This is a genomic window from Candidatus Poribacteria bacterium, assembly GCA_026702755.1.
Classification (GTDB): Bacteria; Poribacteria; WGA-4E; order WGA-4E; family WGA-3G; genus WGA-3G.
Window position 1 is genome coordinate 115,344 of the sequence record JAPPBX010000001.1, and the last position, 48,840, is coordinate 164,183.

At 48.0% G+C, this 48,840-nt stretch carries 38 protein-coding genes and 2 tRNA genes (1 of these 40 cut by a window edge); 25 read left to right on the forward strand and 15 right to left on the reverse strand.

Annotated features, from left to right (window positions below):
• From OXH39_00510 to OXH39_00565, 12 genes are all read left to right on the forward strand, one after another.
• Positions 1-543, forward strand: partial view of a phosphoenolpyruvate hydrolase family protein gene (locus tag OXH39_00510; GenBank protein ID MCY3548912.1) — the 3' portion only. It extends 279 nt beyond the left edge of the window; only the last 543 of its 822 coding nucleotides appear in the window; its start codon lies beyond the left edge, outside the window; its stop codon occupies positions 541-543.
• A gap of 453 nt (positions 544-996) precedes the next feature.
• Positions 997-1,776 (forward strand): restriction endonuclease, encoded by a 780-nt coding sequence (locus OXH39_00515; GenBank protein MCY3548913.1) that lies wholly within the window; start codon positions 997-999, stop codon positions 1,774-1,776.
• An 11-nt stretch (positions 1,777-1,787) separates the two neighbouring features.
• On the forward strand, positions 1,788-2,807 hold the full coding sequence (locus tag OXH39_00520) for a site-specific DNA-methyltransferase (GenBank protein MCY3548914.1): 1,020 nt from the start codon (positions 1,788-1,790) through the stop codon (positions 2,805-2,807).
• A 214-nt stretch (positions 2,808-3,021) separates the two neighbouring features.
• The gene (purL, locus tag OXH39_00525) at positions 3,022-5,418 is read left to right on the forward strand and encodes a phosphoribosylformylglycinamidine synthase subunit PurL (protein MCY3548915.1); all 2,397 of its coding nucleotides are present in this window, start codon (positions 3,022-3,024) and stop codon (positions 5,416-5,418) included.
• 40 nt (positions 5,419-5,458) lie between these two features.
• On the forward strand, positions 5,459-6,244 hold the full coding sequence (purQ, locus tag OXH39_00530) for a phosphoribosylformylglycinamidine synthase I (GenBank protein ID MCY3548916.1): 786 nt from the start codon (positions 5,459-5,461) through the stop codon (positions 6,242-6,244).
• 53 nt (positions 6,245-6,297) lie between these two features.
• Complete coding sequence (locus OXH39_00535; GenBank protein ID MCY3548917.1) at positions 6,298-6,732, forward strand: hypothetical protein; 435 nt, start codon at positions 6,298-6,300, stop codon at positions 6,730-6,732.
• Positions 6,733-6,837: 105 nt separating this feature from the next.
• Complete coding sequence (locus OXH39_00540; protein MCY3548918.1) at positions 6,838-7,356, forward strand: hypothetical protein; 519 nt, start codon at positions 6,838-6,840, stop codon at positions 7,354-7,356.
• Positions 7,357-7,370: 14 nt separating this feature from the next.
• Positions 7,371-7,787, forward strand: coding sequence for an HNH endonuclease (locus OXH39_00545; protein MCY3548919.1), 417 nt, complete (start codon positions 7,371-7,373; stop codon positions 7,785-7,787).
• Entirely contained in the window at positions 7,774-9,495 is a 1,722-nt protein-coding gene (locus OXH39_00550) for a UvrD-helicase domain-containing protein (GenBank protein ID MCY3548920.1), read from the forward strand. The genes OXH39_00545 and OXH39_00550 overlap by 14 nt, the downstream gene beginning before the upstream one ends.
• An 80-nt stretch (positions 9,496-9,575) precedes the next feature.
• Positions 9,576-11,486: a hypothetical protein gene (locus OXH39_00555; GenBank protein MCY3548921.1), complete on the forward strand. Its 1,911-nt coding sequence runs from the start codon at positions 9,576-9,578 to the stop codon at positions 11,484-11,486.
• 74 nt (positions 11,487-11,560) lie between these two features.
• Complete coding sequence (locus OXH39_00560) at positions 11,561-12,577, forward strand: Gfo/Idh/MocA family oxidoreductase (protein ID MCY3548922.1); 1,017 nt, start codon at positions 11,561-11,563, stop codon at positions 12,575-12,577.
• 62 nt (positions 12,578-12,639) lie between these two features.
• Positions 12,640-13,668 (forward strand): SMP-30/gluconolactonase/LRE family protein, encoded by a 1,029-nt coding sequence (locus OXH39_00565; protein MCY3548923.1) that lies wholly within the window; start codon positions 12,640-12,642, stop codon positions 13,666-13,668.
• 1 nt (position 13,669) lies between these two features.
• On the opposite strand, the gene OXH39_00570 is transcribed toward OXH39_00565, so the two are convergent.
• The 4 genes from OXH39_00570 to OXH39_00585 form a co-directional block, all read right to left on the reverse strand.
• A complete protein-coding gene (locus OXH39_00570) occupies positions 13,670-15,070 on the reverse strand; it encodes an amidase (GenBank protein ID MCY3548924.1) in 1,401 nt (466 codons plus the stop codon).
• A 25-nt stretch (positions 15,071-15,095) separates the two neighbouring features.
• Entirely contained in the window at positions 15,096-17,054 is a 1,959-nt protein-coding gene (locus OXH39_00575; GenBank protein ID MCY3548925.1) for a hypothetical protein, read from the reverse strand.
• A gap of 168 nt (positions 17,055-17,222) precedes the next feature.
• Complete coding sequence (locus tag OXH39_00580; protein ID MCY3548926.1) at positions 17,223-18,086, reverse strand: phytanoyl-CoA dioxygenase family protein; 864 nt, start codon at positions 18,084-18,086, stop codon at positions 17,223-17,225.
• 36 nt (positions 18,087-18,122) lie between these two features.
• Complete coding sequence (locus OXH39_00585; protein ID MCY3548927.1) at positions 18,123-19,580, reverse strand: sulfatase-like hydrolase/transferase; 1,458 nt, start codon at positions 19,578-19,580, stop codon at positions 18,123-18,125.
• Positions 19,581-19,820: 240 nt separating this feature from the next.
• Here OXH39_00585 and OXH39_00590 point away from each other — a divergent pair, with 240 nt between their 5' ends.
• From OXH39_00590 to OXH39_00600, 3 genes are read left to right on the forward strand one after another with little or no spacing between them, the layout of a single operon-like run.
• Positions 19,821-20,225 (forward strand): VOC family protein, encoded by a 405-nt coding sequence (locus OXH39_00590; GenBank protein MCY3548928.1) that lies wholly within the window; start codon positions 19,821-19,823, stop codon positions 20,223-20,225.
• Between the two features lie 17 nt (positions 20,226-20,242).
• Positions 20,243-20,743 carry an HIT family protein gene (locus OXH39_00595; GenBank protein MCY3548929.1) on the forward strand — a complete coding sequence of 167 codons (501 nt, stop codon included), beginning with the start codon at positions 20,243-20,245 and terminating at the stop codon, positions 20,741-20,743.
• Between the two features lie 23 nt (positions 20,744-20,766).
• Positions 20,767-21,579: a hypothetical protein gene (locus OXH39_00600; protein MCY3548930.1), complete on the forward strand. Its 813-nt coding sequence runs from the start codon at positions 20,767-20,769 to the stop codon at positions 21,577-21,579.
• A 51-nt stretch (positions 21,580-21,630) separates the two neighbouring features.
• On the opposite strand, the gene OXH39_00605 is transcribed toward OXH39_00600, so the two are convergent.
• The 5 genes from OXH39_00605 to OXH39_00625 form a co-directional block, all read right to left on the reverse strand.
• Positions 21,631-22,833, reverse strand: coding sequence for a hypothetical protein (locus OXH39_00605; GenBank protein MCY3548931.1), 1,203 nt, complete (start codon positions 22,831-22,833; stop codon positions 21,631-21,633).
• Positions 22,834-22,893: 60 nt separating this feature from the next.
• Entirely contained in the window at positions 22,894-24,801 is a 1,908-nt protein-coding gene (locus tag OXH39_00610; protein ID MCY3548932.1) for a hypothetical protein, read from the reverse strand.
• Positions 24,802-24,949: 148 nt separating this feature from the next.
• Positions 24,950-26,410 (reverse strand): sulfatase-like hydrolase/transferase, encoded by a 1,461-nt coding sequence (locus tag OXH39_00615; protein ID MCY3548933.1) that lies wholly within the window; start codon positions 26,408-26,410, stop codon positions 24,950-24,952.
• A 193-nt stretch (positions 26,411-26,603) separates the two neighbouring features.
• Positions 26,604-28,682: a family 10 glycosylhydrolase gene (locus OXH39_00620; protein MCY3548934.1), complete on the reverse strand. Its 2,079-nt coding sequence runs from the start codon at positions 28,680-28,682 to the stop codon at positions 26,604-26,606.
• Positions 28,682-30,286, reverse strand: a complete 1,605-nt coding sequence (locus OXH39_00625; protein ID MCY3548935.1) for an N-acetylmuramoyl-L-alanine amidase — start codon at positions 30,284-30,286, stop codon at positions 28,682-28,684. Before OXH39_00625 ends, OXH39_00620 begins: the two co-directional genes overlap by 1 nt.
• Positions 30,287-30,548: 262 nt before the next feature.
• On the opposite strand from OXH39_00625, the gene OXH39_00630 reads away from it, so the two are divergent.
• The 5 genes from OXH39_00630 to serS all read left to right on the forward strand — a co-directional run bounded on the left by OXH39_00630 (position 30,549) and on the right by serS (position 33,780).
• Positions 30,549-31,247, forward strand: a complete 699-nt coding sequence (locus OXH39_00630; protein MCY3548936.1) for a phytanoyl-CoA dioxygenase family protein — start codon at positions 30,549-30,551, stop codon at positions 31,245-31,247.
• Between the two features lie 136 nt (positions 31,248-31,383).
• Positions 31,384-31,457, forward strand: a tRNA-Val gene (locus tag OXH39_00635).
• A 19-nt stretch (positions 31,458-31,476) separates the two neighbouring features.
• Positions 31,477-31,551, forward strand: a tRNA-Asp gene (locus tag OXH39_00640).
• A gap of 136 nt (positions 31,552-31,687) precedes the next feature.
• Entirely contained in the window at positions 31,688-32,398 is a 711-nt protein-coding gene (locus OXH39_00645; protein MCY3548937.1) for a tetratricopeptide repeat protein, read from the forward strand.
• A 92-nt stretch (positions 32,399-32,490) separates the two neighbouring features.
• Positions 32,491-33,780, forward strand: coding sequence for a serine--tRNA ligase (gene serS / locus OXH39_00650; GenBank protein ID MCY3548938.1), 1,290 nt, complete (start codon positions 32,491-32,493; stop codon positions 33,778-33,780).
• Between the two features lie 304 nt (positions 33,781-34,084).
• Here serS and OXH39_00655 read toward each other — a convergent pair whose 3' ends face one another.
• The 3 genes from OXH39_00655 to OXH39_00665 form a co-directional block, all read right to left on the reverse strand.
• Positions 34,085-34,369, reverse strand: a complete 285-nt coding sequence (locus OXH39_00655) for a hypothetical protein (GenBank protein MCY3548939.1) — start codon at positions 34,367-34,369, stop codon at positions 34,085-34,087.
• Between the two features lie 124 nt (positions 34,370-34,493).
• Positions 34,494-35,591 carry a biotin synthase BioB gene (gene bioB / locus OXH39_00660; GenBank protein ID MCY3548940.1) on the reverse strand — a complete coding sequence of 366 codons (1,098 nt, stop codon included), beginning with the start codon at positions 35,589-35,591 and terminating at the stop codon, positions 34,494-34,496.
• A gap of 60 nt (positions 35,592-35,651) precedes the next feature.
• Entirely contained in the window at positions 35,652-36,470 is an 819-nt protein-coding gene (locus OXH39_00665) for a dihydroorotate dehydrogenase electron transfer subunit (GenBank protein MCY3548941.1), read from the reverse strand.
• 307 nt (positions 36,471-36,777) lie between these two features.
• Here OXH39_00665 and OXH39_00670 point away from each other — a divergent pair, with 307 nt between their 5' ends.
• Positions 36,778-37,722 (forward strand): metallophosphoesterase family protein, encoded by a 945-nt coding sequence (locus tag OXH39_00670; protein ID MCY3548942.1) that lies wholly within the window; start codon positions 36,778-36,780, stop codon positions 37,720-37,722.
• Between the two features lie 64 nt (positions 37,723-37,786).
• Positions 37,787-38,131, forward strand: coding sequence for an STAS domain-containing protein (locus OXH39_00675; GenBank protein ID MCY3548943.1), 345 nt, complete (start codon positions 37,787-37,789; stop codon positions 38,129-38,131).
• 67 nt (positions 38,132-38,198) lie between these two features.
• On the opposite strand, the gene OXH39_00680 is transcribed toward OXH39_00675, so the two are convergent.
• Positions 38,199-40,091 (reverse strand): hypothetical protein, encoded by a 1,893-nt coding sequence (locus OXH39_00680; protein ID MCY3548944.1) that lies wholly within the window; start codon positions 40,089-40,091, stop codon positions 38,199-38,201.
• A gap of 121 nt (positions 40,092-40,212) precedes the next feature.
• On the opposite strand from OXH39_00680, the gene waaF reads away from it, so the two are divergent.
• The 3 genes from waaF (at position 40,213) to OXH39_00695 (ending at position 43,613) form a co-directional block, all read left to right on the forward strand.
• Complete coding sequence (gene waaF / locus OXH39_00685) at positions 40,213-41,277, forward strand: lipopolysaccharide heptosyltransferase II (GenBank protein ID MCY3548945.1); 1,065 nt, start codon at positions 40,213-40,215, stop codon at positions 41,275-41,277.
• Positions 41,274-42,506, forward strand: a complete 1,233-nt coding sequence (locus OXH39_00690) for a glycosyltransferase (protein ID MCY3548946.1) — start codon at positions 41,274-41,276, stop codon at positions 42,504-42,506. Before waaF ends, OXH39_00690 begins: the two co-directional genes overlap by 4 nt.
• A gap of 90 nt (positions 42,507-42,596) precedes the next feature.
• Positions 42,597-43,613: a glycosyltransferase family 9 protein gene (locus OXH39_00695; protein ID MCY3548947.1), complete on the forward strand. Its 1,017-nt coding sequence runs from the start codon at positions 42,597-42,599 to the stop codon at positions 43,611-43,613.
• Here the strand turns inward: OXH39_00695 and OXH39_00700 are convergent.
• Together OXH39_00700 and OXH39_00705 are read right to left on the reverse strand one after the other, a co-directional pair.
• Positions 43,556-46,372: a DUF499 domain-containing protein gene (locus OXH39_00700; protein ID MCY3548948.1), complete on the reverse strand. Its 2,817-nt coding sequence runs from the start codon at positions 46,370-46,372 to the stop codon at positions 43,556-43,558. The genes OXH39_00695 and OXH39_00700 overlap by 58 nt on opposite strands.
• Positions 46,373-46,440: 68 nt before the next feature.
• Complete coding sequence (locus tag OXH39_00705; protein ID MCY3548949.1) at positions 46,441-48,678, reverse strand: DNA methylase; 2,238 nt, start codon at positions 48,676-48,678, stop codon at positions 46,441-46,443.
• Positions 48,679-48,840: the final 162 nt, after the last annotated feature.

Sequence of the window (48,840 nt, forward strand, 5' to 3'; positions counted from 1 at the left end):
GGGGTCAACGGCACAGATCCGACGCGCCGTATGAGCAATTTCCTCAAGCAGGTCCGCGATGTCGGCTTTGATGGTGTGAATAACTTTCCCACCGTTGGTGTGATTGACGGCACTTTTCGGGTGACGCTTGAAGAGACAGGAATGGGTTTCTATAAAGAAGTTGAGACGATCGGTATCGCCCATGAGATGGATCTCTTCACCATCGTCTATGTTTTCAACCCAGAAGAGTCTGAGAATATGGCAAAAGTCGGTGCGGATGTTATTATTGCCCACATGGGGACTACAATAGGTGGCACCATCGGTGCGGAAACAGCCTTCACGCTTGAAGATGCGGCGGTGCGTGTCCAAGAAATCTGTGACGCTGCACAAGCGATAAACCCGGATGTCATCTGCCTCGCACACGGCGGTCCCATCTCAAAGGCACCCGAGGCGGCGTTTATCAATGAAAAAACGGATACCGTCGGCTTCGTGGGTGCATCCAGCATTGAACGGTTTGCCTGTGAGGAAAGTATTCCACGGATTACAGCTTCGTTTAAGGAATAGATCAGAACAGGATTTACGCAAATTGAACAGAGAAAGAATATATTTTACTAAAAAGTTGTTATTTCGTTTTATTTAACGCCCTAAGTCCCACTCATCAGGGGGACTTTAAGGGGAAATGCGTAAGTCCTATTAGCATTAAATCTATTAGACTATCTATGCTATAGTGATGTTTTGTTCCTGCAACCAGCGATAGCGAACCCCGACAAGCACGCCGCTCTAAAAACGAAGAAACGTTGCGTTTCACTCGCAATTTGGGGATTCAAAGGTTTCGATGAACCGTGAGATTGATTTTCTCCCTTCACTTGTTTTGGAGCATTCGTTCAACCCAACCTACAAGTTATATGCGATGCCTTCTACTGCCATCGGAGATTCCTTTCAAGTAGGTGGATATTATACCACAACGTTAGTTTAGAGGGTGGCCCTAATTTTCGATGGCAGTACAGGGAAATAACTATGAATCGTTGGACGCAGCTAAGTATTGAGTTTGCCAATCAGAGAAACTATCTAGATGAATTGTTTCGTGTTTATCCAACAATTCCCGAAGGAATTCGAGATATTGATGAAGATCTATGGGAACAAGTAGAACAGTCATTTCAGGAAAGAGACAATACCGCGCTGTTAAATGCATTACTCAAATTAGACTTGTTCCCAATAAAAGATTCCTATGTTGCGTATCTGAAAAGGGACAAGAGTGCAATAGGGAAAAACCCAAATACAGTTGATAGATTATGTGGTAGACTTTATGAAATGGGATTAGAGAAAATTTACGAACGTTCCTCTAAGCCGAAAGAAACAAATAGGCAAATTGGCCCCTTATTTAGACGCTGGTTAAACAAAGGGGCATTGGGCGTTCAACCCATTTCTCTTGAAGATTTTCTTGCGTCAGACGATAATGCTGTCTTGGATGCGAGCGACGCTCAAATGAAGGACTTTGCCAAAGAACAACTAAACTACACGCGCAACAAAGGATTAGATTTTCTCGCAAGATTTAACGGTAAATATGTAATCGGCGAAGCCAAATTTTTAACCGACTTCGGAGGGCATCAAAACGCGCAATTTGATGATGCAATACGTGTTGTCGAAACGGAGGTCAACGCTGTTTCGGTTGCCATTTTAGATGGAGTTCTCTATATCAGAGGGCGTACTAAAATGTATCGTGCGATTACCCAAGACTTAACCCAGTATAACATCATGAGTGCATTGGTTTTAAGAGAGTTTTTATATCAACTCTGAAGGGTTATCAAATGCAGAATTTGATTATAAAAGGCGACAACATCAAAGGGCTTGAATATCTTCTGAATGAAAGAGGTCTAAAGGGCAGGATTGATTTGGTCTATATAGATCCGCCGTTTGCCACCAATAGCCATTTTACAATTACAGATGAAAGAGCATCTACGATAAGCAGTTCCCGAAAAGGTGATGTTGCTTATTCAGACAGATTGACCGGAAAACAATTTATTGAGTTTTTAAGAGACAGATTACTGTTGCTCAAAGAACTGCTGTCAGATGAAGGCTCTATTTATCTGCATATTGACTATAAAGTTGGGCATTATGTAAAGGTTATGATGGATGAAGTGTTTGGAATGAATAATTTCAGAAATGACATCACCAGGATAAAGTGTAACCCCAAAAATTTCCAGCGAATAGGATACGGAAATATAAAAGACCTGATCTTATTCTATTCTAAATCTTCAAAACCTATATGGAATGAACCGAAAGAGCCCTATACGCCAGAAGATTTAGTGCGATTATTTCCTAAAGTCAAAAAAGGAAGAAGGTATACTACAGTGCCGATTCATGCCCCGGGAGAGACAGAAAATGGTGAATCGAGCAAAGCATTCAAAGGATTACCTCCTCCGAAGGGACGGCATTGGCGAACAGATGTGCAGACCTTGGAAAAATGGGATGAGGCGGGTCTGATAGAGTGGTCATCGAGGGGAAACCCTAGAAAAATAATCTTTGCGGATGAGCAGATAGGTAAAAGGGTTCAAGATATTTGGGAGTATAAAGACCCCCAATCCCCAACCTATCCAACGGAAAAAAATCCAGACCTGTTAGACCGAATTATTAAAACTTCTTCTAATCCTGAAAGTATGGTTTTGGATTGTTTTTGTGGTTCAGGAACAACTCTGAAATCTGCACATCTGCTAAATAGAAGGTGGATAGGCATAGACCAATCAGAGCAGGCTATAAAAGCAACAATTGGCAAATTGAGTGCAGTTGACAGCCTACTCTCTAAATATGAGTTCATATCCTTGCTTTGACGCGGTTGAACGAATAAGGAGGGCAAGAGATAAAACTGTACTGCCCTCGGAAATTCGGACCACTGTCTAAACCAAGATTGGGACATAATAACCCAAGTTGCCACCTTTGAGTGGGAAAACACCTGTCTATGAACGCCTTAACGAAGAATTATGCTTGACGATATTTGCAGCAAAATATCTTCAAAAAAACAACGAGTAAATAGTGGAGAAAGTAATGTCCAGTACGGTTAAAGAAATAGAGATCCTAACTGCTGATGATGCTGAACTGATGCGTATCAGCCGAGAAGGAACGCTGTCCCTGAACTTGAACGAGATGAAGGCGATCCAGACGCATTTCGGAACGTTAGGACGCAACCCAACCGACGTAGAAATAGAGACCATCGCCCAAACGTGGTCCGAGCATTGCGTTCACAAAACGTTTAAGAGCATCATCCTCTATTCCGAAGAGGAGAAAGAGGCGGAGCAGATTGACGGTTTGTTTCCCACCTACATCCAACGTGCAACGGAAGAGATAGCGAAGCCGTGGTGTGTCTCCGTCTTTTCAGACAACGCTGGCATCATCGAATTCGATGATACATTCAACCTCGTCTTCAAAGTAGAGACGCACAACCACCCATCGGCAATTGAACCCTACGGCGGTGCAGGTACTGGTATCGGGGGGGTCATTCGCGACTCACTCGGCACGGGACTTGGTGCAAAACCGATCCTGAATACGGATGTCTTCTGTTTCGGGATGCCGGATACGCCTTATGCACAACTGCCGAAAGGCACCCTTCATCCGAAACGTGTCTTTAAAGGGGTCGTCGCTGGCGTGCGCGACTACGGCAACCGGATGGGCATTCCGACAGCCAACGGTGCTATCCTCTTTGATACCCGTTATACCGCAAACCCACTTGTTTTCTGCGGAAATGTCGGCTTAATACCGAGAAACAGATGCGATAAATCCGTTGAACCTGGTGATTTTGTCGTCGCGATCGGCGGACAAACAGGACGCGATGGAATCCACGGTGCCACCTTCTCCTCCGCAGAACTCGACGATACCTCTGAAAACCTCGGCAGCGTTGTACAGATCGGCAATCCAATTATGGAGAAGAAGATCGTTGATGCTTTGCTACAAGCACGCGATCGCAACCTGTATCGCTCGATCACCGACTGTGGCGCTGGAGGGTTTTCCTCTGCTGTTGGTGAGATGGGGGAACATGTAGGCGCGGAGGTGCATCTGGAACGTGTCTCCCTGAAATATGAAGGACTCGCTCCCTGGGAAATCTGGCTGTCCGAAGCACAGGAACGCATGGTTATCGCTGTGCCACCTGAAAATATAGATGAACTCATAGAGATATGCGAAGCAGAAGTCGTTGAAGCCACCGTCCTCGGAACTTTCACAGACACACATCGGTTACAAGTGTTCTATGAAGGTGCGATAGTCGCCGACTTAGAGATGGAATTCTTGCACAACGGCTTACCGAAGCCTGTCAAGCAGGCAGTGTGGTCACCTCCAAATCACCCAGATATGGCATCGCGAGATGAAGAAATCGAAAACTATACTGAAGATCTCAAACAGCTTCTCGCAAGCCCAAACATTGCAAGCAAAGAATCCGTCATTCGGCAATACGACCACGGTGTCCAAGGCGGTATAGTGATCAATCCGCTTGTCGGCGTAGAAAATGACGGACCCAGCGATGCATGCGTCGTTACGCCTGTTATCGGAAGTCGAAAAGGTGTCATCGTCGCGAACGGTATCAACCCGAAATATAGCGATGTAGATCCCTATCTCAGTGCAGCGGCAGCGATCGATGAGGCACTGCGGAACATAGTTGCTGTCGGTGGAACGTTAGAAAAGACTGCGTTGTTAGATAATTTCTGTTGGGGAAACCCGGATAAACCCGACCGACTCGGCGAATTAGTCCGGGCGGCGAAAGCGTGCTACGACATCGCAAAGGCTTATGGAACTCCCTTTATCTCTGGTAAAGACAGCCTCTACAACGAATACAGCGACACCACTACCGGTGAACAACGCGCAATTCCATCAACACTGCTTATCTCCGCTATCTGCGTTATGCCTAACATTCAGCGCGCTGTCACAATGGATGTAAAAACGCCCGGCAATTTCATCTATGTCGTCGGCAACACTTACGCCGAATTGGGGGGATCGCACTACTTCGGTATCCACGGATTCATCGGAAACAACGCACCTGCCATCCGTCCCGATGAAGGTAAACTAACGATGGAACGCCTCAGCACTGCTATCAACAACGGATTGGTGCGTTCTTGCCATGACTGTTCCGAAGGCGGTATCGGTGTCGCTGCAGCGGAGATGGCATTCGCAGGTGGATACGGAATGTCCCTAAATCTCAGCGATGTCCCCATAGGTGATGAGATTACCGCTGACGACTATCTCTTGTTTTCTGAATCAAACAGTCGTTTCCTTGTAGAGATTGAGCCGCAACACCGCGAGGCTTACGAAAAGTACATGGCGGAAATACCGATAGGCTGTCTCGGCACCGTTACAGACACACCAGAATTTGTCATCACAGGAAAGAACAACCACCGAATAATTGACACCTCAATTGATACTCTCAAATCCGCATGGCAAACACCGTTGCATTCGTAACTTTTAAGCAAGTCGTGTGTTAAATTCACAAAGGATAAAAATGGCAACACCAAAGGTACTCATTTTACGAACTGCAGGGACTAACTGCGATGCAGAGACAGAGACAGCGTTCCAACTCGCCGGGGCGGAGACAGCGTTAGTCCACATCCAACACCTCATATCTGGCAAAGCCAACCTCGCTGACTATCAGATCCTCGCTATCCCTGGTGGTTTCTCCTACGGCGATGATATTGCAGCCGGTATTTTATTAGCGATTGAGATGAGACACAAACTGACAAGTACGCTCAATCGGTTTGTCGCAGACGGTAAACTGATACTCGGTATATGCAATGGATTCCAAGTCCTCGTCCGGACAGGCTTATTGCCCGGGAACGACACCTTAGAAATGACACAACGAGCGACGTTAGCAATGAACGCCTCGGCAAAATTCGAGTGTCGGTGGGTAGATTTGGAAACGCAGGAAAGTCCGTGCGTCTTTACAAAAGATATCAAAGCCCGTGTCTATCTTCCCGTCGCGCATGCTGAGGGTCGGTTTACTGCTCCCGAAGATGTGCTGTCAGAAGTAGAAGCGAACAATCAGGTTGTGTTTCGATATGCCGAAAGCAGATACCCAAACAATCCGAACGGTTCTGATGCCGACATCGCTGGCATCTGCGATGCAACGGGTAGAATCTTCGGTTTGATGCCTCATCCGGAACGTTTCCTAATGAAATGGAATCACCCGCGCTGGACCCGGCTTTCAGAAACACAAGATACTGACTCTGAAGAGGGCGACGGACTGATCATCTTCAAAAACGCTGTTAATTACGTCAAATCGAACCTTTAACATGGTAAATTCCGTATATTTAAAAGCAGTGTGTTCCAAAACGCTCAGAAAAAATGCTGGATAAATTAACGCGTCGCCTCCTTCCATTCTATATGAAATTGCCTGTCTTTTGGGCGTTTATAGTGGTTTCAGTGCTGGGGCAGCTGCTTTGGGTCGCTATCATTTCCCAAGACGTATTCATTGATCTTCGCTGGTCAAGTTTCGGCTACGGCTTAGGAATTGCTTTAGGATTTATGCAAGGGAAGTGGACCTCTCGGTTATGGCAGCAGTCCTATTTAAAGGTTTTAAAACGGCAGATAATCTTCTGGGAAGCGAAAGGTGCGAAACTTCTCACTTTTTATACCTGTGTTGCGCTCGGTTTACCGATTCTCTGTCCATTCCTCACCCGCTCACTTGATACATTAGCAGGTATCCAATCTTATGTCTTCGGTTTTATCGGTGCGATGAACGTAGCACTGCTGTTATGGGTGCGACGGATGCCGAAGTGAATATAGCAAGAGAAATTTCTGTACCATGATTGAAAATTCGTCACAGATGTGGTAAACTTTATAGTACAAATGAAAGACTCGGAATTACCGTTGGAGAACTTCACTATGCGTCCGCTGACAATTTCCTTACCAGATTACCTCTACGAAAAATTGACGCAACAAGCAAAAGTGTTCGACACCTCTCTTGAAGAACTTGTGTTGTTTCAACTCAAGCGCGATGAGGCAAGAGATAGTGCCCTAATGTTCTTACGAAAGCGCGCGGGCAGATGCTTGATGGTAAGAGAACCTTTCCTTAAAGAATCAGCTCCACCTATCTGGGTAGTTTCCATTTTCACTAACGTCGCCCCTCCTGTCGAAGTCGGAGAGATACTCATTGATGCCGAGACCGAGGAAGTCTTAAGCACAGAGATGGACGTGATTGAAATGATTAAAAGAGGGCACGCTAGCTTCGGGTTTGAGTCTTTCGCTGCAGAAAAACAAGAACGTTTGGCGGAACTCTTGGCATTAAACAATGAGAAAACGTTAGAATCGAAAGAAAAGCGAGAGATGGAAGCACTCCTCACTGAAGAGCAGGAACTCCAGATCCGAAATCTCGAAACATTGGAGAAACGGCTTTTGTCATAAGCGACACATGATACATGCGTATAGATGATCCGTTGCGTGTTACGGTGGCAAACCGCGCAAATGAACGGTGCGAGTACTGCCAATACCCGGAGGAATTTTCTCCTTCTCACTTGCAAGTTGATCATATTCTGCCACAATCAGCAAATGGACCGAACGAACTCGAAAATCTGGCACTCGCCTGTTCACATTGTAACGCCCACAAAGCCACGCATCAAACAGGAACCGATCCACTGACAAGAACGGTTGTTAGACTTTTCAATCCCCGAGTTGACGATTGGACAGTTCATTTTTTCTTAAACCGCGAAACCGGTGAAATTGATGGGCGAACACCTATAGGTCGAGCAACAGTCAAAGTCCTCCTGATGAATGCTGATCAACCCATCCGAGCACGCCGAAATTTGATGATACTTGGGTTTTATGAGACTCGATAGAAACCAAGAAAAAGCCGTAAACCACGTCACGGGACCCGCTATCGTTATCGCAGGACCGGGCAGCGGCAAAACCACAGTCGTAACGGCACGAATTCTAAACCTCATCCAGACCCACAACATCTCACCTTCACATATTCTCGCTATTGCGTTCAATAGAAAAGCCGTTGAAGAGATGGAAACACGCATCTTGCGGGAACTCACGGCATCCGAAACCGCCCAAAAACCTGTCATCCGCACACTCCACGCCTTCGGTAAAGACATTATCACCGAAAACTATAAACGCGCAGCGTTTAGCCATATTCCTGAAATCTGGTCGGGACAGATTGATCAGATCATCACAGACGAGCAGAGACAGATTGAACGCAAAGCCGCCACTACCCCGGTCGTCATCTATAAAATAGAGAGCAAAAAGACCGGCAAATGCTATATTGGACAGACGACAAACCCAGATCGGCGGCGTAAGGAACACTTCGACCACTCCTCAAACGATAGACTCCGTCAAGCAATCCGATCTGAAGGTGAAACACAATTCCGTTTTCAGGTACTTGAACGGGTACCAGGACGAGAAGCGAACCATCGCGAAGCACACTGGATCGCTTTCTATAGAGACCAAGCGGGTGTGTTCAACCGTGCCGATCCGTTACGGGTGGAGTACAGCAACCAACTCATTCTTGAAATGTTTTGTCAGCATTTCGGCATCGTTTATGAGGAACATCTTGACAGACACCCAGACTTCAAAAATCTTCGCGAACGTTTCAACGATATAGAAGATACCGTTATGCGTGCGAAACGGCAGGTTGTTACAGGTGTTTTCGACCCAACCACACTCGACGACCCTGTGGCACAAGCATTTGCCGTAAAATACGAGACGCTCAAAACTGAAGCAAACGCTATAGATTTCGAGGATATGATCATCCACGCAGCGAACCTACTTGAGACCTGTCCTGACCTCCGCCAAACCTATCAAGACAAATACCCCTATCTGCTTGTTGACGAATTCCAAGACATTTCGCCAGCCGACTTTCGGCTGATTTCACTCCTATCAGAGAATCTTTTCGCTGTCGGTGATGATGACCAAGCGATCTACAGTTTTCGTGGAGGCAACTCCGAGATTATGCAGGCATTTACCAAGCAGCGGGATGTGAAAAAGTATGAAATCACACGCAATTATCGTTCCACGTCAACGATTGTTGAACACGCAAGAGCCTTGATTGAGCGAAACGAGCCGCGAATCCGTAAAAATCTCCGCGCCCATAACCCGATGCAACAGTACATAAAGATCGTGGAGACAACCCCAGAAACCGTAGAAACCACCTTACTACGCGAGTTGGAACCCCCGAAAGAAATCGCTATTCTCGCACGTACCAACGACGAAACCGAACGGATTCAGGAGATGCTTATCAACTATCCCACTCCACCTGAGGTAACGACAATCCACAAAGCGAAGGGTAGAGAATGGGAAAAAGTTATCCTTATCCACAATACATTGGAGCGTCGCTTTCCCCGTCGAGATAGTATACTTACAGAGGAACGGCGTGTTTTCTACGTTGCGATGACGCGTGCCAAAGAGGAACTCGTTGTGCTTGGTGGACGGTGTCCATTCGTGCCAGAGTTTGAGGAAATCCCTAAAAATGTTGGTTATTATCTCCGGCAGTTTGGCTATTGGCGAGCGCGAAGGCGAATGAAAAAACAAGAAGATATAAAATAGAAATTGTGCTACAATCGTTGATGATAAATTGCTCCACAACAAATCCGTAGCCCAATTTCTATATGGTGGTAATCGCAAATTTGAAAAAGCAAAATTTCCATCCTGGCGTAACAGTTCGTGCCATCATACTCGGTTTGCTACTGATTCCGGTGAATACCTACTTTATCATGGCAAACCACCTCAAGTTTTGGAGCACCCTCCCAACCACGATGTCACTCATCTATAACGTGATTATCACGTTGATGGTGCTTATCCCCTTCAACCTCCTGTTGAACCGATTCCTACCGCGATTCGCTCTCAGGCAGGGTGAACTGCTGACGGTCTTCGTGATGCTGTCGCTCTCCTCCGCGATCGCGGGGCATGACATGATGCAGACGGTCATTCCGACGATATCCGATGGATACTGGTTCGCGACCCCGGAAAACGAATGGAAACAACTTTTCTGGCGTTATCTACCACCATGGCTCACATCTAATAACGAAGCAAGCCTACAAGCATTCTATGACGGGGAGGGCACCGTTTACACAAAAGTGCACCTACTGGGTTGGCTACGTCCGATCCTCTGGTGGACAATTTTTCTGACCGTTCTCATCTGGGTGATGATTTGTATAGATGTTTTCCTCCGAAGACAGTGGATCGAGCGAGAACGGTTGACGTATCCTATTGTGCAATTGCCGTTGGAAATGACGAGGCTTGACGGACGACTTTTTAAGTCAAAGATGATGTGGCTGGGATTCGCAATCGCAGGTGGTATCAACCTCATCAACGGCTTTCATGTGCTTTTCCCAGAGATTCCTGAAATCCCAGTGCGGCACGCCGAAATCGGTCAATACTTCACCCAAAAACCGTGGAGATCGATGGGGTGGACACCGGTTTATGTCCGCTCGTTTGCCGTCGGACTCGCTTTCCTCATGCCGTTGGAGATGTCGTTTTCAATCTGGTTTTTCTATTGGTTCTGGAAAGCACAACGGATACTGGGCAGCGCGCTCGGACTCGATGTGATGCCGGGGTTCCCGTACGACTGGCAACAAGTGATGGGGGGTTATCTCGTGCTCGCCTGTTTTGCGCTGTGGGGTGGACGACGCTACTTTTTTGCAGTCTTCAAGTACGTCTTCCGAATCCGCAAGTCGCCGGGCGACATTGACGACAGCAGGGAGCCGATGCGCTATCGCTGGGCGGCAATTGGACTCGTTTGTGGCTTGTTTTTCTTATTCGCCTTTTCACGACAAGGTGGGATGGAATTCTGGACAATCGGTCTCTATTTTTTAATCTATTACCTGTTAGCAATGAGTTTGACGCGTATCCGTGCTGAGGTTGGACCGCCGACGATACGGACGTATGCAACGCCGCACGATATTCTCACCGATATTTTCGGTACCCGATTGATTTCTCGGGGCAGTTTAACGATGATGCGTCTCTATTTGACCTTCAATCGAGGGTCTCGCGCCCACCCAATGCCCCATACGCTTGAAGGATTCAAACTTGCCGAAGAAACTGGCATGCACTCCGGCAGACTGATTGTCGCGATGATGCTCGCAGCGGTGATTGGTATCCTTGCATCGTTTTGGGCATATTTCGTTGTTGGATACGACATCGGTGTTGTCAGCGACCTTGGCACCGGCGGCTATAAATTGCTACAAAGTTGGCTCCAGCACCCAGCTGACACCGATGTTCCTGCTGTGATCTTTATAGGTGTCGGGGCAGGCTTGACTGGCTTCTTTTGGTGGCTACGAACCCTGTTTCCGTTTTGGCCCCTCCACCCGGCTGGCTACATGGTCGCCGGTGAAAAATCGACGATCGGCAGATTGTGGTTCTCAATATTCATCAGTTGGGGCATCAAAACAATCTTGTTGAAAGTCGGCGGGATTCGCCTCTATCGCAAAGCGTATCCACTCTTTTTAGGACTGATTCTCGGTGAATTCATGATAGGTGGCGTATGGGTACTGATTCGGCTCTTTACTGGGATACAGATGTATTCATTTTATAGATAAAAATCATATTACCAAAACCTTTTGTAGGGGTAGGTCTTGTGCCTACCCTCTACAAAGAACAAATGGAGGTAAACATGAAGCTGGCAGTTCTTTCTTATAGTCACCACGGACGGAGTATGGCGCGCACTGCATACGGTCTCGGACACGAGATTGTCGGTGTGATGGATGCTGAGGCAGACCCCCGACAACAGTTAGCGGACGATTTTCAATGTCCCGGATTTGAGACAGCAGTGGCATGTCTCGACGCAAGCAAACCGGACGCTGCCCTCGTCGCTGGCAAACATACTGAAATGCCTGCACACGTCCAAGCATGCGTAGATCGACGCATTCCTTACCTCTTGGATAAACCGTTTGCGGATTCTGCAGACAGGCTGCGTCCTGCCGCTGAGGCATCCGAAAAGCACGGCGTATTCAGCGCGCTTGTGTTACCGAACCGCGCAAGCCGAATCGTGAGTGTCGTCAAAGAGATGGTCGCCGATGGAAGCTTAGGCGAACTGACCCTATACAACAGCAGGTTAAATAACGGTCCTCCATCCCGTTACGATCCGACACCGTCTTATTGGCACAACACTCCGAGTATATCCGGTGGTGGATGCTGGGCAGTCGAAGCGGCACATGGCATCGACACATTCCTTCAATTCACCGGCGATCAGCAAATTACAGTCGTTGGCGCAGTCATGTCCAACGCAATGCACACCCGCGGCGTAGAGGACAGCGGTATCGGCGTGTTACGAACGGAAGAGGGTATCACGGGTATTATTGAATCCGGTTATACATATCCATCCGGTAAACGTGGTGGCGATCATTTCTTTCGATTTATTGGGACGAAGGCATCGGTATTTGAACAGTACGGTCGCAACGGCGAACCCCTGATCGAAATTCATACAACCGAAGGTGTCCAATTTAGTGAAGACATCTCACACGGTGCGCGGATACAAGGCGTGATGGGTGCTGCGTTTGATGCTATTCGGGACGGTGGCATTTTTGAACCGACGGTTGTTGACGCGGTGCGTATCCTTGAGATCCAGGATGCCGTCTATGCCCATGCCCGACAGGGTGTAATAACCCACGGTCCGCACCCGATGGGTTGACAGCTTGTACGATGTGTGCTAAAATCGTCTCATTCAAGAAACGGAATTGGAAGGAGTGAAGTATGTCGAATTTAAATGTGTCACAAACCATTGTATGCGCCGTTACTGCAGGTTTCGCGTTAGCACCCGCGTTGATCGGGAACACTGCTGGCAGCGACGCTATCTTTGCACCAGATGCCGAACTTAAAGAACTATTCAACGGTGCACATTTCACAGAAGGTGTCTCCGTCGCGCCAGACGGAACCGTCTATTTCAGCGACATCACCTTCACAGATCAGACGGATATGCAAGCAGGCAATATCTGGAAACACAACCGAGAGACTGGAGAAACGACCATTTTCCGTTCTCCCAGTGGGATGTCCAACGGCACGAAGTTTGATGCGCACGGTCGTTTGGTTGTTGCAGAAGGTGCGGATTTCGGGGGACGCAGGATTACGCGAACGGACATGAAAACCGGTAAAAGCGAAATTATTGCCGGTCTGTATAACGGCAAACCCTTTAATTCACCGAACGATCTGTCAATTGATGAACAGGGACGTATCTATTTTACGGATCCACGGTACGCTGGAAATGAACCCGTTGAACAACCCATCTTTGGGGTCTATCGGATCGATCCAGACCGTTCTGTTCACCTCGTTGTTACGGATGCCGGTAAACCGAACGGTGTTGCGGTTTCTCCAGATCAGCAAACCCTTTACGTCATCAGTCACGACAACGGTGCGATGGGGAGTTTTCCTGATGATGTGCCGTTGCTGAATGGACGAATGGCACTCCTCGCTTACGATCTTTCACCGAAAGGCACTGCGACTTTCCGAAAAATGCTTGTTGACTATGCGCCGCAGGACGGTCCAGACGGTATGGTTGTTGATGCTGAGGGAAATCTCTTTGTGGCGGTGCGCGATGAGACACGCCCCGGAGTTCGCGTCTACACGCCTGAAGGGGAAGAACTGGCGTACGTCAAAACACCGGATAAACCCACCAACGTAGCATTCGGACGTGGCAAAACAAGCAAGACGCTCTATATAACAGCAGAAAATTGCCTCTATAGCATCCAAACGATGAAAGAAGGGTATCACCTACCACAGAAGTAGCTTAAACATCGGGATGGAGGTCGTGCCACGGTGTTGCCTTCTCATAGCCGTGCCCGACTTGACACAACAACGGCTCCGTCAAATGTTTCCCGACAAACTGAATGCTCAACGGTAGCCCTTCGCTATTCATGCCGCACGGCACAGATAGCGTCGGCGCGCCGTTGAAGTTAAACGGCACGGTAAACCGTTGGAACTTTGGCTCCCGGGGTTCATACGGTCCATATAACACCTCCGGCGTGATGGCGTGCGGCGGTGCTGACATCGATGGACACACCAACACATCAATCTCCTCAAATACTCGTCTGAGGTGCCCTGTACAGGCGGCTCTCAAATTATTCGCTTTCGCGTATTCCGCGCCTGTCGCTTTCGCCCCCATATCAAGCCACCCTTGAAACCAAGGTCCGTAGGCATCCCGTCGGAAGGGATAGGTCGCTGCGTGTGCCACCACCGCCTCGGTAGAACACAGCAGGGGCCATGCGGAGACATACTCATCCACGTCAGGCAATTCGACTTCAACAATTTCAGCACCTTGATCCGCGAGGATTTTCACACCCGCGCACACCGCCTCGGCAAGTTCGGTGTCGATATCCTTTGTCGCATAGTTCTCGTCAAATCCGATATGGATACCTTGTAGATCCTGCCCTATTCCCTCAAGCATATTCGGCACAGGATCCGGCAGAGAAGTCGGATCGTTCGGGTCAGACCCAGCGATCGCCTCCAGCATAATAGCTGCATCAGCAACACTTCGCGTCATCGGACCGACATGATCCATCGATTCAGCAAGCGCGAGCACACCGTAACGACTCACCCTACCCCATGTCGGTTTTATCCCCACAACGCCACACGCTGCCGAAGGAAAGCGAATGGAACCGCCGGTATCACTACCCAGCGAACCGAAACACAACCCTGCTGCTGTTGCAACACCGGAACCACTCGACGATGAACCCGTCCACCGATCCGGATTCCACGGATTTTGAGGAATATCGAAATTACGGTTGTAACCGCCCATCGCACCTTCGGTCAGATTGAGCTTACCGAGCAAGATCGCACCAGCAGCAGCGAGTTTCGTGATGACCGTGCTATCAAACGCAGGCACATGCCCGGCGAGCACTTCCACGCCACCCATCGTGCGGACACCCTTTGTGAAACAGAGGTCTTTCACTGCGATAGGGACACCGTGAAGCGGGCCCCGATACGTTCCAGCGTTAATCTCCCGTTCCGCCCCCTGTGCGGCAGCCATCGCTTGTTCCGCTATCACAGTCGCGTAACTCTTCAATTGACCGTCAAGTTCTTCAATACGCTGCAGCATCGCAGTCGTAACATCCACAGGCGATAACTGCTTAGACGCAATCTGTTCCGCAATCTCGGTAATAGTTCTAAAGTGAAGTGGTGTTTCATGCATGTTCTTCTTCCTTATTTCGATTTGCCTATTTCTCAATCGGAATTTTAAGCACGCCACCGCTGTCTGTGCCAGCGTAGAGAAAACCGTCAAGTACTGCCAACGAATCAACCCGGCGACGCAGAGAACCAATGGGTTTCCACCACTTTTTATCCTCTATCCACTCGAAAACGCCCTTATAATATGTGCCTACGTAGGACTCCCTGCCAACTGTTTCCATGGTTATAACCGATGATGAATCACCCAGTCCGTAGTGTAGTGAAGTCCAAGAATTACCGTCGTTGGTGGAACGGAAAATTCCTTTACCCCAAGTTGCTGTGTAGAGTGTCGATCCAACCCATTTTAAATCTGATATGAAACTATCCGACATATCTGAACTGATAGACTTCCAAGATTTTCCTGTCTTTTCCAAACGAAAAATCTCGCCCCGCGGAGTTCCAGCATGGATTTTCTTCCCATTTACCGATAACGCCGTGATGAAGTGCCCTTCCAAACCGAGACTTTCCCACGAATCCAACCCCGGTGTCCAACGGAAAACGCCGCTGCCCTGGGTGCCGACATAAAAGGTTAAACCTACGATTTCCATGCATTCGATCGCGTACAACTCCCTATCGGTGCTAACTTCAATCAACGAGTTGCGCACTTCATCCACTTGGAAAATCCCACCCACTACATCGCCAGGGGCAAATCTGGTAGCTGCGACATAAAGTTTTCCACCGACCTCAGATAAAGCCGAAAAATGATATGAAATCGGTGGCGGCGGAATTTGGACAGGCTGCCACGATTCTCCACCGTCAATTGAGTAGACAAGCCTATGCCCTATGCCTGCGTAAATCCTATCTCCAACAACCTCTAATTCACTGACGGATGTACCCATCAATCCTGTATTGGCTTCCACCCAAGAATTACCACCATCCGTTGTGCGAAAGACACCACCACCCAACGTCCCAACGAAGACAGTGTCCTCACTCACTGCCAGCAATGCGGAAACTGTTTGATCTGTTAAGCCATCATTGACTGTTGTCCAAGAATCACCGCTATCTTCCGAGCAGAAAACCCCACCACCAAACGTACTCGCGTAGAGTGTTGTTCCAAATGATGCCAATGCCTCAACAGTATGCGTCATTTCTTCAGTAGTGATGCGCGTCCATGTATCCCCTTCGTCATCTGAACGGAAAAACCCACTGTCTCCGCTGTCCCCACCGATAAGTATGCCGATGTAAAGCATATTTTCCATGGCAGTAAACGAATCGACTCGTAATCCAGACGGCAAAAGTCCCATCGGTACCGGATCTAATCCGGATGCAACCCGCGCACTATTGATCGGCTCCATATTCATCGGTTGCTCGACAAAACCGGCATTGATGGATGTCCACGAGTTCTCATGCGCTTTTTTGCGAAAAGCCCCATTCTCTGTACCAGCGACAAGAGTTGTCCCGATTCTTGAGAATTCACGAATTGACATGTTTTCCAACCCATCGTTCATCGGGATCCACGAATCGCCATCGTCATCCGAATACCAAACACCGTCCTCCAACGTGCTAATGTATATGCGGTTCCCAATAATCACAACACCACTAACCGACATATACGTTTGGAGAGTCGGAACGTGGTTCCACGTGTCCCCACCGTCAGTTGACGCATAGAGTCCGACACTGCCAGCGTAGAGGGTCCCACCCTTCTGTGCAAAGGCTGAGGCAGAGAGATAACCTTCCCCCGGTTCAAAGGGCAATCCAACATTGACAGGAATCCAAGAATCACCAAGATCAACTGAACGGAAGACTCCTGCGCCCCGCACTCCTGCGAAAAGTACGCCTTCAGGCGTGACATAGAGTGTGTCAATATGCCCACCATAGGGACCGTTGGTTGGTACCCAGTCGTTCTCGTTAGACGCAGCGTTCACATCCGCCCCAATCAGCGGTACGAAACCGATAAAAAACCCGGTTGTAACAATCCAAATAACAGGTAAGATCCTTTTTCGTATCATCTGTCCGCTCCTCTTTTTGACGGTTGTTTGAGCAACGAAAACCACTTCACTTGACAACTTAAACAGCCAACGCCACAAAGAAGTTTACAAGCGAACCACGGACGCTCCAAGGACTCTGTTCAAGGGAGCAAACCACACAGCGGTGGGATTTTTCATCTACTTAGGCAACTAATTCAAGGCACTCACACGCGGTCGTCCTAAGAGATTTATTAACCGATCATCCGCATTTTGCAGCACCTCTTCAGGCACAGGTACACCGTTGCAAAGACTGAATCGCCAATATGCCCAGTACGCTGCGTACTGCGATTGTATAATGTAACGGGTCTTATTGGAAAGGTTTGGTGCGCCGCGGTGCCAACACTGTGGGTCCTGTAGGTAGATGTCGCCCGCCTTGCAGAAAATAGAGACAGGTTTATTCCCTTCAAATTCTGGGTTCTCCTGATTGTTCGGATGTCTGCCAGAGTAATGGCTGCCGCGCACGTATTGCGTCGGTCCCTCCTCGATTGTATCGATATCGTTCAACGCCATCTGGACAGTAAACCACATCACAGGCATCCGTAGGCGCGGATCGTGGCGCGGCATATCTTCGGTAACGGGGAAGTGCACTGAGCCATCAACATGCCACGTGTCAATCGAGAGACCGGGGAGATTCCGAAGCACATTTTGCCCACAAAACTTGCAGTTCTCACCGACGATCGCCTCTGCCAAACTTAGAATTGGTTCACGGAGGAGCATATCCCGGAAGATTGGGTCGAGTTCAATCGTGTTCCGTAAAATGAAGGGTAGCGTTTCCTTGGATTCAGCATGCGCCCCCATTTGGATATACCTGACATCCGCCAATTCTGGATTCGTTATTTCCATAAGTTCCGGATCCGCGAAAAATTCGTCAGACTTATCCCGTAGTGCGGCGACCTCTCCATCGGTCAGCACCCCCGGAATATGTACGAATCCATCACGGAAGAATTGTTCAGCAATCTGTTTCGTTTTCTCTTCGCTAAAAGGCTCACCTTTGAGTATTGGACTGTTTGCCATGTTGTCTCTCCTCTTAAAGGTTATCTTATTCTTAACTCAATCCAGATAATCCATTTCTGGTAGCAGACTCCAACGGTATTGATCTGCTGGTTGTGTATTTCGTCCCCAACGACCGAGAATTTGTGTGTCCGCGCGCTTTGCTTTTATTTGCGCTGCGACCCAATCTGGGTCCCAACCATCCAGGACCTTCTCAGTCAATTGCACTAAGATGTCTCGGCACACTGGATTATCTGCGCGGTCATGTAACTCGTTTGGATCTTCTTTAACGTCGAAAAGCTGCGGCGGTTGCCCGTGATAATAATTAAGTTTCCAATCTCCGTCTCGAACCATCCGATGGTAGCAGCCGTCATCGGTACAGTATTCAGAGAAGGCGATGTCCTCCCAATCTGTATCCTCACCACGGAGAAGCGGTAAAGTGCTTCGTCCACGGGAATGCGGTAACGGAGGTGCCCCAAGTGCATCAAGCATCGTCGCATTCAAATCCAATGAACTGACAACGCGATCGCATCGCACGCCTTCCGGTAAAGTGCCGCGCCACGACAAAATTGCAGGGACCTTCACTGAATGCTCATAAAATGTCTGTTTCCACCAAAGCCCATGCTCACCGACCTGCTCGCCGTGATCCGAGCTATAGAGGATCAGGGCGTTCTCATCCAACCCGTTTTCTCGGAGTGCCCCCAAAATCTGCCCAATCATCACGTCCATCCGAGTTACCAACGCCCAATACGCCGTGCGCGCGCGGATAATCTCCGCATCGGAAACCTCAATAATCCCACACTTCTCACGCCACCACTGGAAGTAGGGATGCAACGCTTCTGAAAAGGGTTCAGGATTTTGGGGCATCGTCATCCGCCCGTCATAAAGTTGATAATCCTCCTGCCTCGCAACGAAAGGTTGATGCGGCAACATAAACCCAACGGAGATTGAAAAGGGTGTATCCAAAAGTCCCGCCCGTTTCTGAACACCGAGCCGATTGAGATAATCCACTGTTGCAGCAGTCACGTCTTCATCGTGAACCTGATACGCACTCTGACCCGCCCCAGATTTTTCAAGACTGACACGCGCAGGTCCGGCTGTTCCAGACAGTTCACCGTGGTCAACCCCTCGTCCACCGTGATAATTCGGTCCGTGGTCCCCAACGAGGCGGTCAGTGTACCCGTGTAATTGATCCGGTCCGAGTGCGTGCATCCGTCCGATAAGCATAGGCTGATACCCCGCCGCGCCCATCGCATGTGCAAAAGTGGGAATCCCGGAATCAAGCACATGGCTGTTGGTCCACACAGCGTTCTCGTAAGGGTAACGCCCGCTCAACATTGACATCCGAGACGGTACACAGATAGGAGACGGGCAATAGACGTTTTCAAACACAACGCCTTCGGCAGCAAGATTGTCGAGATGTGGTGTCTGGACCAACCGATCACCGTAACAACCGGTTACGTAAGGGTTGTGCTGGTCGGAATGTATATAGAGCAGATTCGGACCTGGTGTGTGCATCGCAACTCCTTCGTCACATTTGGGCGGATTTGTTTTCATTATAAACACATATCGGTTTTTGTCAAGAGTTTACAGGCACCACAAGAGGTACCCAACAAGAATTTTGATAATTCACCATAAATGCTTTTAAAGATATGCACGTTCCTATTGACATTTGAAAATCTTTTGTTATAAAATAAAGCCTAATTCCAATAAGCCTTTGACAGATTGAACGTATTCCATCAAAAAGGAGCAAACACAATGGCATTTTTGAGACACATCGCCCTACGGACGAAGGATATGGAAGCCTCCCGTCGTTTTTATGAAACCATCGGTTTTGCGTTTGTAGGATATCGAGGACGCGGTGGGTTAGACCTCTCGGACGGCACGCTGAACATGACGATCCTCCAATACAACGGGACAGAACGTCCACCGTTTGAGGAAGGCACAGAGTTTATCCACTTCGGTATCATTGTTGAAGATTTACCGAGCATTTACAACACCCTTCGGGACGGTGGTTTTGAATTGATTATGGATAACGTGAAAAAAGGAGATGAAATCGACGATAATAAACCGCCAGAACGTTCCTTCAAGGTTGCTGATCCTGATGGAAATGTTGTCGATATTACATGTGCGAAGGACGAATGGCGTGGCGTGTCGGTCTAACCGGAGGATCACGAAGCATGAGCCGTACCCTTGCCCGATTTGAGATGCCGATATGGGATCCTTGTCCATTTTGCGAGTTAGCCGCTGGACGTAGCGAAATCAGACATATCATCGACGCAACTGAAAAGACGCTTACGTTCATCAACAAAAGGCAATTTGAAATCGGGCAATTGCTGGTGATTCCGCGCCGACACGCTCCAACAATTCTCGACCTGACAGACGATGAAGCCGTTGAAATTATGAATAAGGTACGAACAGCCGCTAAAGCCTTGATTGAAACTTTCAATCCAGATGGCATCACCGTTTATCAGAATAACGGTGTAACGAGTTTGCAGGAGGTTCCGCACTTTCACGTTCATGTCGTCCCGCGTCGAAAATCCAGTGATTGGGGTAGTGGACCACCACATATCGCGGCACTACAGCCCGAAAACTTAGAGATGAAGCGGAAAGTAACAGTCTCTTGGAAGCGCGCAGAAGAAATCGCATCTCTTGTAAAATTGAATTTTAAAACACAATAAACTACTTTGTATTAGGAAGCACTATGGCATTTCAATTTCAAGATTCCATGGTTAATGAATACCTCTCGCAAGGCTATCTCATCTTTCAAGGAATTGTTCCACCATCGTTGCTCACGGATTTGCGCCGAGAAGCACAGAAAGCACGCGATTTGGCACATAAACTCAACGGACCGCAGACGCAACGCATCCAACCACTCTCCAATTACGGCGATGAACTGGACCTGAAGCCTTTCTACGATTACACAGAGTTGCCGGAACTCCGAGACGCTATCGAAAAATTGCTCGGTCCTGATTATACGCATGGTCACGTTGACATTATGGGCCTCCTCGTTGAGCCGCTTGAGTATCCGTGGCACATCGGTTGGCACCGAGATGGTGTTGTCGAAGTTCCTCTGGAAGCGCGGGATGAGATTGTCAACGCAAAGTTGGCGGAAGTCTGGCACGACTTGCGTCACTTCAACCAAGTCAACTGCGCGATTTATGCGGACTCCTGTACGTGGTTTGTCCCAGGTAGCCATCTACGCCAGTGGGATCTGCCCGGTGAAGAACAATCAACAAAAGACCCGAAGTTGCGGAAACCCGCAGAAGGACAATCTAACGCTGAAGCTGAGCGATACTGTTTAGAGCACTGCAGACAGTTTCCCGGAGCCGTTCAGGTGCATCTGGGACCGGGAGATTTCATGGTCTATCGGAATCTTGCATGGCACACAGGAAATTATATTACCTACCAACCACGCGCAACGATCCACGATGTCGTCCGCTATGAAGGAAAGAAAGATTGGACCGATTGGCAACAAACGAAATTGGATGCCGTTAAACGAATGAAGGAAAAATAACCAGGAGCATATCTGTGATGCGAGTTTCAAACCGGGTCCGCTGCAGCTTATCTACAACCGATCAACTGTGTATGCCTCTAACAACTCTTCGTCCAAATCCACGCCGAAGCCGGGCGCATCGTTGAGATAGAAGAATCCATCGCGAGACTCTGGTCGTAAACGGCGATATAACTCATTTTCAACGCCATCGCGAGAAGGACCGAAGGTTTCTGCCATACACGGCATCGGAAGGCACGCGGTGAGATGTAAACCCCACGGCGTGCCAGCTTGATGGAGCCACGTTGGAATGTCCTGCTCAGCGGCTTCACGTGCAATTCGGAGGCACTCCGTAAAACCGCCCGCCCAACTTATATCGGGCTGAATCATATCAGCCGCTTTCCACCGCAGCAATTCGCGAAACCCGTATCGCGTGAATTCATGTTCACCGGAGACAATCCATATCGGTTGCACATCGCGCACCAATTGTGCCATGCCTGCGTAGTCGTCAAGTGGGATAGGCTCCTCAATCCATTTGAGGTCGATATTAGCAGCTGCCTCGGCGAAACGGAGCGTATAGTCTACATCCCAACGGAGATAGATGTCTGCCATCAGTTCGACATCCGCACCGATGACATCCCGTGCGACATTTATCATTTCCACATTTTCTGCAAAGCCATCTTCACCTTCCGCAAGTCCATTCCTTAAGGGCAACTTACAAGCGGCGAACCCGTTCTCTGCATAATAACCGACATCGCCACCCGTGGCATAAGCAGGAATCTTAAGGCGTGGTGTATCTGTAATAAGACTATAGACAGGCGCGTCCACAATCTTCCCACACAAGTCAACAAGCGCGAGTTCTATACCGCTCAATGCATAAATAACCAAGCCGCGTCGTCCGTAAATTGAGGTGATGTGATACAGATGTTCCCATATCTCCTCAACATCAACCGGATCGCGTCCGATGACGAAGTGTTGGAGGTGTTTCTCAATAATCAGCGCACCTGCAAGTCCGCCACCACCGAGACCGTATCCTTTCAAACCCTTATCGGTCGTTATTTCTACGATTAACGCCCCTGCTTGCGTTGCGAAGGGACCGCGCCAATCAACATGTGCCGTCTGAGTCGTCGGTTTCTGCCACTGCCCTTTGGCAAACCCCAAACTGGGCATTGCACGAGGGTTCAGGTTGACATGCCATGTCCGAATCCCCGCAACGGTATGTCGGGTTTTTGCACGTTCTTTCCACGTAGCCGTGAGATTGTTTTCATTGCAGGGCATAATGTCCTTCCTTATAAAAGTTTCATCTTAATGGTAGGGGCAGTTTACGATTGCCACAGATCACGATGGTAGTGCAAAATAACCGATTCCAGTGAACAATCCAACTATCATCCAGAGACCCACCATCACGTATTCGCCGAAAATCAAGCCGAACGCAACAGGTCGAATTTTTCGATACGTTGAGGCACCGCCAAATTTCAGTGCCATATACTTAATGAACCACCCAATCAGAATTGAGGACCAGAGGTGAAAGGGTGGATACGTCGCTCCGAGGAGATAACCGATCGGATGCAAGGACCACCAGACAAAGTTCTGCCGCATCCAGAGCATAAACCCCGTAAACCCAGCACCAGCAATCATACTGTACACCTCGTCCCACTTTGTTTCAATAGGGAATTGGATGAGGCTGCTCATCCGTTGAAAATAGTTGCGTGGCGCGACCACGAAGGACCAACTCTGTAAAAACAGGGCACCCTTACCGTAAATTAGCGTCAACGAGGCGTAAACAGACACAAGGAGCGCGAAGATAATTGCGACCCATAGGATCGGCATAATACGCCGACGAGCGAGTTTCACCTCATCTGCTGCCTTGAAACTATGAAGGAAGTTTGGCATCATAAACTCGCCCCAATCACGCAAAAAGGTACGTTGGAAACTCAGAATGGCGAGACTCTTATGCCCTAACGCGTTGGAGCCCAAAGTAATATCAATGTATTCTGAAGGGAAAAAAGGTGCCTGTACAAGCAACAATCCACCATTAACGACCATCCATGACAGCACAATAGACGTGATAAAGATAGAGAGCAGCGTTACAACCGCGACCCACGTCGTTATGCCTGCAACAACAAAAAAGATGACCAGAATAGTAAACCCGAAGAGAAATCCAAGGAGTGCGACGCGATACGAAACCGGTTCATTGGAATCGTCTATCGGTTGCCCAGCCAAGGTAGTATGACTTGTCCTCGCATGCCCCAGACCGAAGGTCTTCCTAAAAACCGATGCGATGTGTTCACGTCCTATCCAGAAAACCGCGGGGACAAAAACGAGATAGCCTCCCATCACTTGACGGCTACAACTAATCCACGGACCGATGCTGAGTCCAATCGCATTCATGATGATATACTGGAGTTTGAAAAAGAGATAGAAGAACCAGAGACTAAACGAAACCTCAAGCGTGAGTAAAGAGGCTATCCCGATGACAGAAAAATAGATGACGAACCGCATCGCGGGCCACCATCCAAGCGTATGCCACGGCTTTTCGGTGAAAACGGCGTAGATATTGTAAATAAGCGGGATCTCTGGCACCTGTGGGAAATGCGCATGCAACCCGTTGATAAGGTGCAACACCACTGGTAGTGCCATCCCTGCCCAGAGGAGTCTGCTTTTGAAAAAGGTATTGAGAAGCGTGCCGCGCGCCGGTTCCGCAGCAAGTTGTACCGGAATCTGAATTAATGGGAACGAGAACCTTTCGCGTTCCACCCACTGTTTTCGGAGAATTGTAGACAGACAAAGTGTTGTGAAATAGAAAACCAGAACGAAAAGTCCCCAGACAAGCAATGGCTTGAGCCATATCATCCAGGGGACACTTTCACCCGGGGAAATCCCTTCATAGAAATCTGTTACAGCGCGAGAATCTGTGACAACAAGCCACTCTGGAACGTGTGGGTGGAGCGTTTCTGCCCAATCGTTTTCCGTTGTCGTGAAGTAGCGCAGCGCAACAAGGGATGGAAGCAAAAATTGCAACAAACCCATTGACGGAATGCCGACTGCGACAATTAACATCATCCAGATGACGGTTAATTCCAATGCGGAGAAGACAAAACGCCTACTCCGCATCAACTTACGCAACGGCAGATTGACAAGGAATACCAGAATGAGGAGTCCGAAGATTGAACCAACAGGGAGATGATTGCCTGCGATCTTGGTATTTTGTAGGAAATAGTTGTTGTAGGGAGTGATTGCACACATTACACCTACTAAGAGCAGCCCTACGAGGATAGCAGGAAATCGGATTTTCTGGTGGGACCTGCTAGTTTCCCCAAAATTGTCTTTAAACGTGTTGACAGCCAAGCGTGTACGTGTCTCCCATTCTTGTTATCGGTTCAAAATCTTGCTTTTAACTTTCGTCTCGCACTGAAGGACGATAGAGACAAGTTTCAGCATCGACAACACGACCATCAGGTAATGTATACTGATTCGGCGTGCCTTGACCCCACGGTTCCTTGAAATCTTGGCTTCGCACTTTATCAACTTCCATCTGCTCTGCGACCTTTTCCCATGAGAAACCATTCATGAGCCGCTCATGTAGGGATGCCTCTAATTCGCTATAGTCCGCTTGTCCTGCGAGGTTCTCAAATTCATCCGGGTCTTTTTTCAAATCAAAGAGAATAGATTCGTCTTCAGGAAAGGCGACGTATTTATGGCGAGGCGTTCGGAGCATACGCATCGGTCCTGTAGTCTGGTTCGACCAGTATTCGGTGATTGCAGTGTTGCGCCACCCCTCGGCATTACCGGACATAAGGTTCGTCAGGTCTGCACCGTCTAAACCCTCAGGGATAGGAATACCGGCTCTGGTACATAGCGTTGGGAAGAGGTCATTCAGTTCAACAGGTGCTGTCACTCGTGAGCCGTGTGATTGTTGGAGCTGATTGTCCCAGACGATTAAAGGTACCCGCGCCGCTGCCTCGTAGTAACTGGATTTCCACCACTGTCCGTGTTCACCCGCCATCTCACCGTGATCTGTCGTATAGACAATAATAGTATTATCCAAAAAGCCATCGCGTTCTAAAAGTGCGAGCAGATCTCCAACGGTCTCGTCAAGGAATTCACAACAGGCGTAGTATGCCGCTCGCGCTTTTCGGGCTTCTTCGGGCGGGATTTCCTCTGTGTTGAAGTTGTCCCGTAAACCTTTCGCGAAGGGGTGTGTTTGTTCCAAATGTCCTTCTGGAATGTTAGGCATATCTATATTATCGGGCCAATACTTATCAAGAAGCCGTTTGGGTGCCGTGAGAGGGAAATGTGGACGACTGTAACTTGCAAGCAGGAACCACGGCTGTTCTGACGATTGGGACCTTAAGTATTCAAGCGTTTCTGTATTGATAACCCGTTCTTGCAGCATGCTTGTCGGGATTTCAGTGATTCCTGCCAATCGTGTTCGCGGGCGTTTCCCAGATGGAGTCTTCAATGGATCCGTTTGATGTCCGGCATATCCGCGCAGGTCGCCGTAAGGTCGAGACTGAAACCCGTTGCTCTGTTCTTTTCCACCGAAGTGCATCTTCCCAACGAGCGCAGTCGCATAGCCGTGCTGTGCGAAATGTGCGGGCATCGTGAGGTGTTCAGGAAACAGGATGGAGCCGTTATTCCACGCCGAACATCGATGGGCGTGTTTTCCTGTTAGCATACACATTCGGGAAGGGGTGCAGAGCGGTACCTGGCAATAAGCACTTTCAAAATAGGTTCCAGATTCGGCGAGTTGATCAAGATTCGGTGTTTGGACAATGTCATTGCCTTCACAGCCTATAGCGTGCGGACTATGTTCGTCACTCATCAAGAAGAGAATATTCGGTCTTTGAGCCATTAAGTAAAAACCCTCCTCGTTGTCTAAATTAGGATTTGTAGGATTCTGGGAATTAAAACTGTGCTATTGCCCTGCTGAGTTAATAGTTTACACGACTTCGCGGCGATGTGCAAGTGGATTTTTAGGTGAGGTAGAAATGCGAAACTACGTTAACTGGAAGATCACACAGTCATTCTCTTATCCTGAAAATTCTTTAATCCTGAAAATCCTGATTCAGACGAGAAGAAGCATGCGATGGTTTTGCTTTGGACTTCGCGACACCCATTCCGAGAGCAGGTAACACAGTCCCAGAAATGTCAACGGAATAGTCAAAAATCGTCCATCCTGAAGCCCCCAAGGAGCGTGAGAGGTAAATCTGCTCAACCACCGCATCTGGTGTAAGTAGCGAATTAGAAGCAGTCGCACCGATACCGGGATAAACCGCAACCTCTTTAGGCATCAGCGTAAGTTGATTGGTAAGCAATTCTGTGAAATAGTTTGTATCTTCAGTATAATTCATCGGACACACGAAATCGACATAACCGGCTTTTGCCCATGCGATCCAATCCTGTCCAATAGAGGTTACACATGCTGGATAACCTCCAAAGACTGCCGTAGAAATTTTGAGATTAGGGTTCGCCTCGCGTCCCCGCTTGTGGAGTAAGCGAACCAAGCGCGTAATTTGCTGCGTCCGCCACTCAACATACTTGTCACTGTAAATCCCAGTCTTCGGTAAAACAGCGGCGGGCCATTCATCAATTCGCAATCGCGTTGCAAGCACAAATCTTTTACGGCACTCTTGACAGTAGCATGCGTGGCTTCCGGGATAACGAATATAATCCAAATGGATACCATCAACATCGTAATTCGCTACAATCTCCAACATGCTCTCCAATTCCAAAAGAACGTTTTCTGGATGTGAAGGGCAAAGCCAGTTGATCGGTTTTCCAGTCGCTGAGACTTGGGTCCGTCCCGATTCTCGCATCTTTTTTATAAATTCTTCCGGCGCGCCTTCCAAATTCCACGTAATCTTCCACACGTGGACCTCTAAATTGTGCTTACGTGCCGCCGCGATGCATTGTGCCAACTGATCCCCGTATTGCGCAAAAGTTTTGCTCTGCGGTAAGACTTTACTCGGATAATGTGCTACGCCTGCCAATGCCATGTTTGGAAGAATCATGTTCACGCCTGCTGCGGTTAATTCCTTAGCAGACCGGTCCCAATCACCCGGATACGCGCCCAGTCCAGAATGATTCCATACGGCGCGTCCCTCTGTTTCAACACTTACATGCGACAAGAAATAGGCTTTTGAGAACGCCTCACGGCTTGCGCGGGCTGTGGTTATTGCTGCATTGTAAACCTTGTGCTCATATTCAGTGCGCGCTCTCGCCATCATAAGTTCACCTGTTTTCAAAGCCTGTTCCGCTTCCGAGATGCCATTTTGCTGGGCAAATGCCCTTAACGCTTCAAGCCCTTCTGTATGTCCAATGTTCGTTATTGCCTCTATTGCCCGCTTGGCGAGTGTGTCCCGAAATTCTGGAATGAGATGCCCCAGAAGCGCAGCAAGCAACTGCGTCTTGGTCTGAATGTCGTCTGGGAGAAAAATGTGGCTGAAGAACACCCCTGCCTCACCTACAAAGAGAGCTGGCAAACTGGTCGACTCCGCCATGGCATTATGCCAATACCCAATAATCTTCGTCCGTGGTGTTGTTGGCTCTGCCACCGTAATGTTCCACGATGCCTGTCTGATAGATGCAGGCATATCAGGTATTTCAGAGGTATTGAGACGAACTGTGGAAAACTGCCCCGGTGCCTCTTCTTTCAGCCAACCCGTTTGACGCAAACCGAGGAGCGGTGCTACCGCATCCGCTAAACTATAAGTTACGAAAAGTTTGCCGCCACCCGCGACGAAACCTTTTAATAACTTCGCGGTCTGTGCTGTAACAACAGTGTTTAAGGGAAGAATAACCAATCGGCGAGGTTTGAGCTGCGCTTGGGAAAGCGAGGCTTCCTCAAGCACAGCGGCAGTAAACCCGATGCTGTTAAGCATCTGATTGAACCGCTTGCTGACAGTACGAGCGTATTGAACATCACCTGATGCTGGTAAAACAATCGCAATCTTTGCCGGTTGCGCAGCAGCGAAGTTGAACCAATTGGTACTCCAGAGAAACGCACACGCGAAAAAGACTATTGGAACACAACACCTTCTATTGGTAGTTTCACGGAGCTGCGATCGGAAGATCCCTATGATGGCACACGATAGGTTTTGGCTTACAACACGAGTTAAAAACATTACCTGTACCTCTCAAAATTTTTCGATGCAAGCTTTCGGGTTCGCTTTTCAACGCGAGATGTCTCATGTCTCTTCCCCAAGAACCTATCAATGCCTTCGGCGATAGCAGTGGCGATCTTATGCTGATATGCCGGTGTTGTGAGCTTCCGTCCTTCTGTCGGATTCGACACAAATCCGGTCTCAATGAGAACAGCAGGCACGTTTGTTCCGATCAAAACAACAAATCGCGCGTGTTTGACCCCGCGGTCAATCGCCCCGGTAGCCTGCACCAATGCCTGCTGGACGTATCCCGCCAAACGCCTGCTATCCTCACTTTTGCTCTCTTGTATTATCCCTTTCAGTAACTTTTCCAATTCTTGGATACTGTAGCCAGAGTCTGCATTCTCGCGCGCGGCTATAATTTCCGATGCTTTGTCCGTACTGGCGACATCCAGATAATAGGTTTCGATACCCCTTGCTTTAGAACTCTCACTACCATTGGCATGAATGCTCAGAAAGAGATCCGCCTTGTGTTGAATCGCAAACGCAGTGCGGTCCCTAAGCGGAATGAAACGATTGGTATCACGTGTCATCAGCACAGTGTAGCCTCTTTGCGTTAAAATCTCGCGAAGCTTTTTCGAGATGCTGAGAACAATAGTCCTCTCTTTCCGGGTATTACCACCGAATGCTCCGGGATCCTTTCCTCCATGACCGGGATCAATAACTATCGTTTTCGCGGTTAACCCAAACTCACGCGTCAATGATTCGGGAACTAACGGTTTTGTACCGATAATCGGTGCCGCGGGTTCCTGTCCCAGTCTTGGTCTCGGTTTTGGTTGTGATCGAACTTGTACTTGAACCTCACTTTTTGGTTCCGGTTGTACTTGGACTCGAACTTCGTTTTTTGGTCCCGGTTCTGGTTGTGGTTTTTGTTGCGGTTGTACTTGAACCTCACCCTTTGGTTTCGGTTTTGACTGCGGTTGCGCTTGTACGTGAACCTCATTTTCAGACGGTGGTAACACTATCGGCTCTTGTTGGGTTTTGAGTGGCTGTAGCTCCTCAGCGGCAGCGACAACGATTTCCTGATTGGTTGAAGACCTTATGAGATTATGATAAAGCACTTTAGCACGTGTGAGGTAACCTTGTCTCGTATAAACACGAGCTAATTCCAACCGAGCAGGGTCAGATACTTCAGAGTTTGGATAGCGATTTTCCACAAGCTGATATTGCGTGATAGCTTGATAATCGTCGCCGACATAGTCGTAGCAACGCCCTAACCAATAGTGTGCTTGCGGCACATATTGCGAGGTAGGATAGATGTGAATTAGTTCTTGGAATGCTTGGATTGCCAGCCACGGTGCTTGGGTGTCGCCAGCTTTGATGCTCCAGGCCCAACTGGAAGCGATGGCGTATTGTGCATCATCTGCCATTTGACCTTGGGGATCCGCGTCAATAATTTTCTGAAATTCTGAAATGAGCGCACGCCATTCGGCAGCGGTGGCATACGTCTGTTCGCTCGTGTACGCAGAATGACGCTGTGCCGCCTCCTTATAATTGGGCATGCTCATACACCCAAACAACACCATCAAAGATAGGACCAGCAGGTAAGAACAATACGTTTTCATAATCTTCCCCTCTTGCGGGCTGTTTTTTTTCTCAATTTTTAGTTTACATACTACGAAATAAAACGAAATATCTTCATCTTTCGTTACTAAATTGTTAGGACCTACGGCACGCACGCCGCTGGCGAGGTTTTAAACCTCGCCAGCAAGGGATGCTGCGCCTTCCAACAAAACTCGACACATCTATTTCCCTGTTGATTTCCCCTTCAATCCATGTTAAACTAACATCTCACAATTGACTTTGAACATAATATAAGGAGAACCGATGGAACTCACTCAGCAGGAAATTCAACTGTTTCGGCACAACGGCTTCATTAAATTTCCGACGCAACTCTCTAAAGATCATGTAGAGGCACTTAAAGCAACGGCGTTGAAAGACATGGCAGATGCCGTGGAGCCTGTGGCACGACAAGGCGACAGGATTATCCGAATTTCTGCTGTTTGGCAGCGCGGCGGTATCTTCCAGGAGACCATCACTTGCGATGAAATTCTCAACCCGTTGGAATCATTATTGGGCTCAAATATAGAATTTGTTCTGAATCGTCACAATCACGTCTATCTTCGAGACGCAGGTTCGACGCATTCGCTTGAGCTCCATCGCGATGTCCGCCACTGGTCCCGGACGATTGCAACTGTCCTCATCTATTTGGAAGAAACAAATTTAGAAAACGGCTGCACGCGAGTTGTCCCAGGGTCGCACCACCTACCTGCTTTTGCACACCTTAAAGATGAAGCGATTGAGCAAATTGCAGCGAGCCAATCCATTCCGTTACCGATGCCAGCAGGCGGTTTGCTCGCTATTGACAGCATGATAATCCACTCGGCTGGAATCAATCGCACAGATAGGACGCGGATGAGTATGACGCTCGGATACCACAGTGCAGACGAACTCGCGTCGGGAGATAATCCAAAGAAGGTGCTTGTCCGCGGTACGCGACCTTACCGCGGAAATGATTTGTATTGATGTAAATTTATTTACAATTCGCAAGCGATGTCCGAAAAACTTTTTTCATAAAAATTAATTTTTTCTTGACAAACACGAAACTATGTGTTATACTTAATAACGTCCTTGAGGTGAGATGATAGCCAAATCTCATTTTGGGCGGGTAGCTCAGGTGGCTAGAGCGACAGCCTTACAAGCTGTAGGTCACAGGTTCAAGTCCTGTCCCGCCTACTTGTTAGGGATTCCTTATGGGCTCGTGGCGCAGTTGGTTTAGCGCGCCTGCCTGTCACGCAGGAGGTCGCGGGTTCAAGTCCCGTCGGGCCCGTTTCTATTATGCTATGCCGAATTAGCCACAGGTTGTATCTTACAATGCTGTGGTTTTTTCGTTACAGGACAGTCCATCACACTATTTATTCTTGGACACCATCTGTGTTAACAATACCGAACATAGAGATGTAGACATGCAAACTGAAAGACAATCTGACACGTCCGCACTCGCTGAATACGATGAAGCTATTCGGATTAATCCAAATTCCGCTGAAGCCTACTTCAATCGGGGGCTTGCGAGGGCTTCGTTAGATCAAGATCCATCTGCCATTGCTGACTACGATGCAGCAATCCGACTCAACCCAGATGTTGCCGAAGCGTATTTCCATCGGGCATGTCTGAGGGACTACTTAGCACCACGCGAGTCTGTGATGGTTGCTCGTCATGCAACACTTCGTTCTGCAATTACTGACTTTGACGAAGCAATACGAATAGGTCTTGATCCGTCCTTACTCCCTCACGCCTATTACAGGCGAGGAAAAGCGAAATATAATTTGAACCGATATGAAGCGGCTATCGTTGATTTTGATGAAGCTCTCAGGCTCAATCCAAATGATCCTGAAAGTCTTGATGGACGAAAGGACGCAGAAGGAATCCTGAATTTTTACGAAGAAGGGATCACTCATTTTGATGAGATAATCCATCAGAACCCCAATGACATCAGAACCTACAAAACTCGGGGTGAAACAAACGGATTCTTAGGACGAATGCAGGAAGCGAAAGTCGATTTTCAAAAAATATTGGAACTCGCCATTGACACAGACATCATAGCAGAAACAGAAAAGCACCTTCAGGAACTTGGCAACCCCGACTATTGGCAGCAATATAGTTGGCATGTACAGTAACAGCCATAGATTGTTTTCAATAATACTGTGGCTGTTTCCGTTGCAGACTCGACAGCGCAGTACAAACCTAAATATAGAGGAGCGGCACCGCCGTGATTGACCTTAAATTTATTCGCGAAAATACCGAAGATGTCCGCCGGATGTTAGCAGATCGTCAGACTGAAGCGGAACTGAACCGGTTGGTAGAATTGGACACACGCTGGCGTGAGAACTTAACCCATACACAATCTCTCAAAGCACACCAGAATCAGGTATCACAACAAATCGCTGAGCGTAAAAAGGCAAAATTGGATGCGACAGAGACTATCGCGGAGATGCGGGAACTCTCACAAAAAATCAAGGAACTCACCGCCGAAAATAACGACACAAAAACCGAGATAGACGCTATTCTGTTGACAATCCCGAATATGCCGGAGGCAAGCACACCTGTCGGGACCAGTGAAGACGATAACCTCGAAATCAAGACCTGGGGTGAATCACCGAGTTTCGATTTTGAACTGAAACCGCATTGGGAAATCGCGGAAGCGTTGGACATCGTCGATTTTCAACGCGGTGCGAAGGTCGCGGGAAGCAACTTTGTGCTATTCAAAGGCTTGGGAGCACGGTTGGAGCGTGCGTTGATTCAGTTTATGCTCGATTTGCACACGACCCAGCACGGCTACACCGAAATCTCACCGCCATTTCTCGCTAACCGTCCGACGATGACAGGAACAGGACAACTCCCTAAATTCGAGGCGGATATGTACCGCTGCGACAGAGATGACGAGAATCCTGACACCGATCTGTTTCTGATTCCAACGGCTGAAGTTCCAGTAACGAACCTTTTCGCCGGCGAGATTCTCTCCGCTGAAGATTTACCTATCTACTATACTGCCTATACACCGTGTTTTCGGCGTGAGGCAGGTGCTTACGGTAAAGACACACGAGGTCTACAACGCATTCATCAATTTGATAAAGTGGAGATGGTAAAGTTCACCACGCCTGAAACTTCCTACGCGGAACATGAATCGCTATTGGCAAATGCTGAGAGCGTTTTGCAGGCACTCGGTTTGTCTTATCGCGTTGTGCAACATTGCACGGTGGAACTCGGTTTCGCCGCTGCGAAATGCTACGATATTGAGGTTTGGGCACCTGCTCGGCAGCGGTTCTTAGAGGTCTCTTCTTGTAGTAACTTCGAGGCGTTCCAAGCGCGTCGTGCAAATATCCGTTATCGTCCAGAAGCGGGTGCGAAACCGGAGTTCATTCACACGCTGAACGCGTCCGGTACAGCATTGCCGCGTGTGGTCATTGCACTCTTGGAGACATATCAGAATCCAGATGGCACAGTCCGCGTACCTGCAGTGCTGCAACCGTACATGGGAGGCCTAACGCAAATTGGGTGACGCTGTTGTAAATGATCAAGTACAAATTTACAGAGTATTTTGAGAGGCAAGCCTTGTGCAAACGGTCTCATTCAAAGAAAGAGATGATAAAATGAGAAGTGTAAGTTTTCCGATAAAGGTGAGTACTGGGACAATGGCAATTTGCTGTTAACTGATGAAGATGGTAGCACCACTTATCTCCACATCACTGATGGAGTGGGACGGTTTAGCCTCTTTTAGTAACTACCTCATCAGAATATTCAAGCATAGGTTCTTCAACTCTATAATCAACGGAAATTCAAGGTCTCCCAGCGGAAGTCTTGAGTCATTTTATCCAATAAAAATTACCACTGGAAGCCGGCCAGTCAAGAACGTATAAAATTTGGGCTTTGGTCTGGTATGCTTCAACGTATTCTCGAACATTTGCCCAACGCTCTTGTATTTCATCAGAACCAAGTTTTTTAAAAACGCTTGGGTCACTGTACTCTGGAACAACCTCCTGCCAGCAGGTTAAGGCGAGGTTCTGTAGACTTTCAATCTTTTGTTCCCGAGGCGTGTCCGTATTTCGGATAATCTCGTCTATTTTGCAAATGATATGTTTAACTGACATTTATTCACAACTTTTATACTACCCTGTTGGACAATTGAAGTGTTTAGCTGCATCAAAGGGACCATAGAAGATAAGCATTTTTGTCTCATCTTAGGAATCACGACCAGGGGTTGTGCCCACAAGACTAAACATTGGATCCCAACTGAGGACGAAGGACTCTCAACTCTTTCAGAATTACATCATCTTTCCTCTCTTCTAGCCCCGCCAAGTCTTCTCGATTTGTCCGTATAGTGAACCCCGCGTCCGTAATCATCCGGAGCGTGTGAGATGCCGCCGCACCTTTGGCATTCAAATAGCCATCTATAAACATCGAATTTGCCGGATAGAGTGCCATCACCTCCATGCTTCGTAAATGATGTTCCCTGCCCGCGGCTATCCGTATCTCTGCCTTCGGATTTAGGAACCGATACAAACACAACACGCGAAGACAATAATCCGGGGTTAAAGGAACAGGCACATCCTGTGGGTTCTCCGTAACAGATTCCGATAACTGCGTGCCAGATATCGGTAAGAAAAAGTTGACCGGCAATGAAGCGACCTCAAGTTCTCGGAGTGCTTTCGCCACTTTAATTAAGTCATCCGTCCCCTCGCCCATTCCGACGATCACGCCTGAACAGCAAGCGAGTCCAACTGCCTGCGCAGCCCGCAATGTCTCCATCCTATCCTGATAAGTGTGTGTGCTACATATCTTCGGATAGTGAGTTTCGGAGGTATTCAGGTTGTGATTTAACCTGTCCAATCCAGCGGCTTTCAAGACACCAGCAGATTCCACATCGATCAATCCAGCAGAGAGACACACTTCGATCGGATAGCGTGCCTTGACAGTGCGGATGAGTTCTGCGAGGTGTGCAACCCGTTTCGGCGAGGGACCGCGTCCACTCATGACAATGCAGTAGCGATACGCCCCAGATTCATAAGCGCGCGCAGCCTCCGCCAGAATCTCGGCATCAGGTTTTAAGGGATAAGTCTCAATATCTGCCGTTGCAGAACTTGCCTGCGCGCAATAGTGGCAATCCTCTGGACAGTAGCCGTTTTGAGCGTTGTTAAGGATATGCAGTTGGACCTCATTCTGAAAATGGGTTTTACGAACCTGATATGCCGCATCCAAAAGCGGGAGTAATTCTATCTCCGATGCTGTTAGCAGTTTCTCGCAAGTAGCCTCGGACAGTAGTTCACCGCTGAGGCTGATGGCTGTTAAGTCTTGATAAAATTCTGTTTTCATACTTCTAATGATTGGATTTTCGCTCCGATTTTTTCGTTGTCAAAATAGGATTGCACTCGACTAAGAAACGTCCCACGCAATATCGGCTGCATTAAAGACGGGGCCCTCAGTACAAACACGTTGATATTCGATACGATCCGCATCTATCCGGACGGGGCAAACACAACCGAGACACACTCCCATAGCACATCCCATCCGATTCTCCATAGCAATTTGCGCGGGCACTCCAAACTCAATGGCAATCTTTGTGACAGCAGAAAGCATCCCGTGTGGTCCGCACGCATAAATTATCGGGCAGGACCCATCGGTTTTCTCAAGCAAATCCGCGAGGATATCAGTAACATATCCGTGATGCCCGATACTCCCATCATCCGTAGCAATATGGACCGAGATACCGATAGATTCCAAATCCGCCACACTCAAAAGTCGGGAGCGACGCTGCGCTCCTACTAATCCGAGTGCTTGTATACCCTTCTTACGCAATGCCACAGCAAGCAACATAAGCGAGGCAATACCGGCACCTCCACCGACAAGTATTGCAGGTTCAGGCTTTGTCGTAAAATCAAACGTATTGCCGAGTGGTCCGAGTACCTGTAACGGCTCACCCTTGAGCATCTCTGACAACCGTTTCGTTCCGTCCCCAATAATCTGATAGAGCATCGTTATTTCGTTCCCTTCTACCGTATAGATAGTGAAGGGACGGCGGAGCAGCATACCGGTATCTTGCGAAACCATAACGTGGACGAACTGCCCTGGACGTGCATGCTGTGCGATTTCCGCACACTCACAACGCAATAGGTAATGTGCTTCCGCAACTTCCTCGTTAGAAAGAATAACGGTCTGGACATCATAGGTATTCAACGAACGGTCATTTCGCATAGCATATATGTTACCACGAAAAATTCGATAGGGCAAGATTATTCTAATATAGAAGCATTCAGTTTTCGGTTATCAGTTGTGAGCAGGCTCCTTCAGTCATTCAGAAAGGCAAGGTAGAAACCTCGTTAGCGGGAGGTGAGACGATCTTTCTACTATCTTTTTAAGGCACAGGTGTTTCTATACATATAAGCAGGAGTGCAAGATTCCGTTTCATAATTCCAAATCAAACCGTACTTAAAAATAAAGAATTCGTTTGTAATTTTTGAAAATTATGTTATGATGTAGCGTAAAAGGAGAGTTATAGATAGTGAAAAATGTATTGAAATTCCGCAGTGATCAACGTTTTAAAATCGTGCAATTCACTGATATTCATTGGCATAACGGTGAATCACCCGACCAGCAATCAGCAGCGTTGATGGAACGAATTGCCAAAGATGAATCCCCGGATTTAATTGTGCTGACCGGTGATATTTTATCCGGGGGCGGGTGCCACGATGCCGCCGACTCCCTCCGAGAAGTTGTTAAAGTTGTAGAGGGATGTGGAACACCGTGGGCGGCGGTTTTCGGTAACCACGATGACGAAGGTACCGCTGATCGCCATGAATTGATGGCTGTCATGCAAGAAGGCACGCTATCTCTGGCACAGCCAGGACCGGCAGAGGTACCCGGGGTCGGAAATTACATTTTACCCATCCAAAGTTCTGAGGAAGATGCGTCCGCAGCACTTCTCTATTTCATTGATTCCGGCAGCTACTCACAAACAAATATTGAGGGCTACGATTGGATTAAACGGGAACAAATTGTATGGTACTTGCAAGAATCCGCAAAGTTCACGGCTGACGCGGGACATCCACTTCCTGCACTCGCCTTTTTCCACATCCCAATTCCCGAATATGACGAGGTATGGGATTTTCATACCTGCTATGGGGTAAAATACGAAAATGTTTGTCCGCCCCAAATTAACACCGGTTTTTTTGCAGCGATGCACGAAGCGGGCGATGTTATGGGTACCTTTGTCGGGCATGAACACATTAACGATTTCTGGGGAGATTTGCATGGGATTCGTCTCTGTTATGGACGCGCGACAGGCTACAACACTTATGGGAGAGACGGATTTCCCCGTGGGGCACGCGTAATTGAGTTGCAGGAGGGTGTGCGACAATTCGAGACATGGCTCCATCTGGACGATGACACAACAGTCCTCACACAACCTGAGCATACGCCGATGCAACGAACTTTTACTGAAGATTAATCGATTGGACTACAACTAACAAGTAGGTTGAACGCATTCAGCATTTATCCTATAGGAGGAAATTGTGAGAGCAAATTCTCAAATCTCTATTCGACACGAAGGAAAAATCGCGATATTTGACATTACGGGGTATCTCACCGACGCTTCTGAACCTATTCTAAGTGATGCCTACGCTGACATAGAGGTACAGAACGCAGAAAAAGTCCTGCTTAACTTTGAGCGACGTAGCTTCATCACAAGTAGTGGGTTCGGTGAGATTATTAGATTGCTCTGGAAGATGCGAGAAAAAGGGCAAGTTATGCGTGTTGCACATCCATCCACACAGGTCCGAAATATCTTCAACACCATCGGCCTGACACAAAGCATAGGCGTTTTTGAATCCGAAGAGGAAGCACTCGAAGACTTTTAATTCTGCTTCTTGTCGTTTGAAGATATTGAATGTAGAGTAAGATGAATTGTACCTTAAGGGTACAATCTCACGGAAACAGGGTATACATATTCATGTTTAACACAACACCTATCAAACTCCAGAGGCTTCCCGCAAGGAACTGACCGAACACGAACCCCAAGAACAGCGGTAACGCTTTGCGATAGGCTCGCACCCCACCCCCTGCGAAAAGTACCTGCTTGAAAAGCCACCCTAAAAAGATTGAGAACCACATCCAACCGATAGCCCAGCCATTACCGACAGCATAACCAACAGGATAAAGGGGCCACCACAAAAACTGACGCTTCAGAAATGTCAGTACGCCGGTGAATAGAAAACCGAATACTATATGTTGGATAGCAGGCAGGTTCGGTGCACGCGGTGCGATGATCCAACTTTGCAGGCGGTTAAATTCCCCGACACCCCACCTTGCAAACCGGTATTCATAATAGAGTGCCACGTGCCCAACAATCGAAACGATTGTCCCTACAATTGATGCCACAATTAGAGCAGTGACCAACCGACTTTCAGACAAGCGGAAATGTCTGCCAATTTTGAAAGCCTCCAATTGGTGGGGCATCGGATGACACCGATAGCCATACGCGAGCCACGAGAGTAGCGTCGTGTTGGTTAGATTTTGTGCGCCCAAGGGTCGACTCCCTCCAAACAGCAACATAATCCTGTCCGGGTGCATATTGTGTAATTCATGTGTTGGGGGTCCGAGTTCTGCTCGCATGCGTGTCATTCCAAGGCATAATACCAAATAGATGCTGAAATAACCGAGCACTACCCACGGCGATAATCCAGCAAAATACCAAAATACCAACACGAACACCATACCAATTATCAACCCGAAAACCGCAAGCTTGTATAAACCATCTTTAGATTTAAAGGAAAACACACCACTGAGTATCTCCCAAATCTGTCGCCGACTTGTGACGAGCGCGAGCGTTCCAATACCGAGCCATGCGCCGCCGCGTTGCTCCGTTTGTAAACCGATTGCGGTTGTCCATCCCGTTGCACTGAAAAAGACGCGCTGCGCGCCCCAAAATAGATAGAAAAACCAAAACGATAGGGATAACTCCAGTGGCATGAGATATCCAAATCCTATCGCAAACGGATAAACGTAAATGGGTAAACGTCCGACAGCATTCCACGGACGGTCAGAAAAGTAGAGTTGATACTTGATTTTGAGCGAAGGAATTACTGGAAAGAGGTAGTTCAGTCCTGCCAGAATTTCTAACCCAAATGCGATTCCGAAACCGAGCCAAATCAATTTATTGCGGAAGAGGGTAGATGTGTTTCCGAGCAGTTCAATTGGGAGTGTTGTGAGGGGATAACTCAACTTTTCGTGATCAATCCACTGTCTCCTGATGATAATGTTGACACAAAGCATCATAAACAGAATAACAATCACCAATCCGCTCCACGCGACAATGGGCCATAACCACGCCTCCATGTACTGTTCCTGCCAAAACGTATCATCTCCCTCAAAGTAGCCTTGCAGAATCTTGCGATCAGTAATCGTTAGCCACGTCGGCATGAATCGAAAAAAGATATCTGCCCACTCATTTTCTGGTGTTGCGAACCACCCTGCATTAGCAATCATCGGCACCAACTGTCGGACAATGTCGTGTCCAGCAAGCGCAGTCGCCACTGAAACCATTATGTATGTTAGCGCAAGTTCCCGCGAGGTTGGGGCGAAATTTTTGAAAGCCTTTCTGAGAAATGGAGTAATGACAGCGAGGAGGAAAAATGCAAAAAGAACAGTCGGGAAAATAGAAAAATCGGTCAATTCCCACACAACGCGATTTTCTGCGGAGATAATCCAATAGCAGGTGAGGATAATAAGGATTGAACCGAAGACGAGAGTCCCGAAAATAAAACGGAGTGTTGAGGATTTCTGGTTGCTCGCAATCGTAGGTGATGTTCTGTGATGCATACTCATAGTATACCATGTTAGCCAGCATTGACGCAAACAATACCTAAACGCAGGATTTGCCATCTTCCTCGCTTTGTGTTATAATAAATGACACTTTAACTTCGCATGCAAGGGAAAGGCTATGCGACCCCGTGCCCCGAAAAGCAATGATCCGCTTCCTAATATCAATAAGATACTCGTCATCCGCGTTGATGGCATCGGCGATTTGCTGAATTCAACACCGGCAATTTCGTTGTTACGGAAGAACTATCCATCAGCAGAAATCACCGTATTGGCGCGCCCTCTCAATGCACCTGTGCTCATCGGTAACCCTGATGTAGATAGAATCCTCGTCTTTGAGAGAGACGGAAAGCATCGCGGGTTCAAAGCACAACTCCAATTCTATCGTGAACTACGTCGTGAACGGTTCCAACTCGTCGTCGCAATGCAGACAGCGATGTGGTCTCATCTCGTCGCCTTTCTCTCCGGGGCGTCCTACCGCTTAGGTCGCTATCAGAAACGGTTCAGATCTACCCTCACGCATGCATGGCATGGTAAGTACCCAAAAGGTGAAACCCACGAAGTTGACAGGAACTTGGAACTCGTCCGATTAATCTGTGAAGGCGAAGGCAATAGGAAACTGATACTTCATCTGTTCCCTGATGAAATCGCCGATGCCAAAGCAAAACTCACATCGTGGGGTATTGGTGACAATGCATTTCTCATCGGCATCCACCCCGGTGGAAGCTCGTTTGATAAACGCTGGCCCGAAAAGCAGTACGCTGAACTTGCAGACAGATTGGCACACCATTACAACGCCACAATACTTCTCTTACGTGGGCCCGAAGAGGCAGAATTGGCGCGGAACATCCAAGAGGCAATGCAGTTTCCTGCTATCGCTTACGCACCAGAGACGATCCGTGAGTTGGGTGCACTGCTATCCTGCTGCGATTTGGTCGTTTGCAACGACTCCGGTCCGATGCACCTCGCAGCGGCATTGGACGTACCGACAGTCGCTATTTTCGGTCCAACCGATTATATGGCATGGCATCCGCTGAGCGAAAATGCCTCTATTGTCCGGCAGGATATGCCGTGCTGGCCCTGTAGCGCGCACAAGTGTAAGATCGGATGGGAATGCACGAAAAAACTCCCCGTTGAAATGGTTTGGAATGCAACGACGACTACCGTAGAGGTGAAACAAAAATGAAAATTGTCGTAGTCTGCTGGGGATCAACGGGAGATGTTTATCCGGTTTTAGCACTCTCGGAACGTTTACTTGAAAGAGGACATCAGGTACGTGTCTGTTCACCAGCACTCTATAGAGACAAGATACTTGAGATCGGCGCGGAATACTATGAAATAGGCGTTGCTTTTGATTTGGCGGAATTTCACGCGGCGATGGATGCTATTATCCCGAAGCGCGACCCGACCGCGATGCTGCGGCTGATCGTGGAAGAAGGCATCGTGCGTCGCGGTGGAAAGTGGTATCAGGATTGCTTGACCGCTATGAAAGGGTTTGATATAGCGATCTGTCATTCAGTGGATATTCCCGGACAGGAGGCTGCGATTCGGACCGGGATTCCGTGGATTACTGTGACGTATTGTCCGGGTTTCATCAAATCCTTAGACTTCGCGCCTTATCCGCTTCCGAATTGGGGACGTATCTGCAACGCTATTGCGTGGAAATTGGCGCAACTCCGTCTTGCCTCAAGTATAGATACACTCTTCAATCAATTTATTGCGTCAGTCGGCGGAGAGCCGAGGCGGACAGTGGCGTTAGAGGGAATGTATTCACCACATCTGAACCTCATTGCCGCATCCCCAACACTCTGTCCACCCGTTGATTTCTCCCCGAATCACAAATTCACAGGGGTATGGCACCTCGCGTCGCCTTCGTATACTGCCCCCTCTGAACTCGTCAATTTTTTAGCAGAGGGTCCACCACCCGTTATTATTTCGTTCGGCTCTATGGGAGGCTCAAACGGGCGTGAGACAACAGAAATCTTGGTCGATGCTGTTAGAAAAATAAAACAACGTGCGATCCTCCAAGCCGGATGGGGGCAACTCGGAACTAAAGATGCCCTACCGGACATCTTCTGCACAGAGTATGTGCCACACCAATGGCTGTTTCCGAAAGGGTGTTGCGTTGTCCATCACGGTGGAGCCGGAACGACGGCATCCGTATGTCGTGCCAAAGTGCCTTCTGTCGTTGTAGCACACCACGCCGACCAACCGTATTGGGGGAAACGCCTATCTGACTTAGGGGTGGCACCGCGGCATCTGTACCGTCGAAACCTCACCGCCAAGCGTTTGGCAGAACGGATCCAGCAAGTCTTGGAAACGCCTGCGATGACTACGCGTGCTCAGGTTTTAGGAGAACAAATGGAAACAGAAGATGGTTTGACTGCAGCTGTTGAAATAATAGAGTCCTTCTAATTTTTTAATGTTCCTTTTGGCTACTGGCATTTGGATGGAAAGATGAGTACCACCCCTTCCATCTGATCCTGCTGACAACTATTTAGAAAAATGAAACGAATTCTCGTCTTTAGTTTTAGTTTTATCGGTGATGCAGTATTATCAACTACTGTTATCCAACCGCTACGCGCACATTTTCCAGATGCGCATATTACCTTCCTCGTCGGACCGCGAGCGTTTGACCTCCTCGCTGCTGAACCGAATATCGATGCAACCATCCTTTATGACAATCGAGGTGAACACGCTGGTTGGAAAGGCAGGCTGCGTCTCATAAAAACCTTACGCCTCGGCAAATTCGACCTCGTTGTGAACCTACGGGATAGCCTTACGGCACGGTGTATCGGTGCGGCACATTGGGGTATGGTTCGCGGTGACAGCAATCGTCATGCTGTCCCCCGCTATCTGGAAGTGCTTCAGAAACATGGCATTGACACAGTAGATGCACATCCGCATTTACAATTAACTGAAACAGAACAAACAGAGGCACACCGTCTTCTTTGGGAAGCCGGTCTCACGTCAGAACGGTTGTTAGTTGGTATTCATCCAGGTGGGAATTGGAAATATAAGTTGTGGGGCGCAAGGAACTACGCGCAACTTGCGAATGTTCTGTCTAAAGAACAAAAGACTTCGATTTTACTTTTCGCCGGTCCAAACGAATGGAAACTCCAAGTACAAGTCGTAAAGATGATGGACGTTCCACCAATTCTCATTCAGATGGAAAATCTACGTCATCTCGCGGCGTTAATCTCTATGTGCGATGTCTATATCGGCAACGACACGGGACCGATGCATATCGCTGCGGCTGTGGATACACCGGTAGTCGCACTTTTCGGTTCAACGAACCACATTCGGAGCGGTCCCTACGGCGATAAGCACACAGTTGTCCAGAGTGGAATGGATTTGGGATGTAATCCGTGTCATCCGGGGCGGAGTCCGGGGGGATGCGATGCGGGGAGTTGTGAAGTAATTGCGGGGATTACAGTGGAACAGGTATTGGCAGCAGTGGAGCGTTATACTTCCTCAATCTCGATTCCTAATTCTCGTAAATTCTCCTTAAACTCATCATAAGCATCTTGTGAGATTTTACCATCGGAGGCTTTCAATTCAAGTTGCATATTCTGAAAATTAGATTGCAGTTCGTTGAGATGTTGTACTACACTGCTTACCTTCCCTTGGGGCAACCTAAAACGGATACTGATTGTTTTTTTAGATTCTCCATCTGGTAGACTGTTATCAGTGCCATCATCTGGTGGATCCACACTTTCACTATCATCTAGTGGATCCGGATCTGGTCGTTCGACAATCAAGCTTGTAGAAATCGATGGATCGATTAGAACTTCACTGTCACCCAAAGTAATTGTTGAAACTTCTTCCCTGAAAGCACGTAGAACGGGTTTATCATCTATTTTATCACCGATTCCAAAAGTGCCTTGCCGAACACCTTCACATATTGCTGATTCCCATATATCGCGAAGCGGTCGAGGCTCGTTGGTAGATTGTGGATTGTATTGGAACGGCAGAGATGTTGAAATTGTTTCGTTTTCCTTCAGATAGTCATGCAAGATTTCTTCTGGTGTAATACTTTCACGAGCGAGGTTCGGTTGGATAATCACCTCAGCGTCGGTGAGAGTTACTTCCGGTAATGCCGTGTTAAAGGCGCGTGGCACGAGTTTATCAGCTGCTCTCTCACCGATTCCAAATATCCCGGTTTCAATACCTCTGCGAATACCTTCTATCCACGTATGGCGTTGGACGCGTTTTTCGCCTGGGGTGCGGAGGCTCGTGTTGAGCAACTGTACGGTTGAGACGGTGTCGTTATTTTGCAAATAAGCAATGGCAATGTTTTGGGGTCCGAGGTTTGTGGCAATTGCATTCTTGACACAGAGCAGATCGTAGACCTCTTCATCAAATGGGGGTGTCATACCAACGACGCGAGGTCCGAGGTCTTCCTCAGTAAATCCATCTTTTTGCGGAACCAGCACTGTCCGATAGTCCTGCCTCAACGCCCCTTCCAAACTACTATTAGACTGTTTTAGTGCGTCATCTACCTCTCTTTTTTGCTCCTTTGATAAGTTGAGGGAGGTATCCTTCTTAATCTCTTCGTAAGCGATGATTTTTCTGGTTTCTGCTTTGAGTTCCGTTGCTTCACCAGTGGCAGGGAGAATAAAAAAGAGGGTATTGCGATAGATACGCCGTGTCTCGCCTCGATTCTCTATAAGGTCTTGACAGAATGCGTCATCGCGTCTATCCAAAACTATCAATTTTAGAGTCTCATCGTCGGGTACGGCCATACTATCTTTGGGCAGGCAATGGATTTTGAGGCGTGCCTCGCGACCGGCTTTGAAACTTATTCGGAGTTGCGCGGCGACGCGTGCTTTGACGACTTCAGGGTCTACGTTCTCCATTCGGGTTTGGACAATCCGGTTTAAGTTAGGTTGCGTGTCAAAGTAGGTTTTTCTGTTCTTGGTGCGGAGGTAAAAGAGGTGTTCAGTGAGTTGGTGTTTTGCGGTATCGATGATGGCTGCAGGATGTTCCAGAACAGCAGCACTCCGTTTGATCTCCTCCAATGTTGCTCCGCGCTCCATGCCGCCTGTAAAGGAATAGAGAAAGATAGCAGTTGCCGTGCGCGTGCCTAATGCCAAATGTTGATAGGTGCCTCCCGATGTTTTGTCAACGGCTTTAGCACCCGCAGTGCGTCCCGTAATGTCGTTGTTGATGATCCCGCGGTAGGGGGCATCAATATGTTCTAAGAGTTCACCACGAATGTCACTGTCGGTGAGGTCGAAATCGGCGAGTGTGATGTAGGGGCGGTTTTTACCACTTGCCCGATGTACGACGCGTGAGAGAAACCTAAGAACACCGCGAGTTCGCTGGAAATTCGGGAAACTACCCCATCTTTTATAGAGGACATCAATGACTTCCGGCTGGAACGGGTAACTTTCCATGAATTGTTTGCGATATTCAGATTCTTGAATGCCGGGCGGAAGGATATTTTCCTGTCTGGCGTATTTAGCGAATTCTTGGGTGATCCGTTTAACTTCATTGGAATTGGCTTCTGCGAAAAGCCGTTTCCGAATGATACTAGCGATTTCGGTCTCTTCCACCGGGGTGACCACGCGTCTCATGCGTGCGAGCAGCTCCGTGAAGAGCGGGAACTTTTCTATGATAGGTGCGATTTCGCTCTCTTGTAGAGTCGCAACGAAAGTGATACGCTTATTAGACGCGACTGCTTCTGTCAATGAGAGCATGAATGCTATGGTTTGTTCTGCTAATGTGCTTTCATAGACAGACACACCTGCGGCGCGTTCAAGGTAATTAAGCACCTCGTCCATTAAGATGAGGACCGGCTTTTGTGTACGATCGAATATGTCGGCGAGACTATCACTACCGGGTGCTACTTGCATTGTAAAATGTTGGAGGTTGCCTGTGAGCTGCCGTTCAATGGCACCCCAAAAAGTGTCACCGTGCCCGGGATCCATCGCTGAACCGACCATCACGACGGGGAGAGCGTTCCACTCTTTCGTTTTGTGATAAAGAGCGATGAGCGTGTGCGTTTTCCCGCCGCCGAAGGGAGTCTGGAGTCGGATAATCGGATCCTTGTTTTGTCGATTGCGCCCTTTCAAGCGACCTTCTACGCCGGAGAGAAGTGTCTTCAGTCCGTCTGTAATGTGGGTCCTCTCAAAAAACTGCTGTGGGTTTCTGTATTCACGGGAACCCTGGTTGTTGACGACTTGTCCGAGCCTTGCGGCGTAAGCATCCGCTGTAAAATTGCCTGTTCGTATATCGCTGTGCGGTTTAGCAATGGTTTCAAAAGGAGGTAGTCTCATGCGTATCCTTTTCTAAAATCGTAGTCTAATCAAAAATCCTAAAATCTGGGTAATCCGCGTCATCCACATCAATTTGTGATTCTGAAGAGTGTTCCCTCTTCGGGCTGTTCCAAGAGGGTTTGTACCTCGCGTTGGATAGCGGTTCGGTCAGCAAGCCAGCCTTCCAGCCATTGGCGTTCTTGACTTTCCGTTGATAGTGTTTTGCTAATTTGCTGGGCGATGTTCCATATCAACTCACTTAAGCCGATGCTGTCTTTTGATAGACGTTGGATCATTGCTGCTCTGTTTCCCAATGCCCATAATTGCAAGGTATGGTGCAGGATGTCAATCAATTCGTAACTGTTTGCTACGTCCTTGATCTCTCGTTCGTGAGGACCTAAAACATGGACGTTCGTCTTTTCTTGTTGGATAAAACGGCCTTCACCCGACGCAGTTTGTAATTCAATGCCGAGAGACATCGCAAGTTCGCGCGCATCGTTATATAAGACAACTTGCTCCCCGTGTTCCTGCCGCCAACGCAGATAGAATCGGGTGAGAGAAGTACCTGCTGTGCCGGATCCCTCGTTATCAAAACGTTCTAAGATTTCTCGGATGTCGGTTATCATCTGATCAGCGCGAACGGCTTTATCGTTCTCGTCGATAACTGTTTCATAACGCCCGAATGTTTCAATGCCGCTACCGATTGCTGCGATGAACAGATCAGCACCAGAGAAGCCCCATTCCCATAAGGTAAAAAGTTTCTGCTCAAGGTACTTTTCTAATTCTGCTTTCACATCCTGATAGAGTCCGAAGGGTTGACGTTCTTGTTTGCGCGCTACCATATAGATGGAGGAAGCAAGCACTGCAGAGTTTATTGCCCGAAGGCGAGACTTCTTTTCTGTGTCAATCGGCCATGCTGCTGTTACCACGAGCCCTGAGTTTAATAAGGCGTTAATCAGAGTTTCCCAACCTTCTGTGGATTTATGAGCATAGACAATAACGGTAATACCGTTTGGTTTTAGTACGCGATATATTTCCTGAAATGCCTTAGCGAGGCCGTCTTCAAAAGCTTGTTTTCCAGATGCCAAGCCGCCTTCGCGATGTCCGTAAGCCACAATCTCTTCATCTTTCGGGGTCAAAGGATCTTTAAAAAGTTCTGGATAGTGTTCACCTATGCTCCTTTTCAACCACACATAGAAGAAATCAGATAGGTATGAATACGCAGCATTATCGTAGTAGGGGGGATCTGTGAGTACAGCATCAAACGTATTATCTGAGTATGGAAGGTTCTGCGCAGAGACTTGTTCTACAATAGCTGCTGACTCTTTATCCATCTGGCATAGATGCAACAAAGGTTTTATAATGGTTTTTAAGCGATTCCTCGCTATATGTAAAGTGTTCGCTTCTCCATAATTCCAAATCATAGGTAGGGTTGCCATCCCGAAAAGTTTCTCAACAGTTTCTACCGTTTTTCTCCATAAACATAGGTTTGAACCTTTATCAGCAATGCGATCTAACCAAAGACCTAAGTAGGTTGAAATAGCTTTTGCATATTCGGGGTCATAGTCTGTTTGGGCGAGCATTTCTACATAGGCATCTCGAATCTTTTCTGTCAAGGTGATGAGTGTAAGTTGTTGACGGGAATTGAAGAGGTCACCATAAGTATTGAAATTGTAATTGTGAATAGAAATTCCGCGTTCTGCACCTGAACCTTTTAACTTAGGGATTAATTCATCCGGTACTGGATCAAATCCTAAACTTTCCATTAAGAATTTTCGTTTTTCAGAAAGTTGTTTTTGTGCTTTTTTGAAAATTGTGACATCTTTATCCGTAGCAAGTCGGTACTGTTTGGCTTTATTTTTTGGATGTTGTGTTACCACAGCAAGCATTCGCTCACCTGTCTGTCCGTTTTGGAACAATTGGCGCGTCTGATTGGCAGTGATCGTGCTGTTGCAGAGTGGGCAAGTAACGATAGCACGGATGATTGTGCCTTTGGTGGGATCGAAGTTGTCCGGTATAGCATCACGTCCGGTCCCTACAATACGAAAGGCGATATGTCCATCTATATTATAAGGGAAAAGGGCAATTTTCTTTTTTTTCTTTTTGTCCTGCGCCAACCAAAATTGACTCATGAGTGGGATAACAGCGTTGCAATTGAGGTTTTGACAAGGTAGTGTGCGTGCCCAGACATAAGCGCAGACTTCAGAATTATCGGGTTCTTCTGGATAAAAAGGTGCGAGTTCCTTAGTTATCTCTGCGAGAATTCGATCTCCCCATTTTTTTACATCGTTATAAAGGTGCTGTCCATATTTTTGTGGATATTCCAAGGTGCATTTTTGAATCAGCACAGAGATCGGATTGAGATCACAGGAATAGGTTTCACAACCAAGCCGCTGGGCTTCTAACGGAATGGATCCACGACCACCGAAGGGATCTAGTAGTCTGTCACAATTATCTTGATAGTTGATCTAAAATCTGGTATCCTTAGG

Excerpts from the sequence above, each read along its gene's own strand:
- OXH39_00665 (MCY3548941.1), bottom strand. The coding sequence starts at position 36,470 with ATGCGAAATGACCGTTCGTTGAATACCTATGATGTCCAGACCGTTATT.
- OXH39_00610 (MCY3548932.1), bottom strand. The coding sequence starts at position 24,801 with ATGTGTGCAATCACTCCCTACAACAACTATTTCCTACAAAATACCAAG.
- OXH39_00645 (MCY3548937.1), top strand. The coding sequence starts at position 31,688 with ATGCAAACTGAAAGACAATCTGACACGTCCGCACTCGCTGAATACGAT.
- OXH39_00595 (MCY3548929.1), top strand. The coding sequence starts at position 20,243 with ATGAGCCGTACCCTTGCCCGATTTGAGATGCCGATATGGGATCCTTGT.
- OXH39_00625 (MCY3548935.1), bottom strand. The coding sequence starts at position 30,286 with ATGAAAACGTATTGTTCTTACCTGCTGGTCCTATCTTTGATGGTGTTG.
- OXH39_00615 (MCY3548933.1), bottom strand. The coding sequence starts at position 26,410 with ATGGCTCAAAGACCGAATATTCTCTTCTTGATGAGTGACGAACATAGT.
- OXH39_00620 (MCY3548934.1), bottom strand. The coding sequence starts at position 28,682 with ATGTTTTTAACTCGTGTTGTAAGCCAAAACCTATCGTGTGCCATCATA.
- OXH39_00585 (MCY3548927.1), bottom strand. The coding sequence starts at position 19,580 with ATGCACACACCAGGTCCGAATCTGCTCTATATACATTCCGACCAGCAC.
- OXH39_00630 (MCY3548936.1), top strand. The coding sequence starts at position 30,549 with ATGGAACTCACTCAGCAGGAAATTCAACTGTTTCGGCACAACGGCTTC.
- OXH39_00520 (MCY3548914.1), top strand. The coding sequence starts at position 1,788 with ATGCAGAATTTGATTATAAAAGGCGACAACATCAAAGGGCTTGAATAT.
- OXH39_00550 (MCY3548920.1), top strand. The coding sequence starts at position 7,774 with ATGAGACTCGATAGAAACCAAGAAAAAGCCGTAAACCACGTCACGGGA.
- OXH39_00690 (MCY3548946.1), top strand. The coding sequence starts at position 41,274 with ATGAAAATTGTCGTAGTCTGCTGGGGATCAACGGGAGATGTTTATCCG.
- bioB (MCY3548940.1), bottom strand. The coding sequence starts at position 35,591 with ATGAAAACAGAATTTTATCAAGACTTAACAGCCATCAGCCTCAGCGGT.
- OXH39_00655 (MCY3548939.1), bottom strand. The coding sequence starts at position 34,369 with ATGTCAGTTAAACATATCATTTGCAAAATAGACGAGATTATCCGAAAT.
- purQ (MCY3548916.1), top strand. The coding sequence starts at position 5,459 with ATGGCAACACCAAAGGTACTCATTTTACGAACTGCAGGGACTAACTGC.
- OXH39_00700 (MCY3548948.1), bottom strand. The coding sequence starts at position 46,372 with ATGAGACTACCTCCTTTTGAAACCATTGCTAAACCGCACAGCGATATA.
- OXH39_00600 (MCY3548930.1), top strand. The coding sequence starts at position 20,767 with ATGGCATTTCAATTTCAAGATTCCATGGTTAATGAATACCTCTCGCAA.
- OXH39_00575 (MCY3548925.1), bottom strand. The coding sequence starts at position 17,054 with ATGATACGAAAAAGGATCTTACCTGTTATTTGGATTGTTACAACCGGG.
- OXH39_00695 (MCY3548947.1), top strand. The coding sequence starts at position 42,597 with ATGAAACGAATTCTCGTCTTTAGTTTTAGTTTTATCGGTGATGCAGTA.
- OXH39_00535 (MCY3548917.1), top strand. The coding sequence starts at position 6,298 with ATGCTGGATAAATTAACGCGTCGCCTCCTTCCATTCTATATGAAATTG.
- OXH39_00560 (MCY3548922.1), top strand. The coding sequence starts at position 11,561 with ATGAAGCTGGCAGTTCTTTCTTATAGTCACCACGGACGGAGTATGGCG.
- OXH39_00540 (MCY3548918.1), top strand. The coding sequence starts at position 6,838 with ATGCGTCCGCTGACAATTTCCTTACCAGATTACCTCTACGAAAAATTG.
- OXH39_00605 (MCY3548931.1), bottom strand. The coding sequence starts at position 22,833 with ATGCCCTGCAATGAAAACAATCTCACGGCTACGTGGAAAGAACGTGCA.
- OXH39_00515 (MCY3548913.1), top strand. The coding sequence starts at position 997 with ATGAATCGTTGGACGCAGCTAAGTATTGAGTTTGCCAATCAGAGAAAC.
- OXH39_00580 (MCY3548926.1), bottom strand. The coding sequence starts at position 18,086 with ATGGCAAACAGTCCAATACTCAAAGGTGAGCCTTTTAGCGAAGAGAAA.
- OXH39_00570 (MCY3548924.1), bottom strand. The coding sequence starts at position 15,070 with ATGCATGAAACACCACTTCACTTTAGAACTATTACCGAGATTGCGGAA.
- purL (MCY3548915.1), top strand. The coding sequence starts at position 3,022 with ATGTCCAGTACGGTTAAAGAAATAGAGATCCTAACTGCTGATGATGCT.
- OXH39_00545 (MCY3548919.1), top strand. The coding sequence starts at position 7,371 with ATGCGTATAGATGATCCGTTGCGTGTTACGGTGGCAAACCGCGCAAAT.
- OXH39_00680 (MCY3548944.1), bottom strand. The coding sequence starts at position 40,091 with ATGCATCACAGAACATCACCTACGATTGCGAGCAACCAGAAATCCTCA.
- OXH39_00590 (MCY3548928.1), top strand. The coding sequence starts at position 19,821 with ATGGCATTTTTGAGACACATCGCCCTACGGACGAAGGATATGGAAGCC.
- OXH39_00565 (MCY3548923.1), top strand. The coding sequence starts at position 12,640 with ATGTCGAATTTAAATGTGTCACAAACCATTGTATGCGCCGTTACTGCA.
- waaF (MCY3548945.1), top strand. The coding sequence starts at position 40,213 with ATGCGACCCCGTGCCCCGAAAAGCAATGATCCGCTTCCTAATATCAAT.